Here is a 56227-nt window from a genome sequence, read left to right as displayed (position 1 = left end):
ACAGCATTGGTCGGGTCGAAACTCACCCAGCCGAGATCCGGGATATAGGCCTCGACCCAGGCATGGCCCGCCTCCTGCTCGATCTCGCCCGGCTTGTGCAGATAGCCGGAGACATAGCGCGCTGGAATCTTCAAGAAGCGCGCCGACGCCAGGAAGACATGGGTGAAGTCCTGACAGACGCCATGGCCCGCCGCAAAGGCATCCGCCCCTATGGTCGTGGCGTTCGTGGCTTGCGTATCGAAGCGCAGACGCTCGGGGATCGCGTTCAGGAGCGCATGGGCCTGATCGAGAGAATTCGTGAAGCGACCTGCCGTCATCTCTGCGAACTCCCGGATGGCGGCATCGGGCCGGGTCAGGGGTGTTTCCCGGAGATAAAAGATTTCAGGAAAGCGCTCGACTCCGCCTTGCACGACGCCGGCCGTGTCCGTCGTCTCGACTTCGCCCGCGACCCTCAAGGTGATCCGGCTGACCGGACCGGGCACGGACAAACTGTGGATAATGTTGCCGTACCAGTCCTCTTGGCGCATGAGGCGCGCTTCGCCGTCCAGATCGATATTCCAGGACAGGACCGTCTGGCTGTCATAGCCACGGGGCGTAAGGCGCAGGAGCTGGATCGCAGATCTTGCGGGCTCGCTGTAGTTGTAGACCGTCTCATGGGTGATGCGGATGCGCATGGGTCAGCACAGATACTGGTTCGTGATGGCGAGACTGAGTCGGTTGTTGTCCGCCAGGAATTCCTGAAGAAACTCATGCAGCCCGTGCTGGAAGATATCCTCGATGTTCCGGTTCGTCAGCCGGGCATGGGTTGCCCGCGCCTGGCGCTGCGCTGCGCCTGACGTGCCGTAGCGATGCGAGAGATCATCGAGATGCCGCGAGAGCGCACCATAGCAGGCAGCCAGCGACCGGGGCATCTCCTCGCGCAGGATCAGGAGATCCGCCACGAGCCATGGCCTCAGGTTCTGGTGATAGACCCACTGGTAGCTGACCAGCGCCGAGACCGAGCGGAGAATGGCGGCCCATTGATAATAGTCGATGCCGCCGCCTACAGGTGCGTCCTGCGGCAGGAGCACGTGATACTTCACGTCGAGCACCCGGGCCGTGTTGTCCGCCCGCTCGATATAGAGGCCCAGCCGCGAGAACCAGTAGGCGTCGTTGCGCAGCATGGTCCGCATGGCCGAACCGTCGTAGCGGAGCGAAGCCTCCTTCACGAGATTCAGGAACCGCGGCAGATCCTCGACCTTGATCTTCCTGGCCTTGTAGCGGCGCAGATCGAGCCAGGCGGAGTTGATCGCCTCCCACATCTCCGACGTCAGAGCAGAGCGGACGGAGCGAGCATTGTGACGTGCGGTGTCGAAGCTGTTCTGGATGCTCGAGGCATTCGCTTCTGAGAAGGCCAGAAACTCGATCACGTTCTCAGGCGTCACCTCACCATAGGCCGCACGGAACTGATCGATCCCGCCGGCCGTGATCAGGGCCGACTCCCACTCGTTGGTCTCCACATCGTTGTAGGAGATCGGCATCGACGCCATGCGATAGGCGACATCGAGGATGCGGGCCGTGTTCTCCGCCCGCTCCACATAGCGCGAGAGCCAGAAGAGGCTGTCCGCATCACGACTCAGCACGAGAAGCGCTCCCTGCTCATTCGCTCAACACCCAGGTATCCTTGGTTCCGCCACCCTGGCTCGAATTCACCACGAGGGAGCCTTCCGTCAGCGCCACGCGGGTGAGCCCGCCCGGTACGAGCCTGACGCCGTCGCGCCCGGTGAGAACGAAGGGGCGCAGATCCACATGGCGCGGCGCCAACCCCTTCTCCGTGAAGATGGGGCTCGTCGAAAGGGCAAGCGTCGGCTGCGCGATGTAGTTGTCGGGATGGGCCAGGATCCGCGCCTTGAAATGCTCGCAAGTCTCCTTCGTCGCATGCGGCCCCACAAGCATGCCGTAGCCGCCCGAACCATTGACCTCCTTCACGACAAGCTCGTGCAGGTTGTCGAGCACATAGGAGAGCGAGTCCTGCTCGCGGCAGCGCCAGGTCGGCACGTTCTTCAGAATCGGCTCCTCGCCCATGTAGAAGCGCACGATGTCAGGCACGTAGCTGTACATGGCCTTGTCGTCGGCGATTCCCGTTCCAGGCGCATTGGCAATGGCGACGTTGCCGGCGCGATAGGCCGCGATGAGCCCCGGCACGCCGAGCGCTGAATCAGGACGGAACACGAGCGGATCGAGAAAGTCGTCGTCGATGCGGCTGTAGACCACGTCGACGCGCTTCGGCCCCTCGGTCGTGCGCATATAGACCATGTCGTCGCGCACGAAGAGATCGCGCCCCTCGACCAGCTCCACCCCCATGCGGTCGGCGAGGAAGCTGTGCTCGTAATAGGCGGAGTTGAGGGAGCCGGGGGTGAGAAGAACGACGGTAGGATCCCAGGGGCTGCTGGCCGGCGCGACGGATTTGAGGGTGCCGAGCAGCTCGTCCACGTAGTTCTCGATGGGCCGGATGCGCTGCATGCCCACGAGCTCGGGAAAGAGCCGCATCATCACCTCCCGGTTCTCCAGCATGTAGGAGACGCCGGACGGCGTGCGCAGGTTGTCCTCCAGCACGTAGAAGTCCTGGTCGTCGACCCGGACGATATCGATGCCGGCGACCTGCACGTAGATGCCGCTGTTGAGCGACAGCCCGTGCATCTGCGGACGGTAATAGGGATTGAGATAGACGAGTTCCGGCGGGATGATCCCGGCGCGCAGGATGTCTCGCGGCCCGTAGATGTCCTTCAGGAAGAGATTGAGCGCCTTGACCCGCTGCTCCAGGCCGCGGGAAAGCCGGCTCCATTCCTGGCCGGAGAGGATGCGCGGGATGATGTCGAAGGGGATGAGTCGCTCTTCGGCTTCTGCATTACCGTAGACGGCAAACGTGATGCCGACCCGGCGGAAGAAGAGTTCCGCCTCCTCGCGGCGGTGTTCCAGCAATTGGGGCGGTGCGGATCTCAGCCAATCCTGGAGGATGCGGTAGGCATCCCGGCTGCGGCCGTCATGGCCGCTCATCTCGTCGAAGATCGCCTGTGCCGCCACCGGATCTCCTTAAGCCTCTTTTAAGCGACCACCCGCTGCAACGATTGGAACCGGGCCCGCAAGACGAAAGCTTAGTTGCCTAAAACCTAGGGCTTCAAGCGAGACGAAGGAATACGCGCAGGCAAAGAATGATGAGAAAAGGGGCAGCTGCCCCTTTCGAAGGCAGTGCCTTCTGCCTCTCAGGCAGCGAGGGCGAATTCCAGCAACAGGGTTCTCTGAAGCGAACTGAAATTGTTGTCGGAGATCAGCGAGAGGACCGTATCGCTCCCTTCACGGTGAACCGCCAGTCCTTCCATGTTGTCGACCTGATGCGAGGCTTCGCTCTCGTAGAGGACATCGCCGTTGACGCTCGCTCCCGGACGGAGGGCAGACGCCTCGACACGGCGCAGGCGGCAGCCAAAGCCTCCGAAAAGCGAGAAGCGGCGCTCGAGAACGAGGGCATCGCCGTCGGGCAGGAAGGCGAGATCGGTGGCGTCATAGCCGCCCGAGGGAGCCATCTGGAAGGTCCCCTGTCGAGACCCGGTGAGAATGAAGCCCCTTCCCCCTTCGGCAAGACCGATGAGGGCTCCGCTCAAAGGTGAACGCTGAGGCGCTATGGCGATCGCCTCCAGCCCTCCATTGCTCGGCAAGTCCTTCAGCTCTTGCGGGACGGCGATCGGAACGCCTCGGACGATGCTGCCCGTGGCGGTGCGCTCGAAGCGGATGACCGCATGGTTGCGCTCGACGCCGACGAACGCGGCATTGCCGGCAAGGGCGAAGCTCTCGGTATCGTAATAGCGCGACCGCCGCATCGGCACGCCGCTGCTCAAGATGAGGGGGGACAGGACCGGGCCGGACAGGCCCGAGAGCCGCCCGTCCGATGTCTCGATCCGGGCTTTCAGGAGCTGCGCATTGTCGGCAAGGGCGATGATCTCCTGCCCATTGCCCGAGCGCCACAGGCCGGAAAAGCCGCCGAAGGCCGAAACCCGCGACCGCAGGTCGATCCCGGACCGGAATTGCAGAGTCCCGAAGCGGGTGCGGTCGGGATCGGTGGTGGAGAGGCGGCTGATCGGCTGCGCCTCCACGTCGATGGCCGTGGCTCCCCTGAAGGCCTGCGGACGCTGCGCCAGGGCAACGCCCGTGCAGGCCAGGGTCGCGGCGGCGGCACCGCCGCCGATCAGCACGTTGCGTCGGGTGAGCCTCAAGCGTGGGCTCTGCGACGGGGAGCTGCGCCGCGGGCCGGCGGCCCCGCATTCTCCTCGAACAGCTCCGCGAGCTTCTCGGTCATGACCCCGCCGAGCTCCTCCGCATCGACGATGGTCACGGCGCGGCGGTAGTAGCGCGTCACGTCGTGCCCGATGCCGATGGCGATGAGCTCCACGGGCGAGCGGGTCTCGATCTCCTCGATGATGAAGCGCAGGTGGCGCTCGAGATAATTGCCGGGATTGACCGACAGGGTCGAGTCGTCCACCGGCGCGCCGTCCGAGATCACCATCAGGATGCGCCGCTGCTCGGGCCGGCCGAGCAGGCGCTTGTGCGCCCAATCCAGGGCCTCGCCGTCGATATTCTCCTTGAGCAGGCCCTCGCGCATCATCAAACCGAGGTTCTTGCGCGCGCGCCGCCAGGGTGCATCCGCAGACTTGTAGATGATGTGGCGCAGATCGTTGAGGCGGCCGGGATTGGCCGGCTTGCCGGCCTGCAGCCACGTCTCGCGGGCCTGCCCGCCCTTCCAGGCGCGGGTGGTGAAGCCGAGAATCTCGACCTTCACGCCGCAGCGCTCGAGCGTCCGGGCCAGGATGTCGGCACAGGTGGCCGCCACCGTGATCGGACGCCCGCGCATGGAGCCGGAATTGTCAAGCAGCAGCGTCACCACCGTGTCGCGGAAGTTCGTGTCCTGCTCCTGCTTGAAGGAGAGCGGCTGGAAGGGGTCCATGATGATGCGCGGCAGGCGCACGGGATCGAGCGTTCCCTCCTCCAGGTCGAACTCCCAGGAGCGGTTCTGCTGCGCCATCAGGCGCCGCTGCAGGCGGTTCGCCAAGCGGCCCACCACGCCCTGAAGATGCGCGAGCTGCTTATCGAGATAGGCGCGCAGGCGCGTCAGCTCGTCCGCATCGCAGAGATCCTCGGCGTGGATGATCTCGTCGAATTTCTGGCTGTAGGTCTTGTAGTCCGGACCACGCGCCTCGTTGGAGCGGGATGGCGGGCGCCAGGATTCGCCGGCATCCTCGGACTCTGCTTCCTCGGATTCCTCGGGCAGCTCGCCGGAGGGACCATCGGCCTCCTCCGCGGAGCCATCCTCCATTTCGTCGCTGGAATCCTCGCTGACCTCCACCTCGGCGCGGTCGCCTTGGGATTCCTGCTCGGATTCACCCTCGCCCTGCTGCTCCTGCTGCTCGGATTCGTTCTCGTCCTCGTTCTCCTCGTCCTCGGAATCCATGGCCGCATCGTCGGCCATGTCGAGGGAAGAGAGCAGGTCACGAACATTGCGCGCGAAGCTGCGCTGGTTCTCGATGTTCTTGAGCAATCCATCGAGATCGCGCCCGGCGCGGTCCTCGATGAAGTCGCGCCAGAGATCGACGATCTTGGCCGCCGACGCGGGCGGCTTTTGCCCCGTCAGGCGCTCGCGCACCATGAGGGCCAGCGCATCCTCGAGCGGCGCATCGGCGCGGTCCGTGACCTCCTCGTACTTGCCGCCGCGATGATAGCGGTCCTCCAGCATCGCCGTGATGTTGGAGGAGATGCCCGCCATGCGGCGGGAGCCGATGGATTCCACGCGCGCCTGCTCGACCGCATCGAACACGGCGCGGGCGGCCTGGCCCTCGGGAGCAAGCCTTCGGTGCAGGGTGGTATCGTGGCAGGCGAGGCGCAGGGCCATGGCATCGGCATTGCCGCGCAGGATCGCCACGTCCTGCGCGGTCAGCCGGCGCGGCGGCTCCGGCAGGCGGGCCTTGTCCTGGCCCATGAGCACCGGGCGGTCGGAGGCGAAGGCGACCTCGAGATCGGGCTTGCGGGCGATCGCCTTCATGGTGCCGGCGATGGAGCGCTTCAGCGGCTCCGCCGGCGCTTCCTTCTTCTCACCTGGCTTGCGGTTCGAGATGGACATCTCACCTCTCCTGACACCCGCCTTTTGTCATCCCCGCGAAGGCGGGGATCCATAAACACAGGTTGGAATCCAGCCTTGCATCGGCAGCGGTTATGGATTCCGGGCTCGGCTGCGCCGCCCCGGAATGACAGGTTCGTCTTACGACAACACCATGTTCACGGCGCTCTCCGGCAGTTCCTTGCCGAAGGAGCGCTGGTAGAACTCGGCCACCAGGGCCCGTTCCAGCTCGTCGCACTTGTTGAGGAAGGTGACGCGGAAGGCGAAGCCCGTGTCGCCGAAGATCTCGGCGTTCTCGGCCCAGGTGATCACCGTGCGCGGGCTCATGACGGTCGAGAGGTCGCCGTTCATGAAGGCGCTGCGGGTGAGATCCGCCACGCGCACCATCTTGTTGACGATGTCGCGGCCCGCCGGATCCTCCTGGTAGTGCCGCGCCTTGGAGAGGACGATGTCCACCTCCTTGTCGTGCGGCAGGTAGTTGAGGGTGGTGACGATGGACCAGCGGTCCATCTGGCCCTGGTTGATCTGCTGCGTGCCGTGATAGAGGCCGGACGTGTCGCCGAGGCCCACCGTGTTGGCGGTGGCGAAGAGGCGGAAAGCCGGATGAGGCCGGATCACGCGCTTCTGGTCGAGAAGGGTGAGCTTGCCCGACTGCTCCAGAACGCGCTGGATCACGAACATCACGTCCGGACGGCCGGCATCGTATTCGTCGAAGACCAGGGCAACATTGTTCTGCAAGGCCCAGGGCAGGATGCCGTCCTGGAAGGCGGTGATCTGCTTGCCCTCCTGGAGCACGATCGCGTCCTTGCCGACAAGGTCGATGCGGGAGACGTGGCTGTCCAGGTTGACGCGCACGCAGGGCCAGTTGAGGCGGGCGGCGACCTGCTCGATATGGGTCGACTTGCCGGTGCCGTGATAGCCCGTGATCATCACGCGGCGGTTGCGCGCGAAGCCCGCGAGGATGGCAAGCGTCGTCTCCCGGTCGAAGAGGTAATCCGGATCGAGGTCGGGAACGTGCTCCTCCGCCTGCGAAAAGGCCGGAACCTCCAGATCCGAGTCGATGCCGAAGACCTGTCGCACGGACACCTTCATGTCAGGCGTAAGCGTCGCTGTCTCGGTATGTGCCGTCATAAGGGGCCTCTTGGTCGCATAGGTGTCGTGAAGGTGTCATGGGCTTCTTAAACCCCATGACGGAATGGCGCAATTTCCTAATCAGCCTATCGGCCCTGCATAAAAGGATATGGTTTTTAGCAGAGTCCGGCACTTTTGAGGGTGTCGTGCGCCTTGATGATGTCGCGCAGGCGCTCCTCGAAGGAGCGGTCGCCGCCATTGGCATCCGGATGGAAGCGTTTCACCAGAGCCTTGTACTGGGCCTTGATGGCCGGCCCGTCCGCCGTCTCGTCGAGGCCGAGGATATCGAGGGCTCGGCGCATGGCACCCGTGTAGCGCGGCCGCTTCGGCTCAGGAGCCGCTCGGCGCGCCCGCGCCTGGGTGAAGTCCTGCCCTCGCAGGACCCCGAGGGGGTCGAGATATTCCCAGTCGCGGGGCTCGGCCTTGGCGGTCTGCCCCTCGGCCTGCCCGGAGGCGTTCACGCCCATGGCCCAGGTCGGGCGGTGGCCGATGATGGCATCCTTCTGGAAGGCCGCCACGGCCGTGTCGGACATGCCCGCGAAATAATTGTACGAGGCGTTGTACTCGCGCACGTGCTGGAGGCAGAAGCGCCAATATTGGCCTTCCCGATCCCGCCCCTTGGGCGCACGATACTCCCCTGCCTGCTTGCAGGAGGGATGGTCGCAGACAGGCCCCTTGGTCTCCTGCGGCTCCTCGCAGGAGGACTTGATGCGGATGCGGTCGAAAAGAGGCGAGTTGAGATCCATGATTCAGCGATTATGAGTGTCTTGAGGCTTTGCGCCAAGGCCTGAGAGCTTTTGGCCGCAGACCCGTTCAAAAAGGTTTACGAATCAGAATGACCCTCACCCACTGGATCACAAAGACATTGCAGGAGAGCCTGCAGCCGACCGAACTGACCGTCACCGACGAATCAGAGAAGCATCACGGCCATGCGGGATGGCGGGAGGGCGGTGAAACTCACTTCCACATTTATATCGTATCGGAGGCCTTCTCCGGCAAGAGCCGGATCGAACGTCACCGCCTCGTGAACGGTACGTTGAAAGGCGCCTTCGACAGGGGGCTGCACGCCTTGGCCATCCAGGCCAAGGCGCCGGGAGAGTAGAGAAAACCACTGAAGCCGTCATGGCCGGGCTTGTCCCGGCCATCTCGATTGGAAAGGTGCTACCCCTCCCTGATCGGGATCACCGGCACACGGCCGGTGATGACAAGGAATGTCTCGCTATTTGATCCGCTCAAGCACGCTGACGTAGTTCGCCACGGCCGCGCCGCCCATGTTGAAGATGCCGCCCAGCACCGGGTTCTTCACCTGGATTCCGCCGGCCTCCTCGCAGAGCTGCATGGCGGAGAGCGCATGCATGGACACGCCGGTGGCGCCGATCGGGTGCCCCTTGGCCTTGAGGCCGCCGGAGGGGTTCACCGGCAGCTTGCCGTCGCGGTTCGTCCAGCCTTCCTTGACGGCGACCGCCCCCTGGCCGGGAGGGGTCAGGCCCATAGCCTCGTATTCGATGAGTTCGGCAATGGTGAAGCAGTCGTGGGTCTCGACGAAGGAGAGATCGGACAGCTGAATGCCGGCCTGCGACAGGGCCCGCCGCCAAGCTTCCGCGCAGCCTTCGAACTGGACGATGTCGCGCTTCGACATCGGCAGGAAATCCTGCGCATGGGCCGTGGCGCGGAAGGCGACCGCGCGCTTCATCCGCAGCGCCGTCTCCGTGTCAGCCAGCACCAGGGCCGCGGCGCCGTCGGAGACCAGCGAGCAATCGGTGCGCTTCAGGGGACCGGCGACGTAAGGGTTCTTGTCGCTCTCGGCGCGGCAGAAATCGAAGCCGAGGTCCTTGCGCATCTGCGCATAGGGATTGTCGACGCCGTTCCTGTGGTTCTTGGCGGCGATCAGCGCCAGGGCATCGGACTGGTCGCCATGGCGCTGAAAGTAAGTGCCTGCGATCTTGCCGAACACGCCGGCAAAGCCGCCCGGCGTATCGCCATCCTCGGGAAGATAGGAAGCCTTGAGCAGGTTCTGGCCGATCTCGGCTCCGGGCGTGCGGGTCATCTGCTCGACGCCCACCACCAGCACCGTCTTGGCGCGCTTGGCCTCGATGGTCTTGATGGCCTGATGCACGGCGGCCGAGCCCGTGGCGCACGCATTCTCGACCCGGGTCGCCGGCTTGAAGCGGAACTTGTCGCTGGCCTGGAACACCAGGGAGGCGGTGAAATCCTGCGGAGAGAAGCCGGCATTGAAGTGGCCGAGCACCACCTCGTCCACATCCTCGGGACCGATGCCGGCATGCTCCAGCGCCTCGTTGGTCACGCGGACGATCAGGCTCTCGACAGTCTCGGCATCGAGCTTGCCGAAGGGGGTATGGGCCCAGCCGACGATGCAGGCGGTCATTGGATGTCTCCTCAAGGATTGGGTTGTTGAGGCACAAGGTGGCCCTCTTTCGGTCATTCAGCAAGTCGGGCAAACGGTGCACAGGCCTGCGTCCAGGTCTTGAGCTTGGGCCCCGTCCTGTCGTTCATCGATGGGCAACCGAATCAGGAAGGACACGTCATGCGCCTGTGCGTTTTCTGCGGCTCCAATGCCGGCCAGGATCCCGTCTACTTCGAAACGGCGCAGGCCTTGGGCAAAACGCTGGCCACCAGCGGAATCGACCTCGTCTATGGCGGCGCCTCCGTCGGCCTCATGGGCGCCGTGGCCGATGCGGCTCTGGCAAGAGGCGGCCATGTGATCGGCGTGATGCCCCAGGCGCTGGTGGACAAGGAAATCGCCCATCGGGGTTTGAGCGAGCTGCGGGTGGTGGGCTCGATGCACGAGCGCAAGGCCCTGATGGCGGAGCTTGCCGACGGCTTCATCGCCCTCCCCGGAGGCTTGGGCACCTTCGAGGAGCTGTTCGAGGTCTGGACCTGGGCCCAGCTCGGCTATCACCGCAAGCCCTGCGCATTGCTCAATGCGGGCGGCTTCTACGACAAGCTGACCGATTTCCTGGACGACGTGGTCGAGCGCGGCTTCGTGAAGCCGATCCACCGCGCCATGCTGATCGTCGAGAACGAGCCTGCCGCCCTCATCAAAGCCATCCAGGCCTACGAGCCGCCGAAGGTCGACAAGTGGATCAAGGCGGGCGAGCGCTGATCGGATCTCAAGCCCTGTAAGCGCCTACACCCTCGCCAAGTTTGGCATTGTTCGCCTCGCGCACCTTCGCAGCCTCCTCGTCATAGAGGAAGGGCAGGAACGCGAAGCGGCGGCCCTTCGTGACTTTGGAGACCGCGTGCAGCAGCGGACAGGAGAACACTACGGCGCCGCCGGGCGGCGCCTTGTAGCTGCGCGGGCCGTATTCCGGGAAGCTGACCTCGCCGCCTTCGAAATCGCTGTTGAGGTTGATCGAGACCGCAAAGCGGCGGTGAGCCGTGCCGCTCGTCGTGTTGTCCCGGTGAGCACGGAAATGCCCGCCGTCCTCCGCCGCGTAGCAGGAGACGATGTAGCGCTCCATGCGGGACGGCTTGAAGAAATGCACCCGCTCGATTTCGGGATTGATGCGGCGGATGATGCGGTGCTGCACCTGCCGGATCAGGTTCGGATCGCTGATCGTGTAGTCCTTGCGCCGCTTGTGGTTCGGGTCGTGAGCTGCGACGGTCTTGCCGTCGACCTCGCGCATGAAGCCCGATTCCTCGCCGCCATGCTGTTCGTAAAGGCTGATCAGGTGACGGCAGAACTCGGGCTCGAACACGTCCGGAATGACGAGGACGGGAGCCGGGAGTTCGAACCCTGCATAATGGCTGACGGGCGGCAGCTCACGAAGATAGGCCATCACCCTCTCGCGGTCGCTGCCATCCTCCTCGAACGGGAAGATCGCCCGCACGCGCAAGGATGGATTGAGCACCATCCAGAAGCGACGGATCGGGACCGGGCCCTGCCCGGGCTGAACGTTGCGCGGCAAGGCCCCGTAAAGCCGTCCGACCGTGCCGTCGAAATCCCAGAAGTGGCGGATGCCGGGAACGATCTGCCTGGCCCGATTGTCCGATTGGTCGGACGGATCGACGCTGACGCCGAAGAGCGCGATCTTTTCATCGTCGAAGAGGGAACGGTGCTCGTCCTGAAATGAAGCGAGGGTTGCACGACCCGTTTCGTCCGATCCCATGCCGTAGAAACACAGAACGATGTACCGGCCTGCAACTGTGTCGAAGCTGAAGTTCGGATTGCTGGTCGAGTTCTGTTTGAACCACGGAACCGGATCGCCCACCTGGAGCACGCGATAGGCGGGTTGCACGGATTCAGGAGCAGCGGCGTCGGTCATCGGGGATCCAGGATACGTTCACGATTTATGTAACGTTGTTCGTTATCACGCAGCTGCCGCAGGGACAAGTTAACGTTGCGATATCAGCAGCAGGGCAACTCCTCCGAGGATCAACAGCATTCCGGTGAGTTCACGCTTGGTGGTGGCCTGCGCCAGGAAGCGGTGCGACACGGCCTGCGCCATCAATACCTCCACCAAGGCCAGAGTTCGCACATTGGCTGCGGTGGTCAGCGCAAAACCAATGAACCAGAACTGCGACGCGAGCGCACCGAGGAAGCCTGCTCCCAGGGACGGGCGCCACGCCGCGAAGCTCGCGAACAATGCCTTCCGGTCGAAGAAGCCGAGCCAAAGCAGGAGGATGGCGGTTTGCAGCCCCAGGCCCCAGACCAGGGTCGTGGAGGCCCGGATGAGGGGGGAGCCCTCGTCAAGGGACAGGATTGCGCCGCGAAAGCCGATGGCTGCCAGGGCGAAGAAGGCGCCCGAGGCGAGACCGAAGAGAACCGGCCTCAGGCCGAAGGAGGCCAGGCTGGTGCCCGGCTTGACCGACATGAGCAGAACGCCTGCGGTCGCCACCGCGATGGCCAGGGCCATGGCCGGGGTGAGCGGGTCGCCTAAGAGCACAAGCCCGAACAGGGCCACCTGCACCGGTTCGGTCTTGGTATAGGCGGTGACCACCGAGAAGGCGCGCTCCCGCATGGCCGAGAGCATGAGGGCGGTGGCGAGGATCTGGGTGACGGCGCCCATGAGGGCATAGGCAAAGAAGGTGGCGTTCGGCCCCGGCACGACCTCGCCCGTGGCAAGGCTCATCACGGCCAAGGCCAGCAGCGCGAAGGGAAAGCCGTACAGGAAACGGACCTGGGTCGCACCCACGGTTCCGATGGTTTCCGTCAGGCGGCGCTGGGTGGCATTACGGCCCGTCTGCGCCGCCGCGGCCGCCAAGGTTACTGGAATCCAGAGGAGGGCACCCATGATCGTCCTTCAACCGCTCTTCGCTTGTAGACCGCGCTTCTCTTGCCACTCTCTTGCCACGGAATTTGTTAAGAAGGGGAGTTTAAGCAAGCAACAAACCGCCCGACCTAGCCAAGGCCAAGGTTTGGGACTAAAAATAGCCCAGCTGACAGGCGGGGCTTGATCCATCCTCTCCTATCGTCGAACGAAGCCAAGGAGTCGTTCCGCATGAACGTTAGCCGAGCCCTCCGCGTGACAGCCTTTGCCCTCGCCGCCCTGATGGGCGGTTCGGCCCTGGCCGCCGGCGGCCCTGCTCTTGTCGTTGAAGTCGAATCCGGCCGCGTGCTGCACGCGGAGAGGGCGACCGACCCCTGGTTTCCTGCTTCCATCACCAAGCTGATGACCGCCTATGTCGCCCTCGACAAGGTGCGCTCCGGCCAGTTGAGCATGGAGACGCTGCTCATCGTGTCCGACGGTGCTGCCGCGCTGCCCCCGTCCAAGATGGGCTTCAAGCCCGGGACGGAGATCCGGCTCGACAACGCCCTCAAGATCATGATGGTCAAGTCGGCCAACGACATCGCCGCGACCATTGCGGAGAATATCGGCGGCTCGATTGATGGCTTCGCGGAGCTGATGAATGCCCATGCCCAGAGGCTCGGGATGGTCAGCAGCCGGTTCGCCAACCCCCACGGACTGCCCGACGAGCGCAATCAGACCACGGCCCGCGACATGGCGATCCTGGCCCGTGCGCTTCTGCGGGAATTCCCGGACCACGCGAACCTTTTCGACATCGGCGCCGTCCAGTTCGGCCGCCGCATCATGCGCAACACCAATGGGCTCATCGGCCGCTATCCCGGCGCCGACGGCATGAAGACCGGCTTCATCTGCTCGTCGGGCTTCAATGTAGTGGCGAGCGCCACCCGCAACGGTCGCCATCTGGTTACGGTCGTGCTCGGGGCACCTTCCGCCAACGAGCGCACCATCAAGGCGGCCGAGCTGTTCGACCGCGGCTTCAACAGCAAAGTGAACTTCACCAATCCGGAACTCGCGGCCCTGCCGGTCTCAGCCAATGCCACGCCGCCGGACATGCGTCCCGTCATCTGCGACCGCCGCGGACCGATGCCGCAGGAAGAGGACGCCCCGGCCGTTGCCGAGACGGACAGCAACATTCCGAACCTCTTCTCCTCCGAAGTGATGGCGTTTGCAGGGGATGCCGCTTCGAAGCCGGCCCGCACCGTGCTCGGCCCCCGCGCCGCCGTACAGCCGGAGCGTGTCTGGATCGGCCTGAATCCGCCGTCCGAGGCTGAACTTGCCGCCCAGGCTGCCGCGGAAGCCGCCGCCGAGCAAGCTCGCAAGACCAAGAAGGCGGCGGCTCCCAAGAAGGGCAAGGCCGTGGCCAAGCAGACCGATGACGAGACATCGGACGAAGCCAACGCGACCGAGAAGGAGCCCGCGAAGGCTGCGGCCAAAGGCAAGTCTCAGCCGCGCGTCAGCGTCACCGTCAAGCCGGTGACAGGCACTGCAAAGCCGGCAGCAAAGCCCGCCGCGGACACCAAGGCCAAGCCTCCGCAGAAGGCTGATGCGGCCGCAAAGCCCAAATCCGTCGCGAACTGATCCAATAGGCAATCGCCTCTCCGTAACGCCCGGTCTCATCAACCGGGCGTTTTTCTTGCCCCTTGCATTTCCTGCCTAACCGGGTGAACGGTTCAGGCCTCGTCCTCCAAGTCCCGTCATGAATCGCTCCTCTCCCGCCAGCGGCCTGCTTTTCGCCCTCGTCTCGGCAAGTCTCTACGGCTTCAACATCGTCTATGCGCGCATGGCCTCATTCGCCGGCGCGAGCGGGTCGGCCATTGTCGTCTACCGGGTGTTCCTGATGCTGGTCCTGGTGGGCATCGTCGCCGCTGCGACGAGGAGTTCGCTCAAAGCGGCGCGGGAGGAGCGCGGCACCCTGCTGCTGCTCGGCGTCGCCACAGCCTTCGTGGGCATCTGCTATCTCTCGTCGGTCGCCTTCATCCCAGTCACCGTGGCGGCGGTGGTGTTCTACACCTTTCCGATCCTGATCGTGCTCGCGAGTCCCTTCGTCGAGGGCACGAAGCTCACGCCGGCCTTGCTGGGCGTCGTGGCCATAGCGTCTCTCGGCGTGGCCTTGGTGGTGGGCCCGGCCTTCGGCGACCTCGACTGGCGGGGCCTCGCCCTGGCTTTCGGCGCGAGCATCGCCACGGCGATCCAGTTCTTCGCGGCCGCGCGCTGCCGCAGGACCGGCGTCATGGCCAAGACCTTCTGGATCCATCTGCTCGTGCTGCCCACCGCAGCGCTCATCAGCCTGGCGGCCGGCCAGCTCGCCCCTCCCTCCACTTTGGCCGTCGCTCCCTTCGCCGTCGCTCTGACGATCGGCGGCTACATCTTCGGCTTCGTGCTGCAGTTCCTGGCGCTCGGGCGCATCACGGCGGTGGCAGCCGGCATCATCTACTGTACCGAGCCGGTGGTGGCCGCCATCTCCTCGGCTCTCATCCTGGATGAGGTCCTGTCTCCCTTGCAGATTGCAGGCGGCGCCCTTGTGCTGGGCGCCATCATTGCCAACGTTGTGCTGGAGCAGCGCCGCCTGAAGGATGCGCCCCTGGTGCCGATTGCGGATTGAACGAGATGACAAACACCCCGATGACTCCTCCCGCCCCTCTTCCACTCACCATCCTCACCGGGTTCCTGGGATCGGGCAAAACCACCCTGCTCAACCGGCTCCTGAAGGATCCGGCGCTGCAGGACAGTGTGGTCATCATGAACGAGTTCGGCGAGATCGGCCTCGATCACCTGCTGGTGGAGAAAGTTGACGAAGGCATGGTGCTGCTCTCCGCCGGCTGCCTCTGCTGCACTGTGCGCGGCGATCTCATCGCGACCCTCGAAGACCTGCTGCGCAAGCGCGACAACGGCCGGATCCTGCCGTTCCGGCGCGTGATCATCGAGACCACGGGTCTTGCCGATCCGGCGCCGATCCTGCACGCGGTTCTCTACCATCCCTATCTTTCCATGCGCTATGCGGTCGAAGGGGTGGTGACGGTGGTCGATGCCGTCAACGGAGCCGCTACCCTCGACGCCCATCGCGAGGCCGTGAAGCAGGCGGCGGTGGCGGAGCGTCTCGTCATCACGAAGACCGATCTCGTGAGCGATGAGGCAAGGCTGCTGGAGCTCCGGGAAAGGCTTCATCAGCTCAATCCCGGCGCAACGCTTCTGGACGCGAATGCGCCGGCCGAGGCCGTCATTGCCGGCGGCCTCTTCGGTCTCGATGGCAAGGTCGCCGACGTAGCCGAATGGTTGAAGACGGAAGCGGTGGAGGAGGCTGAGAGGCGAAGCCATGCGCATCAGCACGGACACCACCAGCACGACCACGATCATGGACATCACCATGACGTGAACCGGCACGACGAGCGCATTCGCGCCTTCTGCCTCACGAGCGACCAGCCGATCCGACAGGGCACGCTCGACATGTTCCTCGATCTTCTGCGCTCGTCGCAAGGCGCGAAGCTACTGCGCGTGAAAGGCCTCGTGGCTCTGGCAGAAGACCCGGAGCACCCGGTCGTCATCCACGGCGTGCAGCACGTGATCCACGTGCCCGCCGTGCTGCCGCGCTGGCCCAGCGAAGACAGGCGAAGCCGCATCGTCTTCATCGTGGACGATCTGGAGCGCGAGACGGTGGAGAAGCTCTGGAACGCTTTTCTCGGAAAGCCGGCCGTCGATCAGCCCGATGCAGCGGCACTCTCCGACAATCCTCTGTCGTTGAGGCGGTAGGCGGGTCTTTCACAGAGCGAGGAAGCGGGCCGTTCTTCCCTCCCCCTTGCGGGGAGGGACTGAGGGTGGGGATAGGAAAGTCGGAGCACTGCATTTTATCCAGAGAGTACGAAGGCTGCTACGGCGCTTGGCTGGTCCTCTTACTCACCCGGTCGCTCCACCCCCACCCCTGCCCCTCCCCGCAAGGGGGAGGGGAACACGCGCTCTGTTCCGAGAGAATTATACCTCAAGCCGCCATCTGCGAGCGCTGCGCCCATCCGGTCATGGAACGCTCCGCATAAGCCGTAATCGCATACATGATCACGCCGAGCACGGCGAGCACCACGAGGGCGGCCCAGACGAGCGGGACCTCGAAGGCGGCCGAGGCACGGGTGAGCAGGTTGCCGATGCCGACATTCGACGCGTTCTGCTCGCCGATGACCGAGCCCACATAGGCGAGCGTGATCGCCACCTTCAAGCTGCCGAAGAAATAGGGCATCGCGCGCGGCACGCCGACCTTGAACACGATGTCGCGTTTGGACGCGCCGAGCGCGCGCAGCACGTCCTCCATCTCCGGCTCGACGGTCGCAATGCCGGTGGCGACATTCACCACGATGGGAAAGAACGAGATCAGGAAGGCCGTCATCACCGGCGGCACCCAGCCGACGCCGAACCAGAACACGAGGATCGGCACCACGGCCACCTTCGGGATCGAGTTGAAGCCCACGAGCAGCGGGTAGGTGCCCGCATTGATGAGCCGTGACGAACCGAGCACCATCCCGAGCAGCAGACCGAACCCGACAGCCAGACCGAAGCCCGCCAGCGTCATCCAGAGGGTATGCATGGCATGGTAGGCGAGCTGGTTGCGGTATTCCCACACGGCCCAGAGGATCGTGGAGGGTGCGGGCAGGATGAAGCTCGAAATCTTCAGGACGTGACAGAAGATCTCCCACAGGGCGAAAAAGGCGATGGTGAAGACCCACGGCGCAAGGGCGAGCTTGTTCTTGGTTTTCATCACGTGCCTCAAGCAGCCTGGCGCGCCTGCGCGATGTGGCTGCGCAATTCGTGGACGAGGCTGGAGAATTCCGGCGTGTAGGTGATCTCGATATCGCGAGGCCTTGGGAATTCCACCTCGCGCTCGGCGACAATGCGCCCTGGCCGCGCGCTCATGCAGAAGATGCGGTCCGAAAGGAAGGCCGCCTCGCGCAGGTCATGGGTGACGAGGATGATCGTCACCTTCTGCGCCGCATGCAGATCGTGCATCACGCACCACAATTCCTCACGGGTGAAGCTGTCGAGCGCACCGAAGGGTTCATCGAGCATCAGGAGCTTGGGTTCGTGGATGAGCGCACGGCAGAGGGAAGCCCGCTGCTGCATGCCGCCGGACAATTGCCATGGGAACTTGTCGCCCTGCCCCTTCAGGCCCACCTGAGCGAGCAGCCTTTCCGCCTTGGCGACATACTCCGCTTTGTGCCGCCGCAGCCGGGAGCGGTGCGGCTCCACGATCTCGAGCGGCAGGAGAATGTTGTCGCGGGTGGTGCGCCAAGGCAGCATGGTCGGGTTCTGAAAAGCCATGCCGGCGAGCTTCACAGGAGCGCCCACCTCCCTGCCGTCGACGATGACGGTTCCTTCCCGGGGAAACTGCAATCCGGTGGCAAGCTTCATCAGGGTGGACTTGCCGCAGCCCGAGGGGCCGACGATGGCGGCGAACTCGCCCTCGTTCACCTTGAGATTGAGGTTCTGGACCGCCGGCAAGCCATCCTCGACCCGCGCGTAGACGTGGGTCACGTCGTGAATATCGACAAAAGCAGACAAGGGCCGCTCCGTGATTACATCCTCCCCTTGAGGGGGAGGATCGGCTCGAAGAGCCGAGGTGGGGTGGCAACGCGACGTCCTTCGATGTTGGCGCTACTCACCCCACCCCGCTCGCGATGCTCACGACCCTCCCCCTCAAGGGGAGGGTAATAGAATGAGCGTAAAACTCTCAGTTCACCTTGCGCTGGTCGGCGGCGGGGAGGAACTCTTCCGTAAAGACGGCCTCAACGTTCGGCTTGGCCTTGTAGGTGAAGGTCAGGCCGATCTGGTCGAGGGCCTTGGTGAAGCGGTCCTTGTCGATGCCGCCGAAGCCGTTCGCCTTCACCCAGGGCGTGATCATGTTCTGCTCCAGCACCATCTTGAGGCGCTCGAGCTCCACGTCCTTCTTGGCGACGTCATTGCGTTTGATGACCGAATCGACCGCACCCGATGGGTCCTTCACCGTGTCCTGCACGCCCTTCATGATCGCACGCAGAAGGCCCTTCACGGCCTCCGGCTTCTCCTGTGCGAATTTCTGCGAGACGATGATCGTGTTGCCATAGAGATCGACGCCGTAATCACTCATGGACAGAACGACGATGTCGTCTGCCGGCACGCCGCGGGACTTGAGGTTGATGTAGGAGGACATGGAGAAGCCGAAGACTGCATCGACCTCGCCCTGCGCCAGCATGGGCTCGCGAACCGGGAAGCCGACATTCTCGAACCGCATGGTGGAATCGTCGATCTTATTCACGGCCTTGAAGATCGGCCATTGCGCGTAGGCGCCATCGGCCGCCGGCGCGCCGAACTTCTTACCCTGAAGGCTCGACACCTCCTTGCTGATGCCGCGGCTCTTGCGCCCGATGATGGCGAAGGGCGGACGGTCGTAGATCACCATCACCGCCTTGATGTCGGTGCCCGGATTTTCGTCGCGAAAGCGCACGAGGGAGTTCACGTCGCCGAAGCCCACGTCGTAGGTGCCCGAAGCGACCCGGGAGATCGGCTCGCGGGAGCCAGCCGCCGGATCGATCGTGACATCGAGGCCCTCGGCCTTGAAGTAACCCTTGTCGAGGGCCACCGCGAAGGGAGCGGCCGGGCCCTCCCAGCGCCAGTCCAGGGAAAACCGCACCGGAGTCTGGGCCTGGGCGGAAATAGAGCCGAGAAGCACGGCAGCGCCTGCCAGCATCCCTCTGATCCATCTCACCTGTGTCGAACGATCCACTAGCATCACCGTCACCTCTGCTTTTATCCCCTGGAGACTCATGGCGCCCTTTTCGGCCGCTGGCCCTCTTCCTGACCATGCAAGCAGAACGCCATCGGGGGTCAAGTCTCTTGCCCGGGCATTCCTGCCTCCCCGGCCGTCATTTGACGCAGAATTGAGCAGAAATTCTCAAGAGGCCTCCCCTTGACGGCCGTGAAGGGCCTTCCCACGTTGAGGCCATCGGTGACCGGGCCCCTCTGGCGGACAAGAAAGTGTCCGTGATGTCGGAGCCGATGCTTGAACAGAAGCAATCAAAGGTCCGGTTATGCCAGAATTCCTGCTCTTGGAATGGCTGGGGAAGCCCGTCTGGATGTGGACGGCTTTCCTGAGCCTTGTCGTTTTTCTCCTCGCCTTCGATCTCGGCGTCCTCAACAAAAAGGACAAGGAGCTCGGCGTGAAGGAGAGTCTCCTCCTGTCCGCTTTTTACATCAGCATCGCGGTGCTGTTCGGCGCCTATATCTGGTGGTCGTTCGAAACCGGTCTCCTGGTGACCGAGGACGGAACCCATGCGGGCATCGCCTACTTCACGGGCTTCTTCATCGAGAAGTCCCTGTCGATCGACAACGTCTTCGTGATCTCGCTGATCTTCAGCTATTTCGCGATTCCCCGAAAGTACCAGTACCGCGCCCTTGTGTGGGGCATCATCGGCGTCATCATTCTGCGCGGCATCATGATCGCGGTGGGCGCTGCACTGGTGCAGGAATACGCCTGGATGCTCTATCTCTTCGGCGCGTTCCTCATTGCGACGGGCATCAAGATGCTGTTCGTGCCCGAGAGCGATCCCGACATCGAGAAGAACCCGCTCGTCCGCTTCCTGCGCAAACATATGCGGGTGACGAACCGCCTTCACGATCAACACTTCTTTGTGCGCGAGCCCGATCCGAAGACGGGCAGGATCGTCACCTGGGCGACACCGCTCTTCCTGGCCCTCTTGGTGATCAATGTCGCGGACCTGATCTTCGCGGTCGACTCGGTGCCGGCGATCTTCGCCATCACCACGGACACGTTTGTGGTCTACACGGCCAACATCATGGCGATCCTGGGCCTGCGCGCGCTCTACTTCGCGCTGGCCGCCATGGTGCACAGGTTCCACTACCTGAAATACGCTTTGGCGCTGGTGCTCGTGTTCATCGGCGGCAAGATCTTCTGGAACCAGCTCGTGGGCAAGCTCGATCCCACCATCTCGCTCTCCGTGACTCTCGCCCTGATCGCGGGTGGCGTCGTCTATTCGCTCTGGAAGACGAAGGACGAGGAAGAGACCGTGACCGGGTAAATCACCTCTACGTCATCACCGGCCTTGTGCCGGTGATCTCGTTCAGAAAGGTGTATGCCCTTCTTATCGGAATGGCCGGGACAGGCCCGGCCATGACGTGAGGGATGTCAAACCGGCAACATCCCGTCACTTTTCACCTCCTCCATCACGGCGTAGGTGCGGGTCTCCTTCACGCCCGGCAGGGCGAGGAGGATTTCGCCGAGGAAGCCGCGATAGGCGGCCATGTCGGCGACGCGGGTCTTGACCAGATAATCGAAGCCGCCCGCCACCATATGGCATTCGAGAACTTCCGGCGCGCGCTTCACGGCGGCAGCGAATTTCTCGAAAACATCCGCGGTCGTCTTGTCGAGGGAGACCTCCACGAAAACCAGAAGCCCAAGCCCGAGCCGGTGCGGATCAAGCCTCGCGCCATAGCCGGCGATGACCCCCTCCCGCTGCAGACGCTTGACCCGCTCGCCGGTGGAGGTCGGCGACAGACCCACCTTCTCCGCAAGCTCCACCGTAGCAATGCGGCCATCGGCCTGGAGCGCCTTGAGGATCTTGCGATCGATCCGGTCCAAATCCGTCATTTTCACGGCCTCTTGCCTAAGTTACCGTTCTTTTTAAGGGAAGTTCGCGAATTTTGCCATCGAACCGCGGCATGCTCCTTCTTATATTTCCGGAAACATCCAGAGGATTTCCGATGCACCCTGCGCCCGGCACCGCCCTGCCCTTCAACCCTCCCTTCGCGGAAGACGACAAGGCCATCGCGGCCCGGCTTCTCGCCAACTCCCGCCTCTCACCGGAGCGGGAGAAGCGCGTGGATGCGCAGGCCACGCGCCTGATCGAAGCGATCCGCGCCAAGGGGGGCGGGCTTGGTGGCGTCGAGGAAATGCTGCGGGAATATGCGCTGTCCACCAAGGAGGGGCTGGCCCTCATGGTGCTGGCCGAGGCCCTACTTCGCGTGCCGGACGCAGCCACTTCCGACCGGCTCATCGAAGACAAGCTGGGGCAGGCTGATTTCGCCGGCCATGAGTCGAAGTCCGATGCTTTTCTCGTTTCGGCCTCGGCCTGGGCGCTCGGCATCACGGCTCGTGTCATCCAGCCGGGCGAGACGCCAGAGAGCATTCTGGGCCAGCTCACCAAGCGCCTCGGCCTTCCCGCCGTGCGCACGGCCACTCGCCAGGCCATGCGGGTGATGGGCAACCACTTCGTGCTCGGCCAGACCATCGAGGAGGCCTTGAAGCGCGCTGGTACCTCGAAAGGTCGGGTCTATCGCTACTCCTTCGACATGCTGGGCGAAGGCGCCCGCACGGCGGAGGATGCGCGCCGCTATTTCGAGTCTTATGCCTCCGCCATCGACGCCATCGGCCGCTCCGCCGGCAACGAGCCGCTGCCGAATCGCCCCGGCATCTCAGTGAAGCTCTCGGCCCTGCATCCGCGCTACGAGGCCACGAGCCGTGAGCGGGTGATGCGCGAACTCGTGCCCCTCGTGATCGAACTCGCTCGACAAGCCAAATCCTACGATCTCAACTTCACCGTCGATGCGGAGGAGGCCGACCGGCTCGAACTCTCGCTCGAGGTGATCGAGGCCGTGCTCGCCGATCCGTCGCTGGCCGACTGGAAAGGTTTTGGGCTTGCCATCCAGTCCTACCAGAAGCGCGCCGGCTCGGTGATCGATGCCATCGCGGCTATGGCCGAGCGTTACGACCGCCAGCTGATGGTGCGCCTCGTGAAGGGCGCCTATTGGGACACGGAGGTGAAGCGCGCCCAGGAGCGTGGGCTCGACGACTACCCGGTCTTCACCCGCAAGGCGATGACGGATCTGCACTACATGGCCTGCGCCGAAAGAATGCTGTCCTTGCGCCCGCGCATCTATCCGCAGTTTGCTACGCACAACGCGCTCACCGTCGCCTCCATCATCGAGCGCGCCGGCGGCACGGAAGGCTACGAGTTCCAGCGCCTGCACGGCATGGGCGAGGCGCTTTATGCGCGCCTCCTGGAGGACAAGCCGGGTCTCGCCTGCCGCGCCTATGCGCCGGTCGGCGGCCACCGCGATCTTTTGGCCTATCTCGTCCGCCGGCTTCTGGAGAATGGAGCGAACTCCTCCTTCGTTTCCGTGGCAGCGGATCCGAACGTGCCTGTCGAGGCCCTGCTGAAGCGTCCGTCCGACATCATCGTCTCAGCCGACAAGGCGCGTCATCCTAAGCTCCCGCTTCCGCGTGACCTCTATGGTCCGGAGCGCGCGAATTCACGCGGTGTGGAGTTCGGTCATCAGGTTTCGCTCGAGGCGCTTCTCGCCGAGATCGGGAAGAGCGCGCAGCAGAGCTACAAGGCCGGGCCGCTGATCGACGGCAAGGCGGCCTCCGGCACGTCGCGTCCGCTCGTCAGCCCCATCGACGGCAGCACCGTTGCGGGCCAGGTGACGGAGGCCTCCCCCGAAGTTGCGGACCGCGCCATGGCGGCCGCCCGCGCGGGCTTTGCGGGATGGAGCCGCACGGAAGCCGACGCCCGCGCGAAAGCCCTGCAACGTGCTGCCAATCTCCTGGAGGAGCGGCGCGGAGCGCTCCTGCATCTGATGCAGGTGGAAGCCGGCAAGACCCTCGACGACGCGCTCTCGGAAGTGCGCGAAGCGGTCGACTTCCTGCGCTACTACGCGGTGCAGGGCCGCACCCTCTTCGGCGATGGCGACCTTATGCCGGGACCCACCGGTGAGAGCAATGTGCTGCGCCTGCGCGGGCGCGGCGTGTTCGTGGCGATCTCGCCCTGGAACTTCCCGCTTGCCATCTTCCTCGGCCAGGTCAGTGCGGCATTGATGGCTGGCAATTCGGTCGTGGCCAAGCCCGCCGAGCAGACGCCGCTGATCGCCTACCTTGCCGTGCGTATCCTGCATGAAGCTGGAGTGCCGAAAACGGCGCTTCATCTCGTGCCGGGCGATGGGCGTGTCGGTGCGCGCCTCGTGGAGCACAGGGATGTGGCCGGCGTGGTCTTCACCGGTTCCACGGAGGTGGCGCGCATCATCAACCGGACGCTGGCCAGCAAGGATGCGGCCATCGTGCCGCTGATCGCTGAGACCGGCGGGATCAACGCGATGATCGTCGACGCGACAGCGCTACCCGAGCAGGTGGCCGACGATGTGGTGACCTCGGCCTTCCGTTCGGCAGGACAGCGCTGCTCGGCCCTGCGTCTGCTCTGCGTGCAGGAGGACGTGGCCGATCGCATGATCGAGATGATCGCCGGCAATGCGCGCGAGCTGAAGATCGCCGATCCGCGCGAGATCTCGACCCATGTGGGTCCGGTGATCGACCGCGAGGCCAAGGACAAGCTGGATGCGCATATCGCGGCGATGAAGCGCCAGGCCAAGGTGCACTATGCCGGGGAGGCGCCGACCGCCGGCACCTATGTGGCGCCGCATATCTTCGAGCTCAACAAGCCGCACGATCTCGCGCAGGAAGTCTTCGGCCCCGTGCTCCACGTGGTGCGCTACAAGGCCGGTCGCCTTGAAGAGGTGCTGCAGGCGATCGAGGGCACGGGCTATGGCCTGACGCTCGGCGTTCATTCGCGCATCGATGCGACGGTAGAACGTGTGGTCGAGGCTCTGTCGGTGGGCAACGTCTATGTGAACCGCAACATGATCGGCGCCGTGGTGGGCGTTCAGCCCTTCGGCGGCCATGGCCTGTCCGGCACGGGCCCGAAGGCCGGTGGTCCGCATTACCTCCTGCGCTTCGCCACCGAGCAGACGGTGACAATCAACACGGCAGCGGCAGGCGGCAATGCGAATCTGATCGCGATGGGGGAGTGAGGCAGTGGTAACTCCCTCTCCCGTGTGGGAGAGGGTTGGGGTGAGGGAAGGCCTTTACCGGACATGGTTCTGCAGATATCGCCTTTGAAGGCGGAGAGGGATGGCGCCTTATTCTGGAATCGCCCGCCCTCACCCCTGCCCCTCTCCCACACGGGAGAGGGGAGAAGACGCGCCTAGTGTAAACGTCTGCACCTTCTCCCACGGCCCGCCGCGGTACCACCACAGGTCCAGCCCCACGCCCACGATCTCAAACGATCGAAAGCCATCACTCAGATCCTCCAGCAAAGCCCTGGCCTGCGTCGGATCGACCTTGTTCTGCACCGTCACATGCGGCTGATGCTTCTGCCGATCCTGAGGCTTGAGCCAGTCGTTCCATTGAAGTGCGAAGTGACGGCGCAGGTCTTCGAGTTCAGGGGACGCAAGCGCATAGGCCACGCCGCGCCCCAGGGAGCGCAGGCCTGTCACGTCGAGAGGAAAAGGCTGCTGACCCGAGGCACAGGCTTCGATGTCGTGCTGGATCGAAGCGAGATGCTCGCCCGGCAGATGGTGGAACAGCGTCAGATGGGCGGGGATGAAGTTCCGCTCAGGCGGAAAATAGCGCCGTCTCTGACTGTCGAAGAAGGCGGAGGAGCGCTCGTCGAGCTGAAGCGTGAGGATAAGCGGTGCGGCAGGATCCATGAAAAGAAAAACCCGGCTCGGGGCCGGGTTGCTTCCGATCAGTAGTTCAGCGCCGCCTTGGCTTCGCGCAATTGCGCGACCGCCGATTCCGCCGCATGCTTGGCGGCAGGGTCATTGGTGGCATCGTAGTGCATCTCAGCCGTCAGGATCTCGTGGTCGAGGATCTCCTGAGTCAGCTCCTCCTCAGGCAACGCGCGCTCGGCGAGCACGGTGAGGCCGTTCTGGTTCACGTCGGCAAAGCCGCCGCGCACCAGGACTCGCCGGCCGTTGCCGGGTGTGCTGGTGATGACGAGAAACCCTGTCTTGAGCGCGGTCATCACCGGCGAGTGGCCGGCCAGGATCGTCATGTCGCCTTCGGTGGCCGGCAGCACGACCGCGTCGACATCGCCGGAAAACAGCACACGCTCGGGAGAGACGAGTTCGAATGTGAAGGTAGCCATTTCAGCTCCTCGTCATCCCGGTGGCCGGAGGCGGTCGGGAATCGTTTGGGAGATACGCTTGGGCAAAGTGATCCCGGAGCGTGCGAGCACGACTCCGGGATAACGCTTAACTTGATTAAGCCGCTTCGGCTGCAAGGCGCTGGGCCTTCTCGATCGCCTCTTCGATGCTGCCGACCATGTAGAAGGCAGCCTCGGGCAGGTGATCGTACTGGCCGTCGACGAGACCCTTGAAGCCCTTGATGGTGTCTTCGAGCGCGACGAGCTTGCCGGGCGAGCCGGTGAACACTTCGGCCACGAAGAAGGGCTGCGACAGGAAGCGCTCGATCTTGCGGGCGCGAGCCACCGTCAGCTTGTCCTCTTCCGACAGCTCGTCCATGCCCAGGATCGCGATGATGTCCTGAAGCGACTTGTAGCGCTGCAGGATCTGCTGGACGGAGCGCGCCACGTTGTAGTGCTCCTCGCCGAGGATCGCGGCGGAGAGCATGCGCGAGGTCGAGTCGAGCGGGTCCACCGCCGGGTAGATGCCCTTCTCGGCGATCGAGCGCGACAGCACGGTCGTGGCGTCGAGGTGGGCGAAGGAAGCGGCCGGAGCAGGATCGGTGAGATCGTCGGCGGGCACGTAGATGGCCTGCACCGAGGTGATCGAACCCTTGTTGGTCGTGGTGATGCGCTCCTGCAGCATGCCCATGTCGGTCGCCAACGTTGGCTGGTAGCCCACCGCCGAAGGAATACGGCCGAGAAGCGCCGACACTTCGGAGCCGGCCTGGGTGAAGCGGAAGATGTTGTCCACGAAGAACAGGACGTCCTGGCCCTGGTCGCGGAAGTTTTCGGCGACCGTCAGGCCGGTCAGCGCGACGCGGGCACGGGCACCCGGGGGCTCGTTCATCTGGCCGTAGACGAGCGCGCACTTAGAGCCTTCGCCGCCGCCATGCTTGTTCACGCCCGACTCGATCATCTCGTGATAGAGATCGTTGCCCTCGCGGGTGCGCTCACCGACGCCGGCGAACACGGAGTAACCGCCGTGCGCCTTCGCGACGTTGTTGATGAGCTCCATGATGAGCACGGTCTTGCCGACGCCGGCGCCGCCGAACAGGCCGATCTTGCCGCCCTTGGCGTAGGGAGCGAGCAGGTCGACGACCTTGATGCCGGTGACGAGGATCTGAGCCTCGGTGGCCTGCTCGGCATAGGACGGAGCGGGCTGGTGGATGGCGCGGATGCCTTCCGACGGGATCGGGCCGGCTTCGTCCACCGGCTCGCCGATGACGTTCATGATGCGGCCGAGCGTTCCGGCGCCGACCGGCACCGAGATCGGTGCGCCGGTGTCGGTGACCGGCTGGCCGCGCACGAGACCCTCGGACGTGTCCATAGCGATGCAGCGCACGGTGCTTTCACCGAGCTGCTGGGCCACTTCGAGCACGAGGCGGTTGCCGCCGTTGGTGGTCTCGAGAGCGTTCAGGATCTCCGGCAGGTGGCCTTCGAACTGCACGTCGACGACGGCGCCGATGACCTGGGTGATGTGTCCGGTTGCAATGCCGGGGGTAGTGGCAGTGTTGGCCATTGGTGGCTCCTCTCGGATGTCGTCAGAGCGCCTCGGCGCCCGAGATGATTTCGATCAGTTCCTTGGTGATCATCGCCTGACGCGACCGGTTGTAGGTCATCGTCTGCTTCTTGATCATTTCGCCCGCGTTGCGGGTCGCATTGTCCATGGCGCTCATGCGGGCGCCCTGTTCGGAGGCAGCGTTCTCGAGCAGCGCCCGGAAGATCTGCACGGTCAGGTTCCGCGGCAGGAGCGTCTCCAGGATCTCGCCTTCGTCGGGCTCGTAATCGTAGACCGCGTCGTTCGCGCCGGTGCTGGCTTCGATCTGGGTCGGGATGATCTGCTGCGCCGTCGGGATCTGGGCGATCACCGAGCGGAAGCGCGAGTAGAACAAGGTCGCCACGTCGAACTCACCGGCCTCATAGCGGGCAAGCACCTTCTGGGCGATCATGTCGCCCTGCTCGAAGCCGAGCTGGCGCACGGAGCGCAGGTCGATAAGCTCGATGATCTGCTCGGCGAACTGGCGACGCAGGATGTCGTAGCCCTTCTTGCCGACGCAGATGATCTTGACCGTCTTGCCCTCCGCCATCAGGCGGTTGGCATGGTCGCGGGCGAGACGCGCGATCGACGAGTTGAACGCGCCGCAGAGACCACGCTCTGCGGTGCAGACGATCAGCAGGTGAACGCGGTCGGAACCGGTGCCGGCGAGCAGTCGCGGCGTCTCGGGTCCGACGGTAATGCCGGACGCGAGGTTGCCGAGCACCACGGCCATGCGCTCCGCATAGGGGCGCGCGGCTTCCGCCGCGGTCTGCGCGCGGCGCAGCTTCGCGGCGGCCACCATCTGCATGGCCTTGGTGATCTTCTGCGTCGCCTTGACCGAGGCGATGCGGTTACGAAGGTCTTTTAAGCTCGGCATCGAGCGGCCCTACCCTCTCCGGAAACCCGGCTGGATCTTACGAGAACGACCAAGTCTTACGAGAACGACTTGGCGAAGTTTTGGACGACGTCCTTCAGCTTCGCTTCCGTGTCGCTTGCAAGGTCCTTTGAAGCGCGGACGGCCCCAAGGATATCGGCGTGCTTGCCGCGCAGGAGCGAGAGCAGGCCATCCTCGAACGCGCGCACCCGGTTGATGGGCAGGTTGTCGAGGTAGCCGTTCACGCCGGCGTAGATCACGGCGACCTGCTCTTCCATCTTCAGCGGCGAGAATTGCGGCTGCTTCAGGAGCTCGGTGAGGCGCGAACCGCGGTTCAGCAGGCGCTGGGTCGTGGCGTCGAGGTCGGAGCCGAACTGGGCGAAGGCCGCCATCTCGCGGTACTGCGCCAGCTCGCCCTTGATCTTGCCCGCGACCTTCTTCATCGCCTTCGTCTGGGCCGAGGAGCCCACCCGAGACACCGAGAGGCCGACGTTCACCGCCGGGCGGATGCCCTGGTAGAACAGGTCCGTCTCGAGGAAGATCTGGCCGTCGGTGATCGAAATCACGTTGGTCGGAATGTAGGCCGACACGTCGTTGGCCTGCGTCTCGATGACCGGCAGAGCGGTAAGCGAGCCCGAGCCGTTGTCCTCGTTGAGCTTCGCGGCGCGCTCGAGCAGGCGGGAGTGCAGGTAGAACACGTCGCCCGGATAAGCCTCGCGGCCCGGAGGGCGGCGGAGCAGCAGGGACATCTGGCGGTAGGCGACGGCCTGCTTGGACAGATCGTCATAGGTGATCACGGCATGCATGCCGTTGTCGCGGAAGAACTCGCCCATGGCGCAGCCGGCGAAGGGCGCCAGGAACTGCATCGGGGCCGGATCGGAGGCGGTGGCCGCGACGATGATGGAATATTCCAGCGCGCCATTCTCTTCGAGAACCTTCACGAACTGGGCAACCGTGGAGCGCTTCTGGCCGATGGCGACATAGACGCAATAGAGCTTCTGGCTCTCGTCGTCGCCTTGGTTCAGCGGCTTCTGGTTGAGGATCGTGTCGAGGGCGATGGCGGTCTTGCCGGTCTGGCGATCGCCGATGATCAGCTCACGCTGGCCGCGGCCGACCGGGATGAGGGCGTCGATGGACTTGAGGCCCGTCGCCATCGGCTCGTGCACCGACTTGCGCGGAATAATGCCGGGAGCCTTCACGTCCACGCGGCGGCGCTCGGTGGCCACGATCGGACCCTTGCCGTCGATGGGATTGCCGAGCGCGTCGACGACGCGGCCGAGCAGACCCTTGCCGACCGGCACGTCCACGATGGCGCCGGTGCGCTTTACGGTCTGGCCTTCGGCGATCTCGCGGTCGGAGCCGAACACCACGATGCCGACATTGTCGGTCTCGAGGTTGAGGGCCATGCCCTGCACGCCCGACTCGAACTGCACCATCTCACCGGCCTGGACATTGTCGAGGCCGTAGCAACGGGCGATACCGTCGCCGACGGACAGAACCTGCCCGACTTCGGTGACTTCAGCCTCAGTGCCGAAGTTCTTGATCTGCTCTTTGAGGATCGCGGAGATCTCAGCGGCTCGAATGTCCATCAGCGGACCTCTTTCATCGCTAGACGAATGGAATTGAGTTTGGTGCGCACCGAGGCATCCACCATGCGGGAACCCATCTTCACGATGAGGCCGCCGATGAGGCTCGGGTCGATTTTGACGTCGACGGAGACGTCAGCCTTGGCGACGTCGCGCAGCGCCGCCTTGATTTCGTTGAGAACGGTGTCGGAGGGCGCCTCCGCCAGGGTGACCTGTGCTCGGACGATACCCTTCGCATCGGATACGAGGTCCTGATAGGCGCGGATCATGTCAGGCAGCGCGAAGAGCCGGCGCTTGGCGGCCACGAGGCGGATGAAATTGCCCGCGAGACCCGAAATGCCGGCCTTATCGAGAATGGCCCCGATCGCGTTCGACTGCTCTTCAGCCGTGAAAATGGGGTTTCGGATCAGGCGCTGCAGGTCTTCGCTGCCCCGGATCATCTGGTCGAAGCGGGACAGGTCGCCGGCAACGGCGTCCACCGCATTCGCTTCCCGAGCGAGCTCGAACAGTGCCGAGGCATAGCGCAATGCTACGCCCGACAGGAGGGGTCCTTCTTGGGAACCGCTTTGCGCCACGTAACCATCTCTCTCGTGTCATAACGGGCCTCGGACCGGGAAAGCCGGCTGTGCGGCCCTCGGGAAACCCGTCAGGTGTGGAAATGAGCCCGGAGCGGGAGCCTTGTCCGCCCGTCAGGCGACGGTGCACTAGCATGGGTTTTTCGCAGGCGCAAGGCGAGCCGGGCCCTGTTTCGCCGGGAAAAACCGGGTGCCGGTGAGGGGTGGCGCTTAAAGCTCCAGGGTGGCGACCTCGCAGTTGGCGAGGAACCGGCCGGTGAGCCTGCTGAAGAAGGTCCCGTGGCCAACCACGGCGATCATGGTCTCCGGGCGCTCGGCGAGCCAATTGCGGAACCGCTCGACCCGCTCCTCGAACACGTGGGCCGGCTCGTAGGCGAAGCCGCGCTCGTTCACCTCGCCCTCATTGTGCCACCAGACCTCGTCCAGATGGCCGAAGTGAAAATGGGGAAAGTCCTGGGCCAGGTGGGAGACGGCGCGGCCCACGTCGCAGCTGCTCTCCAGGTGCTCGCGGTGCAGGCATTCCACCAGGATCAGGGGAGAGGCCGGATGATCGCCGAACAGCCCCATGGTGGTCTGGATGGCACGGGTGAGCGGCGAGGTCACGACAAGTTCATAGGAATACTGGCGCAGCTCCGGCGCCCGCTCCGCCACCTGGCGCTGGCCAAGCTCCGTCAGGGGCGCATCGAAATGCCCCGGATCCTCGCCGTGCTCGAGCCAATGCGCGTTGAAGGTGGATTGGCCGTGGCGGATGCAATGAACGATCTTGGTCATGGTGCCTTGTCGTGATGGTGAATTGGGGCTGATCATAAAAAGCTCTGCGGGTCTACGTCGATGGAGACGCGCGTATTGCCGCGAATCTTCGGGCAGCGACCCATCCAACCCCGCAGATAGGCTTGAAGGTCCACCTCCCGTTCGGTCTTCACCAGGAGCCGGAAGCGGTAGCGTCCCCGGATCAGGGCGAGCGGCGCCTCGGCCGGGCCGAGCACGGTGACCCCGGGCGGGGGTTCCGCCACCAGCGCCATGGCGCGGGCATGGGCCTCCGCCGCCTCGCGCTCGGCGGCCGAGACGATGAGGGAGGCGAGCCGCCCGAACGGGGGCAGGCCCGCCATTTCCCGGACGCGGGTTTCCTCCTCGTAGAAGCGCTCCGCATCGCCCGAAATCAGGGCTGCGATCACCGGATGGTCCGGCTGCCAGGTCTGGACCAGCGCCCGGCCCGGCTTCTCGCCGCGCCCGGCACGGCCCGTGACCTGTTGAAGCATCTGGAAGGTGCGCTCGGCAGCGCGCGGATCGCCGGAGGTGAGGCCGATATCGGCATCGAGCACGCCGACCAGGGTCATGAGCGGAAAATTGTGGCCCTTCGCCACGAGCTGGGTGCCGATGACGATGTCAAACTCGCCCGCCGCAATGGCGGCAAGCTCCGCCCGCAGCCGCTCCGTCCCGCCGGGAAAGTCGCTGGAGAGCACGATGCAGCGCTTGTCAGGAAACAGCTCCGCCGCCTCTTCCGCGATCCGCTCGACGCCGGGACCGCAGGGCACCAGCGAATCGATGCTGCCGCATTCGACGCAAGCCTGGGGCGTGCGCTCCACATGGCCGCAATGGTGGCACACGAGGGAGCGGCGGAACCGGTGCTCCACCAGCCAGGACGAGCAATTGGGGCACTCGTAGCGATGGGCGCAGGCCCGGCAGAGGGTCAGCGGGGCATAGCCGCGGCGGTTGAGGAAGAGCAGTGCCTGCTCGCCCTTTTCGACCGTCTGTTCCACCGCTGACACCAGGGTCGGCGAGAGCCAGCGCCCCTTCGGGATCGCCTCTTTGCGCAGGTCGATGGCCCGGATCTGCGGCATGGAGCGACCGCCGAAGCGCTCAGGGAGGCGCACATGGCGGTAGCGCCCGCGCTCCACATTGACCCGGCTTTCGATGGAGGGCGTGGCGGAGGCGAGCACCACCGGGGCATTCTCGATCTTACCGCGCACCACCGCCATGTCGCGCGCGTGATAATGCACCCCGTCCTCCTGCTTGTAGGCGGTCTCGTGCTCCTCATCGACCACGATGAGGCCGAGATCGGCGTAAGGCAGGAACAGGGCCGAACGGGCGCCCGCCACCACCTTCACCTCACCCGAGGCAATGCCCGAATAGAGCCGCTCGCGCCGGCGCCCCGTGACCCCGGAATGCCAAGTCGCGGGCTTGCATCCGAAGCGGGCCGCGAATCGGTCGAGGAATTGCGCGGTGAGCGCGATCTCGGGCATGAGGATCAGGGCTTGCCGCCCCGTCCGCACAGCCTCCGCGACGGCCTCGAAATAAACCTCGGTCTTGCCGGAGCCGGTGACACCCTCGAGCAGGATCACGGGCGGATGCTCCTCGCGCATGGCGGCCACCAGCTGCTCGGCCGCCTCGCCCTGTCCGTCGGAGAGAGCCGTGTCGCCGAAGCCGGGGTCGGGCACTCCGGCCACAGGTTCTGCCAGGAGGGCTACCGTCTCCAGGGTTCCCTCATCGACCAGCCCGTCGATGACGCCGTTGCTGACCCCAGCCGCATGGGCGAGCTCGCTTTTCAGCCGCACGCCTCCGTCCTGGGCGATCTCGATCACCTTCTGCCGGGCGGGCGTCATGCGCTTCGGCAAAGCACCCGCCAGCCTCACGCCGACGCGGGCGACCTCCTGCCGGTCGGCATCCGGGATCTTGAGGCCCATGGCCAGCGCCGAGCCCTTGGGCGCCAGGGTGTACCAGGCGATCCAGTCCAGGAACTTGCGCATGGTCGCGGACAGGTTCGGTGCATCGATGATTCCGGTCACCTTCTTCAGGTTGCCGCCCTGCCCTTCGCGCATGGACCAGACGACGCCCACCACCTCGCGATTGGCGAGCGGCACCTGCACCACGTCGCCCTCCTGGAGACCAAGGCCATCCGGCACGGCATAGGAATAGGCCGTGTCCAGCGCCAGCGGGATGAGGACATCGGCGATGCGGCTTGTCATTGGATAAGAGGTTAACCTGTGACTGTTATGGTTCTGCCCTTGCATAAATGGGACTCATGTCAAGCAGCGCCACGCAAAATGCCCTCGATCTTGTCCTGCCCGGCGCGGACGACACCCGCCGGGAGGCGTTTGTCTGGCTCGCCTCGCTCGCCAAGGAGCGGCGGCTGTCGGCCAAGACCGTCGAGGCCTATGCCCGGGACCTGCGCCAGTTCCTGGCTTTTCTGACGAACCATCTCGGTGAGCCGCCGAGCGTCAAGAGTATCCTGGCCCTGAAGCCCCTGGACATCCGTGCCTTCCTCGCCGCCCGGCGCATGGATTCGGTGGGAAGCCGCTCGCTCATGCGCCAGCTCGCCGCCCTGCGCTCCTTCGCGCGCCATCTGGAGCGGGAGGGCTTTGGCACCGCCTCGGCCTTCGCGGCGATTCGCACCCCGAAGGTGGACAAGAACCTGCCGCGCCCCCTCTCCGCCTCCTCGGCCGTCGCCGTCACGGATGTGGAGACTCGGGCTTCCGAGAATCGAAAGCCCTGGATCCTGGCACGGGATGCCGCCGTGCTGTCGTTGCTCTATGGGGCGGGCCTGCGCATTTCCGAAGCCCTTGGACTGCAGCGGCGCGATGCGCCGGTTCATGGGATCGACATGGTCACGGTCACCGGCAAGGGCGGCAAGATGCGCAGCGTGCCGGTGATCCCGGCGATCCAGCGGGCGGTGGAGGAGTATCTGGAGCTCTGCCCTTACGCGATCCCGCCTGAGGGGCCGCTTTTCGTCGGCGCGCGCGGCGGCCCGCTCTCGCCACGCATCATCCAGCTGGCGGTCGAGGAGCTGCGTGGTGCGCTGGGCCTGCCCGACAGCGCCACACCTCACGCCCTGCGCCATTCCTTCGCGACGCATCTTCTCGCCAGGGGAGGCGACCTGCGCGGCATTCAAGAGCTTTTAGGCCACGCCTCGCTCTCGACCACACAGCTCTACACGAAGGTCGATGCGGCACGATTGATGGATGCGTTCAATGCGGCACATCCGCGGGCGCGCAGGCCCGGCACAGCCTGAGCTGCACCGGGAATCGCTCTATCGCGCGGAACCGGACCTCTTCTTTGCTCTGCCGCATTCTTGGCAGCGAACCGGCATCCACTCTGCCGACAATGCTTTTAGTCGATGGGCCGCACGCTGCGCGGGATGCCGCGGCCAGGTCCCGGAGCGGGCGCCGCCGGGGCGGGAAACTGGCGATGGTTCGGTGGATTCGGTCCGGTTGGAATCCCCCCGCCGCCCGGGTAGCTGCACCTGCTTCCGCCGGTGATCCAATCGATTAGCGGGCCGACGATAGGGATTCGGCTCTGGCCTCCGGCAACGAGTTCCAATTCCCGATCCGTGAGAGGATAAAGTTTCGACATAACGCACCTTTAGCAACTTTATTGCATCGTCACGCTAGGTGGAGTCCCGTCCGAGTGACAAGAGGAATTTTCTCAAACGCCTCAAAATGCAACCCTCAAGCACATTCTGAAGCACGAATGCGGCACGACAGAACCAGTGATTGAAGCGTGAGAGCCTCTACTCCGCCGCTACCGGCTGGGCGAGCAGCTGCCGTGCGGCGGGGCCGATATCGCCGGCGGTCCAGTGCGGACGGCAGACGGAGACGTAGCGGCCTTCGCCGCCAATTTCGACGACCGGGCCGGAACGGACGGCCTCGCCGTTGCGGTCGTATTTCAGGATCATCGTGGCCTTGCGGCCGCAATGGCAGAGCTGCTTGATCTCCTGGAAATCCTGCGCCAGCGCCATCATCGCGATGATGGCATCGCTGAACAGCGTGCCGTAGACGTTGTTCTTCAGCCCATAGGCCATGACGGGCACGTTCAGCTCGTCGACGATCCAGGCGAGCTGACGGACTTGGTCGGCAGTCATGAACTGGACTTCATCGACCAGCACCACCGTGACCGGCGTCTTCGCATGCTCGGCCGCCACCATGGCGCCGATGTCGTCACTCTTCCTCAAGGGGATCGCATCGGCCTCAAGGCCGATGCGTGACTTCACCTTGCCGACGCCGAAGCGGTCATCGATCAGGCTGGTGAACAGCAGCACGTGGCCGCCGTTCTCGATGTAATTGTAGCGAACTTGCAGGAGATGGGTCGTCTTGCCTGCATTCATCACCGAGTAGATGAAGTGGAGCTTTGCCATGAGTCCATATTACATGTGAATGGCGCGCTTCTCCACCGCCAAAGCCGCTTCCTTCACAGCCTCCGCAAGCGTCGGGTGCGCATGGCAGGTGCGGGCCATGTCTTCCGACGAGGCGCCGAACTCCATGGCGATCGCAGCCTCGTGGATGAGGTTGCCGGCTTCCGCCCCGACGATATGGACGCCCAGCACCTTGTCGGTGGCGGCATCGGCCAGGATCTTCACGAAACCGTCCGTGGTGCGGTTCACCTTGGCGCGGCCATTGGCCGTGAAGGGGAACTTGCCGGAATTGTAGGCGATGCCTGCAGCGTTCAACTCCTCCTCCGTCTTGCCGACGGAGGCGACCTCCGGGAACGTGTAGACCACGCTCGGGATCACGTCGTAGTTCACATGGCCTGCCTTACCGGCGAGAATTTCCGCAACGGCAACGCCCTCGTCCTCGGCCTTATGGGCGAGCATGGGGCCTGCAATCACGTCGCCGATGGCATAAATGCCGGTGACGTTGGTGGAGAAATGCGCGTCGGTCAGGATCCGGCCACGATTGTCGAGCTGGACACCAACGTGGTCGAGACCAAGTCCTTGCGTGTAGGGCACACGACCGATGGCGACGAGCACCACATCGGCCTCGATGGTCTCCGCATTGCCGCCGGCGGCAGGCTCGAAGGTGAGCGTCACGCCGTTGCCCGTCTTCTCGACCTTGGTGACTTTGGATCCAAGCTTGAACTGGAAGCCCTGCTTGCCGAGGATGCGCTGGAAGTTCTTGGCGACCTCGCCATCCATGCCGGGCAGGATGCGGTCGAGATATTCCACCACCGTCACCTCGGAGCCGAGGCGGCGCCACACGGAGCCGAGCTCCAGGCCGATCACGCCGGCGCCGATCACCACGAGGCGCTTCGGCACGCTCTCCAGTTCCAGCGCACCGGTGGATGACACCACCACCTTCTCGTCGATCTCGATGCCGGGCAGGCGGGTCACGTCTGAACCAGTGGCGATGACGATGTTCTTCGTTTCGAGCACCTGGTTCGAGCCGTCCTCGCTCGTCACCTCGACCTGGCCCGGAGCGGCGATGCGCGCGGTGCCGATGAAGGCGTCGATCTTGTTCTTCTTGAGCAGGAATTCGACGCCCTTGGTGTTGCCGTCGACGCCCTCCTGCTTGAAAGCCAGCATCGTCTTGAGGTCGAGGGTCGGCGCGCTCACGCCGATGCCCATCTCCGCGAAATGCTGCGCATCCTGGAACATGTGCGAGGCGTGCAGGAGCGCCTTCGACGGAATGCAGCCGATATTGAGGCAGGTGCCGCCATGGGTCTTGCGCTTTTCCACCACCGCGGTCTTGAGGCCGAGCTGCGCGGCCCGGATGGCACAGACATAGCCGCCGGGGCCGGTGCCGATAACGACGAGATCGTAGGACATTGATTTACCCTCGCTTCGTCATCACCGGGCTCGTCCCGGTGATCCCGATACGGCGAAGCGCAGTGCCCCTCCGATCGAGATGGCCGGCACAAGGCCGGCCATGACAGGAATGTTGAAAACTTAGAGATCGAGCACGAGGCGCGCCGGATCCTCCAGGACCTCCTTGACCCGCACGAGGAAGGTCACGGCCTCCTTGCCGTCGACGATGCGGTGATCGTAGGAGAGCGCGAGATACATCATCGGGCGCACCACGACCTGGCCGTTGCGCACCACCGGACGGTCCTCGATGCGGTGCATACCGAGAATGCCCGATTGCGGCGCGTTGAGGATCGGCGTCGACATGAGCGAGCCGTAGATGCCGCCATTGGTGATGGTGAAGGTGCCGCCCTGCATCTCGTCGATGGAGAGCTTGCCGTCACGGGCGCGGCGGCCGAAATCGGAGATGCTCTTCTCGATGCCGGCGATGGAGAGCAGGTCCGCGTCGCGCACCACCGGAACAACGAGGCCCTTCTCGGTGCCGACCGCAATGCCGATGTGGTAGTAGTTCTTGTAAACTATGTCCTGGCCGTCGATCTCGGCGTTCACCGCCGGGACGTCCTTGAGCGCCTGGATCACCGCCTTGGTGAAGAAGCCCATGAAGCCGAGCTTGGTGCCGTGCTTCTTCTCGAACACGTCCTTGTACTGGCTGCGGAGCTGCATCACCGCGCTCATGTCCACGTCGTTGAACGTGGTGAGCATGGCGGCGGTGTTCTGGGCGTCCTTGAGGCGGCGCGCGATGGTCTGGCGCAGCTTGGTCATCTTCACGCGCTCTTCGCGCTCGGCATCGCTCGGCGCGGACGGCGCACGCACCTGAACCGGGGCAGCGGGAGCGGGAGCCTGGGCACCGCCCGTGGCGATGGCGGCGAGCATGTCGCCCTTCGTCACGCGGCCGTCCTTGCCGGAGCCTGCGACCTGGACCGGGCTCACGCCGCTCTCGGCGGCAAGACGGGCAACGGCCGGGCCGTGATCCTTGGCGGCGCCGGGAGCAGCGGCCGGAGCAGGCGCGGCGGCAGGAGCCGGAGCGGCTTTGGGAGCTTCAGCCTTGGGAGCGGCAGCCGGAGCGGAAGCGGCGGCAGTGCCGCCGTCGACGATGGAGCCGAGCACCGCACCGGGGCTTACCGTCTCGCCGTCCTTGGCGATGATGTCGCCCAGGGTGCCACTGGCCGGCGCATTGACCTCGAGGGTGACCTTGTCGGTCTCCAGCTCGAGCACGGGCTCATCGGCCTTCACGGGATCGCCGGGCTTCTTGAACCAGCGGCCGATGGTGGCCTCTGACACGGATTCGCCAAGAGTGGGTACGCGGATTTCGGTTGCCATGGTCCTAACTATCCCCGAAGGGCCTCTTTCAGTCGTTCGTTTGATCAGACCGCCCGGCCTGCGCCTCGCGCAGGATGACAGACGGCATCGGATGGATTTCGTAGGTAAAGCCACGACCTGATGCGACAGCCGGGTCGACGTCCCACAGGGCGCGAAGCTCCTCTTCCGTCTGATACTCGGCGATGCCGATTCCGAAGGGTCCTTTCGGATCGAGAACAGGGCCGAAGGCAATGGCTTTGCCCTGCTTGGCCTGAGCCCGCCAATGCTCGGCATGTCGCATCATCACATCGCGCTCATCGGGCGTGATGTCGAAGGGAAAGGTCGAACGCGGGGGCACGAGACGGCAGAAGAAGAGGGGCATATCTTACCTTTGTCAGCCCGCAAAGGCTTCGTCGAGGAAGGCCTGCAGCTGAATCTGATGCTTCGACATGAGGCCGGTTGCGGTGGCAGCGGAGGCGGGGCGGCCCACGTAGCGGGGACGATCGACCTTCGAGCCTGCCGTCTTGAGTACCCATTCGAGATAGGGCTCGACGAACATCCAGGAGCCCATGTTCTTGGGCTCTTCCTGGCACCACACCACGTCGGCCTTCTTGAAGCGGGCGATCTCGGCCGCGAGGGACTTTGCCGGGAACGGATAGAGCTGCTCGACCCGCAGCAGGTAGACATCGTCGATGCCCCGCTTCTCGCGCTCCTCGAGCAGGTCGTAATAGACCTTGCCCGTGCAGATCACCACGCGCCGGATCTTGTCGTCCTTCACCAGCTTGATGCCCTCGCGCCCGGCCTGAGCATCGTCCTGCAGGACGCGATGGAAGTACGTTCCCTCCGAGATGTCGGCGAGGGAGGACGTGCAGCGCTTGTGGCGCAGCAAGCTTTTCGGCGTCATCAGGATCAGGGGCTTGCGGAAGTCGCGCTTCAGCTGGCGGCGCAGGATGTGGAAGTAGTTCGACGGCGTCGAGCAGTAGCCCACCTGCATGTTGTCCTCGGCGCACATCTGCAGCCAGCGCTCGAGGCGGGCGGAGGAGTGCTCCGGTCCCTGTCCCTCGTAGCCGTGCGGCAGGAGGCAGACGAGGCCGGACATGCGCAGCCACTTGCGCTCGCCCGACGACACGAACTGGTCGAAGACCACCTGCGCGCCGTTGGCGAAGTCGCCGAACTGAGCCTCCCACAGGGTCAGCGAGTTCGGCTCGGAGAGCGTGTAGCCGTACTCGAAGCCGAGCACCGCCTCTTCCGAGAGCATCGAGTTGATGACCTCGAAACGGGCCTGATTCTCGGTGATGTGGTTGAGGTTGGTGTAGCGCTCCTCGTTCTCCTGGTCGGTCAGCACCGAATGGCGCTGCGAGAAGGTGCCGCGCTCCACATCCTGGCCGGAGAGGCGCACGCGGTGGCCTTCGAGCAGGAGCGAACCGAAGGCCAGAGCCTCTGCCATGGCCCAGTCGAAGCCCTCGCCGGTCTCCAGCATCTTCTTGCGGTTGTCGAGGAAGCGCTGGATCGTGCGGTGGAGGTGGAAGCCTTCCGGAACCGTGGTGAGCGCCTTGCCGATCTGCTGCAGGGTCTCGACCGAAACACCGGTCTGCCCGCGGCGCGGATCGTCCTGATCCTCGCGCACGGCCTTGAGGCCCGACCAACGACCGTCGAGCCAGTCGGCCTTGTTGGGCTTGTAGCTGCCTGCGATGTCGAATTCGGCGTCGAGCTTCGAACGCCAGCTCGACTTCATCTCCTCGACCTCGGCCTCGGTGACGACACCTTCGGTGACGAGCTTCTTGGAGTAGAGCTCCACGATGGCCGGATGCGACCGGATCTTGCGGTACATGAGCGGCTGGGTGAAGGCCGGCTCATCGCCCTCGTTATGACCGAAGCGGCGGTAGCAGAACATGTCGATGACGACGGGCTTCTGAAACTTCTGCCGGTACTCGGCCGCGACCTTTGCAGCGAAAACCACAGCCTCCGGATCGTCGCCGTTCACGTGGAAGATCGGCGCCTCGACCATCTTCGCCACGTCCGAGGGATAGGGCGAGGAGCGCGAGAAGCGCGGATCGGTGGTGAAGCCGATCTGGTTGTTGATGATGAAGGAGATCCATCCGCCTGTGCGGTGACCACGCAGGCCCGAGAGCCCGAAGCACTCCGCCACCACGCCCTGGCCGGCGAAGGCCGCGTCGCCGTGGATGAGGAGCGGCATGACGGCATTGCGATTTTCGGGCGTGCAGCCGTGCTGGTCCTGCTTGGCGCGCACCTTGCCGAGCACCACGGGATTGACGATCTCCAGATGCGACGGGTTCGCTGTCAGCGACAGGTGGACGTTGTTGCCATCAAATGTGCGGTCCGACGAGGCACCGAGATGGTACTTCACGTCGCCGGAGCCCTCCACGTCGTCGGGCGCGAAGGAGCCGCCCTTGAACTCGTGGAACAGCGCCCGGTGCGGCTTGCCCATGACCTGGGTCAGCACGTTGAGGCGGCCGCGATGGGCCATGCCGAGCACGATCTCCTTCACGCCGAGATTGCCGCCGCGTTTGATGATCTGCTCGAGCGCCGGAATGAGCGACTCACCGCCGTCGAGGCCGAAGCGCTTGGTGCCTGTGTAGCGCACGTCCAGGAACTTCTCGAAGCCCTCCGCCTCGATGAGCTTGTTGAGGATGGCGCGCTTGCCTTCGTTGGTGAAGGAGATCTCCTTGTCGGGACCTTCGATGCGCTCCTGGATCCAGGCCTTCTCGACCGGATCGGAGATGTGCATGAACTCGACGCCGAGCGTCTGGCAATAGGTGCGGTCGAGGATGGCGACGATTTCGCGGATCGTGCCGAATTCGAGGCCGAGCACGTTGTCGAGGAAGATCTTGCGGTCCCAATCAGCTTCCGTGAAGCCGTAATGGGACGGGTGCAGTTCCTGGTCGTTCGGGCGCGGGTTGATGTCGAGCGGATCGAGCTTGGCATGCAGGTGGCCGCGCACGCGATAGGCGCGGATCAGCATGATGGCGCGCACGGAGTCGCGGGTCGCCTGCTGCACGTCCGCCTGGCTGATCTCGGCGCCTTTGGTTTCAGCCTTCGCCTTGATCTTGTCGCCGACCGCCTTCTCGACCTGGGCCCAGTTGCCGTCGAGCGCGGAGACGAGGTCGCCATTGGCATGGATCGGCCAGTTCGCCTTCTCCCAGGACGGGCCCTTGGCCGCTTTCTCGACAGCCTGCTTGTCGTCCTTCAACGCGCCGAAGAAGGCCTGCCATTCGGCATCGACCGAAGAGGGATCCTGCTCGTAGCGGGCCTGAAGGTCCTCGATATAGGACGCGTTCGCCCCATAGAGGAAAGCGGTGTTGAGAAGCTTTTCGTTGGCGTCTTGGCGTGCCATGACAATACTCGATCCAAAATGACGACGGGCCGCCCCGGGTTCGGGGCGGCCTTATCGGTTACTTACCCTTGAGAACCTCGACGAGGGTCTTGCCGAGGCGGGCCGGCGACGGGGACACGCGGATGCCCGCGGCCTCCATGGCGGCGATCTTGTCTTCCGCACCGCCCTTGCCGCCGGAGATGATGGCGCCGGCATGGCCCATGCGGCGTCCGGGGGGCGCCGTGCGGCCGGCAATGAAGCCGACCATTGGTTTTTTACGGCCCTTTTTGGCTTCGTGGGCGATGAACTCGGCGGCCTCTTCCTCAGCAGAGCCGCCGATCTCGCCGATCATGACGATCGACTCGGTCTTCGGGTCGGAGAGGAACATGTCGAGCATCTCGATGAACTCGGTGCCCTTCACCGGATCGCCGCCGATGCCGACAGCCGTCGTCTGGCCGAGGCCTTCGTTGGTGGTCTGGAACACCGCCTCGTAGGTGAGCGTGCCGGAGCGCGACACGATGCCGACCGAGCCGGGCTTGAAGATGTTGGCTGGCATGATGCCGATCTTCGACTCGCCCGCTGTCACGATGCCGGGGCAGTTCGGGCCGATGAGGCGCGACTTCGAGCCTTCGAGCGCACGCTTCACGCGCACCATGTCGAGCACCGGGATGCCTTCGGTGATGCAGACGATGAGCGGGATCTCGGCTGAAATCGCCTCGCAGATGGCATCGGCCGCGCCCGGCGGCGGAACGTAGACCACCGAGGCGTCGGCGCCGGTCTTCTCGCGCGCTTCCATGACCGTGTCGAATACGGGCAGGCCGAGATGGGTGGAGCCGCCTTTGCCCGGCGAGGTGCCGCCGACCATCTTGGTGCCGTAGGCGATGGCCTGCTCGGAGTGGAAGGTCCCGTTCTTGCCGGTGAAGCCCTGGCAGATGACCTTGGTGTCTTTGGTGATGAGGATGGACATCAGCTGGAAACCTTACTTTCCGCCGCGCACGGCGTTCACGATCTTCTGGGCGGCGTCGTCGAGATCGTCCGCCGGGATCACGTTGAGGCCGGAATCGCGGATGATCTGCTTGCCCTCTTCCACGTTGGTGCCCTCGAGGCGCACCACCAGCGGAACCTGCAGGCCGACCGTCTTCACCGCCGCGATCACGCCGCGGGCGATGACGTCGCACTTCATGATGCCGCCGAAGATGTTGACGAGGATGCCTTTCACGTTCGGATCGGCCGTGATGATCTTGAACGCCGCCGTCACCTTCTCCTCGGACGCGCCGCCGCCGACATCCAAAAAGTTCGCCGGCTCTTCGCCGTAGAGCTTGATGATGTCGAGCGTCGCCATGGCGAGGCCAGCGCCGTTGACCATGCAGCCGATGGTGCCGTCGAGCGCGATATAGGCGAGGTCGTACTTGGAGGCCTCGATCTCCTTCTCGTCCTCTTCCGTGATGTCGCGGAGCTGCACCACGTCAGGGTGGCGATAAAGCGCATTGCCGTCGAAGGAGATCTTGGCGTCCAGGCACTTCAGGTGCCCGTCCTTGGTGACGATGAGCGGGTTGATCTCCAGCATCTCCATGTCCTTCGCGATGAAGGCCTTGTAGAGCTTTGCGACCACGTCCTCGGCTTCCTTGGCGAGCGGGCCGGTCAGGCCGAGCGCCTTGGCGACGGTGCGGCCGTGATGAGGCATCACGCCAGTCGCGGGATCGACCGAGAAGGTCAGGATCTTTTCAGGGGTGTCGTGGGCGACCTGCTCGATGTCCATGCCGCCTTCCGTCGAGACGACAAAGGCCACGCGACCGGTCTCGCGGTCGACGAGCATCGAGAGGTAGAATTCCTTCTCGATGTCGGAGCCGTCCTCGATATAGAGACGGTTGACCTGTTTGCCGGCTTCGCCGGTCTGGATCGTGACCAGCGTCTTGCCCAGCATCTGCTGCGCGAACTGCTTCACCTCGTCGACGGACTTGGCAAGGCGCACGCCGCCCTTCTCGCCGGCATCGGCTTCCTTGAACTTGCCCTTGCCGCGGCCGCCCGCATGGATCTGGGACTTCACGACCCAGAGCGGACCGCCGAGTTCCTTGGCAGCTGCTTCCGCCTCGTCGGCGGAGAAAATGGCCTTGCCGCGGGAGACGGGCAGACCGAACTCCTTCAGGACCGCCTTGCCTTGATATTCATGGATGTTCATCTGTTTTCCTCTCCGTCATGCCCGGGCTTGGCCCGGGCATCCACGTCTGTTGCGACGTGGCGGTTGAAGACGTGGATGGCCGCGACAAGTGCGGCCATGACGTAAATGGTTTAAGCGAGCGCCGAGTTGATCTGCTTGCAAGCGTCGATGAGGCCCTGCACCGAGGCGACCGATTTCTCGAACATGGCCTTCTCATCGGCCGAGAACGCGACCTCGACGATGCGCTCGACGCCGCTCTCGCCGATCACGATCGGCACGCCCACGAACATGTCCTTCACGCCATACTGGCCATTGAGATAGGCCGCGCAGGGCAGGACGCGCTTCTTGTCCTTGAGATAGCTCTCGGCCATCGCGATGGCGGAAGCGGCCGGAGCGTAGAAGGCGGAGCCGGTCTTGAGCAGGTTGACGATCTCGCCGCCGCCTTTGCGGGTGCGCTCGACCATGGCGTCGAGCTTCTCTTGGCTCGTCCAGCCCATCTTCACGAGGTCGGGCAGCGGGACGCCGGCCACCGTGGAATAGCGCACCAGCGGCACCATGTCGTCGCCGTGGCCGCCGAGCACAAAGGCGGTCACGTCCTCAACCGAGACGTTGAACTCCTCCGCGAGGAAGTGGCGGAAGCGGGCCGAGTCGAGCACGCCGGCCATGCCGACGATCTTCTCAGGCTTCAGGCCCGAAAACTTCTGCAGCGCCCAGACCATGGCGTCGAGGGGGTTGGTGATGCAGATGACGAAGGCGTCGGGAGCATATTGCTTGATGCCGTTGCCGACCGCTTCCATGACCTTCAGGTTGATGCCGATCAGGTCGTCGCGGCTCATGCCGGGCTTGCGCGGCACGCCGGCGGTGACGATGATCACATCGGCGCCTTCGATGGCGGCGTAATCGTTCGCGCCCTTATACTTGGCGTCGAACCCGTCGACCGGCGCGGATTCCGCAATGTCGAGACCTTTGCCCTGGGGAATGCCTTCCGCGATGTCGAAGAGAACGACGTCGCCGAGTTCCTTCAAGCCGACGAGATGGGCGAGCGTACCGCCGATCTGGCCTGCACCGATGAGCGCGATCTTTTTCCGGGCCATAGTGTGTCCTTGGGTTTTGCCTTGGATTGTTGGCATGAGCCTTTTTGAGGTGGCGCTGTATGACACCAGAAATGGGCCGCCATCAAGCGATCAAAAGGTTAATGGTCCCGGCATTCGACGCTGATAAAAGTCTTCTCAAGCTTAAGAATGTTGAAATACTTCGTGTTTACAGCAACTTGCATCGGTCGAAGCTATCCCGATTTTCCTGTTACATTTTTCTAAAATTGTAACTTTCCCTACACGCTCCCATTCGCGAGGGCCCTCAGGACCACCCGGATCATCGTGGCAAGACGCTGGTCGAGGATGTCCTGCGGCACCTCCGCATCAAGGCGGACGGTGAGCGGATTGATGAAGCGGTAGACCGCATCGCTGATGAAGGCATGAGCCTTCTCCCGGTCCCGGGGTTCGAACTTGCCCGTCACGATTCCCTCGTCCAGCACCCGCTCGATAAGCTGGCGCATGCGCGCCCGGTGCTTGCGGATGAGAGCGCGCGAGGTCTCGGTCGCCGTGCAATAGACATCGAAGAGGTGGCGATCCTCCTTCAAGAGGTCCCGGTGGACCCGTGCCCAGGCCTGGATCAGGCGCTCGAGCTTGTCGTCGGCCGGATCGGGGGAATCCGCGATGTCGGCGATGATCGCCTCCATCTGCCGCAGCCACTGGCCGGCGACCGCGTCGATAAGGGCTGCCTTGTTGGTGAAGTAGCGATAGACATTGGCATGGGTCATGCCGGCCGCATCGGCGATGCCGACTACGGTGATGTGCCTGGGCCCGAATTCCTTCAGCTGGTCGGCGGCAATGGCGAGGAGCCGGGTATCGGCCGGTGCGGCCTCCGCCCCTCTTCCCACACTGCCGGACAGTCGCTTCATGTTTCGGCAAGTCCCGTGGTGCTGCCGGAGGCCTCGGAGTCCGAGCGGCCATGCGGCAGGGACAGGTATTCCTCGGAGCGCATCTCGATGAGGCGCGAGACCGTGCGGTCGAACTCGAAGGCCTCGCGGCCCGTGTCGGCCTGATAGAGCTCCGGCACCTCCGCCTCGGCGGACGCGAGCAGCTTCACATGGGCATCATAGAGGGCGTCGATGAGCATGATGAAGCGCTTGGCCTCGTTGCGGTGCTCGAAGGTCATCGCCGGGATGTTTTCCAGGATGACCGTGTGGAACTCTTCGGCGACGGCCAGATAATCGGCGGCGCCCAAGGGTTTCGCGCACAGATTCTCGAAGGAGAAGCGCGCGACGCCGCCGGCAGCCTGAGGCACCTCCACCGGGTGGCCCTTCACCGTCAGGGTCACCGGCCTACCCTGCTCGCGACCGGTAAGGCTCTTGAAGGCCCGGGTCAGGGCCGCGTGGGAGAGCTCATTCGCCGGCGTGTAGAAGACGGGGCTGCCGGCGAGTTTTTCCAGCCGGAAATCCGTGCGGGATTCGAGCTTCACCACCGCCATCCGCTCCTGCAGCAGCGCGATGAACGGCAGGAAGAGGGAACGGTTGAGGCCACCCTCGTAGAGCCTGTCCGGCTCCACGTTGGAGGTCGCCACCACCACGACCCCGTGGGCGAAGAGGGCGGTGAACAGGCGGCCGAGGATCATCGCATCGGCGATGTCGGTGACGGTGAACTCGTCGAAGCAGAGCACCCAGGCCTCGTCGGCCAGAGCCTCCGCCACCGGGGCGATGGGGTCGTCGCCGGAAACCTCGCCGGCTTTCAGCTTCTGCCGGTAGGCGTGGATGCGCTCGTGCACGTCCGATAGGAAGGCATGGAAATGGACCCGCCGCTTGCGCCTGACGGGCAGCGCCTCGAAGAACAGGTCCATCAGCATGGTCTTGCCGCGCCCGACCGAGCCCCAGACATAGAGGCCTTTAGGCGGCGCATGGTCCTTGTTCTTCTTGCCGAAGAGCCAGCCGAGCGCGCTGGGCTTGCGGGCCAAGCGGTGGGAGCCGAGGGCCTCGGCCAGGGCCTCGAGCCGCTTGAGAAGCGCCACCTGCGCCGGATCGCGCTCGATGGCGCCCGACGCGACCAGGGCGCCGTAGCGGGCCGTGATGGAATGAGGCGGGGAGAATGGGGTGTCGTTCACGGGATGATCGATACCGCTCCGAGGCGTTGAGCGCAAACGTCTTCAGGCAGGATGAATAAAAGCTTCGCACGCGCTCTTCCCTCCCCCTTGCGGGGAGGGGTAGGGGTGGGGGTGGTTTGACAGGAGGAAACCTGAAACCAACATGACGCTTCTCCCTCTCCCGGGCGGGAGAGGGTTGGGGTGAGGGCAGGACAGTGCCGGAGGAGGCGCAACGGAGTCCGTGTTGCGGCGGAGGCGACAGTGCCAAGCTGGTTAAACCCCACACCCTCACCCCTGCCCCTCTCCCGAACGGGAGAGGGGATGCGTTGTTAGAGCCTCATGCTATCTGGATCATTCACATAGCCCCGACTTTCCGACCCCCACCCTCAATCCCTATCTCCACAAAGGAAGGGGACCGCGCGATCAACGCGAGAGGGAGAGCGGCGCACCGGACTTGGTGAGAACGCCGCTGAGCGAGGCAGACGAGCCGCGCAGGCGCGCCGCGACGGCACCGCCGGTCTGGTAGAGATAGACCTCTCCGTCGCGATAATCCCAGGCATTGACCTTGGACAGATCCTGGTTGGAGCAGCCGGAGGCCGAGGCCCGGTAGAGATCGAGCGCAGGCGAGCTTGAGAGCTGGATGCGGCAGCTGCCGCCCGATGTCTGAACGCTCCAGGCACCGACCATCGCCGTGCGGCTCGATGGGGCCGCGGCGGGCGCAGGCGCCGCGACCGTCGGGGGCGGCGGAGCAGGCGGCAGGCCTGCGATGTCGGTGCCTCCCGCCGGCGGCGCCATGGGGTCGGAGGCGAGCGGCGCACCGGCGACCGGAGGCAGCGGAGCCGCTTCTATCGGCCCGGACGGCACCGCCTCGACGGGCGGCGCCTCAACGATGGGCGCAGCATTCGCACTGCGGACCGGCGCATTTCCCAGGCGGGTCGAGGAACAGGCGCCGAGCGCGAGAGCAGAGCACATCACGGCAGTTATCGGCCAGAGGGATTTCGTCATCAACGTCCTCGCATGCAGGGCCGTCCGTTCTGGACGGTCGTTCGTTCAGCCCAGGCTACGGGGAGGAATATGAACCTAGACCAACAATGTTCCGGCTTCGACATATGGGATGGCGCTCCACAAAAAAAGGCGCCCGCGGCGCCTTTTGATGAAAGTGTTGCGAGGGCGCCTCAAATCGCCCGCGCAATCATCATCTTCTTGACCTCGGCGATGGCCTTGGCCGGGTTCAGGCCCTTGGGGCAGGTATTGGCGCAGTTCATGATCGTGTGGCAGCGGTAGAGCCGGAACGGATCGTGCAGGTTGTCGAGACGCTCCCCGGTGGATTCGTCGCGGCTGTCGATGAGCCAGCGATAGGCCTGCAGGAGAGCGGCCGGGCCGAGGAACCGGTCGCCGTTCCACCAGTAGCTCGGGCACGAGGTGGTGCAGCAGGCGCACAGAATGCACTCGTAGAGGCCGTCGAGCTTGGAGCGCTCCTCCGGGGTCTGGCGCCACTCGGTCTCAGGCTCCGCCGTCTGCGTCTGGAGCCAGGGCTCGATGGCTGCGTGCTGGGCGAAGAAGTTGGTGAGATCCGGCACCAGATCCTTCAGCACCGGCATGTGCGGCAGCGGATAGATCTTGATGGTGTCGGACCCGCAATCGTCGATGCCGAGCGTGCATGCGAGCGTGTTGCCGCCCATGATGTTCATGGCGCAGGAGCCGCAGATGCCCTCGCGGCAGGAACGGCGGAAGACCAGGGTCGAGTCGACGTTGTTCTTGATCCACAAAAGCGCGTCGAGAACCATCGGGCCGCAATCGTCGCGGTCGACATAATAGGTGTCGATGCGCGGGTTCTGCCCATCGTCCGGGTTCCAGCGGTAGATGCGGAACGCCTGAAGGTTCGCCCCATTGGCCGGCTTCGGCCAGGTCTTGCCTTCGGTGTACTGAGAGTTCTTGGGAAGCGTGAACTGAGCCATCGTTTTTCCGTCTTCCTTAGTACACGCGAGCCTTCGGCTCGATGTACTGGATGTCGTTCGACATGGTGTAGGTGTGCACCGGGCGGTAATCGAGGGTCACCTTGTGCGAGGTGTCGTCGAGCCAGGCGAGCGTGTGCTTCATCCAGTTCTTGTCGTCGCGCTCGGAAAAATCCTCGCGGGCATGCGCGCCGCGGGATTCCTGGCGGTTCGCTGCACCCTCCATGGTCACGACCGCCTGTCCGATCAGGTTGTCGAACTCCAGCGTCTCGAGGAGGTCGGTGTTCCAGATCAGCGAACGGTCCGTGACCTTGATGTCGGCGGCTCCGTTCCAGACCTGGTGGATGAGCTGCCGGCCCTCCTCCAGCACCTCGCCGGTGCGGAACACCGCGCAGTTGTTCTGCATGGTCTTCTGCATCTGCAGGCGCAGCTCAGCGGTCGAGGTCGAGCCGTTGGCATAGCGGAACTTGTCGAGGCGCGAGAGGGAGAGTTCATCGGCGCTCTTGGGCAGATCCGCATGGCGGGCGTTCGGCTCCAGGATCTCGGCGCAGCGCAGGCCGGCCGCACGGCCGAACACCACGAGGTCGATGAGCGAGTTGGAGCCGAGGCGGTTGGCGCCGTGCACGGACACGCAAGCCGCTTCGCCGAGCGCCATCAGGCCCGGCACCACCGTGTCCGGGTTGCCGTTCTTCAGGGTCAGCACTTCGCCGTGATAGTTCGTCGGGATGCCGCCCATGTTGTAATGCACGGTCGGCAGGACCGGAATCGGCTCCTTCGTGACATCGACGCCCGCGAAGATCTTCGCGCTCTCCGAGATGCCGGGCAGGCGCTCGTGCAGGATCTTCGGGTCGAGGTGATCGAGATGGAGATAGATGTGGTCCTTGTTTTTGCCGACGCCGCGGCCGGCGCGGATCTCCATGGTCATCGCGCGCGAGACCACATCGCGGGAGGCGAGGTCCTTGGCGGAGGGCGCATAGCGCTCCATGAAGCGCTCGCCTTCCGAGTTCGTCAGATAGCCGCCCTCGCCGCGCGCGCCTTCCGTGATGAGGCAGCCCGAGCCGTAGATGCCGGTCGGGTGGAACTGCACGAACTCCATGTCCTGCAGCGGCAGGCCGGCGCGCAGCACCATGGCGTTGCCGTCGCCGGTGCAGGTATGGGCCGAGGTTGCCGAGAAGTACGCGCGTCCATAGCCGCCGGTGGCGAGGATCGTCATATGGGCCCGGAAGCGGTGGATCTCGCCGGTGGACTGGTTCAGGGCCACGACGCCGATGCAGCGGCCATCGGAATCCATCATCAGGTCGAGGGCGAAATACTCGATGAAGAAGTTGGTCTGGTTGCGCACCGCCTGCCCGTAGAGGGTATGCAGGATCGCATGGCCCGTGCGGTCGGCGGCAGCGCAGGTGCGCTGCGCGGTGCCCTTGCCGAAATCGGTGGTCATGCCGCCGAAGGGACGCTGGTAGATCTTGCCCTCGCTCGTGCGGGAGAACGGCACGCCCCAATGCTCCAGCTCATAGACGGCGGCGGGCGCGTTGCGCACGAGGTACTCGATCGCGTCCTGGTCGCCGAGCCAGTCCGAGCCCTTGACGGTGTCGTACATATGCCAGCGCCAATCGTCCGGCCCCATGTTGCCGAGCGAGGCGGAAATGCCGCCCTGGGCTGCGACCGTATGCGAGCGGGTCGGGAACACCTTGGTGATGCAGGCTGTGCGAAGGCCGGCTTGGCTACAGCCGACGGTGGCGCGAAGGCCCGCGCCGCCCGCGCCCACGACCACCACGTCGAAGGTGTGGTCGACAATGTTGTAGGCCTTGCCGTTGATGGCTGCGCCGTTCGTTGCTTGAGCCATGAGAGAATTCCTTAAACCAGGATGCGGCCGAGGCTGACCTTGAGGATGGCGTAGAGGCAGGCCACCGCGATGATCACCGCGTAGAAGTTGTTCGCGATCACGGCCGCGATCTTGTAGCCCTTCTCGTGGACGTAGTCCTCTATGACGATCTGCATGCCGAGCCGCATGTGGTTCGTCACCGAGATGACCGCGAGGATCAGGATGATTGCGACGAGTGGATGCGAGATGATGGCGATGGCCTCCTGATAGGAGGGCGAGCCCGCGAGCGCCGCCACGATGATCACGAAGGCGATGATGAGGGGCACGTTCGATACCGCCGTCATGCGGTGGATCCACCAATGCTCGACCCCGTGCCCGGAGGCGCCGAGGCCCTTCACGCGGGCGAGCGGGGTGCGCATGGAAACGCGGGTGTCAGCCCTGTTGTCGGCCATGGTCCGGTCTCCTCTAGAAAACGATGAAGGCGACGACCCAGATCGCCAGCGTGAGCGCGATCGAGCCGACGAGGGTGAAGCGGGCCATATTGATGCGCTGGACCGCCTCCATGCCGTAGCCGAAATCCCAGACCAGATGGCGCACGCCACCCAGCATGTGGTGCATGAGGATCCAGGTGTAGCCGAAGAGGATCAGGTAGCCGAGGGGCGAGCCGAAGAACCATTGCGCGGAATCGAAGGCTTCAGGGCCGGAGGCCAGGGCCACGAGCCAGATCGCGAACAGCGCGATGCCGCCGTAGAGCGCGATGCCCGTGAGACGGTGGACGACGGACATCGCCATCGTCCAGCTCCACTTGTAGACCTGAAGATGCGGGGACAAGGGCCTCGGGGCCACTTTCGCCTCAGCCATGGGGTTCACTCCTGATCAGCGACGCCGGGTCGCGTGTCGTTTGGAACGGTTCGTATCGAATGCGCGGCAACACCGCAATGCGCCTTCCGCCCAATCGGATGACAGAGGGGCGTACTTCGTCAGCCGCGAAGATTGCCCAGGCTCGCCTATCGCGCAATCTTTAATTATTCTTATCTACCTTCGCCAAAGACGAAGGAAACCTATGCAATTCGATCTGACGGATTTGAGCCTGTTCCGCCATGTGGTCGAGGCGGGCAGCATCACCCACGGGGCGGAACGGGCTCACCTGGCGCTGGCCGCCGCCAGTACCCGCATCCGCAACATGGAGAAGTCCCTCGGTGCTCCCCTCCTCCTGCGCACCCGCGCCGGCGTGACCCCAACCCCGGCAGGGCGGACCCTGCTCCAGCATGCCCGGACCCTGCTGGCCCAGGCCGAGCGCCTGCGGGAGGATCTAGGCTCCTATACCGGTGGCCTCACGGGACAGATCCGGATCCTCTCCAACACCAATGCCTTGACCGAGTTCCTGCCCGAGGCGCTGAGCGCGTTTCTCGCCGGGCACCCGCAGGTCTCCATCGACCTGGAGGAGCGGCTGAGCGACGAGATCGTGGGGCTGATCGCGGAGGGCGTGGGCGACATCGGCATCGTGGCCGGCACGGTCGATACGGGCCAGCTCGAGACTTATCCGTTCCGCAGCGACCGCTTCGTGCTGGTGGTGCCGAAGGATCACCTGCTTGCCTCGCGGCCCGGCATCTCCTTCGCCGAGGTGCTGGAGCACGATTTCGTCGGTCTCGACCGGGCGAGCGCCCTCCAGCGCTTCCTCGCCGGCAAGGCGACGCGCATCGGCAAGCCCATTCGCCTGCGGGTGCAGCTGCGCAGCTTCGACGCCGTCTGCCGCATGGTCGAGGCGGGTGTGGGCCTCGGCATCGTGCCCGAGACCACCGCCCGGCGGGCCGCCCGCACCATGGCGATCGGGACCGTGGAGCTGGAGGATCCCTGGGCCGCCCGCGACCTCACCCTGTGCATCCGCTCCCTGAAGGACCTTGCCCCCTCGGCGCGGCAGCTGGTGGAGCATCTGCGGCAGGGCGCATGAGATCTCCGGCGGAATCCTGGCCACGAAGGCCAACGGCCCTGCTCTCACATCGCCGTGATGAGGGAATGATTACCCTCCCGGAACTGTCTGTCTTGAGCGAGGATGAGCCAAGATTCCATCAAGGAGGGAATAATGCGCAGGACGGACGGCATAACGCTTATGGTTTCCATCGGGCTTCTTGCCCTGGCTTCCGCCGGAACGGCTCAGGCCCAGACGGCCTCGGCCGACACCACCTTCTTCGTCACCAGCGTCGGGTCGGGCAAGGGCGCGGATCTCGGTGGCCTCGACGGCGCGGACCGGCATTGCGAGACCCTTGCGGAGGCCGCCGGCATTCGCGGCAAGATGTGGCGCGCCTATCTCTCGACCCAAGGCGCGACGGCCGTCAACGCCAAGGACCGCATCGGCCGCGGCCCATGGCAGAACGCCAAGGGCGCAGTCATCGCCAAGGACGTGGCGGACTTGCACGGACCCAACAACAATCTCACCAAGCAGACCGCGCTCACCGAGAAGGGCGAGTTGGTGAAAGGTCGCGGCGACCAGCCGAACCAGCACGACATCCTCACCGGCTCGCAGCCTGACGGCACGGCTTTCGCCGGCAATGAGGACATGACCTGCGGCAATTGGATGAAGGGCGGCGCCGAAGGTGCGGCCATGACGGGACACCATGACCGCATGGGCCTGGACGAGTCGCCGCCGGCCAAATCCTGGAATTCCTCACACGCGACTCGCGGCGGGTGCAGCCAGGACGCTTTGCGGAGCACGGGCGGCGCAGGGCTATTCTACTGCTTCGCGGCCAACTGATCAGCGCATCGTGCGGACCCAGCGGGCCGCACCGAACGATGCGCCGCTCAAGAAGCATCGAATTGGATCCCAAAAGTGGCGTCCGCTTTTGGGTCCGATACTCAGGCGAAATCCACCGCCGGCATCGCGAGGCCGCGCCGCATGCATGCGGCCTCGAGCGTGTTGCGCAGGAGGCAGGCGATGGTCATGGGGCCGACGCCGCCGGGAACCGGCGTGATGGCCGACGCGACCTGGGCCGCCTCGGCAGTGGCCACGTCGCCGACCACCCGGGTCTTGCCCTCGCCGGCGGCAGGGTTCGGCACCCGGTTGATGCCCACGTCGATCACAATGGCGCCGGGCTTGATCCAGTCGCCGCGCACCATCTCGGGTCTCCCGACAGCGGCGACGAGGAGGTCCGCGCCCCGGCAGACTTGCCGAAGATCGCGGGTTCTGGAATGGGCCACGGTCACCGTGCAGCTCTGCGCGATGAGGAGCTGCGCCATCGGCTTGCCGACGATGTTGGAGCGCCCGACCACCACCGCGTTGAGGCCGGAGAGATCGCGGCGCACCGACTGCGCCAGCAGCAGGCAGCCTAAGGGCGTGCAGGAGACGAGGCCGGGGACGCCGGTCATGAGGCGGCCGGCATTGATCGGGTGGAAGCCGTCGACGTCCTTCAACGGATCGATGGCCTCGATGACCTTCTGCGCATCGATCTGCTTCGGCAGCGGCAGCTGTACCAGGATGCCGTCCACCGCCGGATCGGCATTGAGCCGGGCGACGAGATCGAGCAGTTCCGCCTCGCTGGTGGAGGCGGGCAGCACATGCTCGAAGGAGTTCATGCCGACCTCGACGGTCTGGCGCGCCTTGTTCTTCACGTAGAGCTGGCTCGCCGGATCCTCGCCGACGATCACCACCGCGAGGCCGGGCGTCACGCCCTCGTCCGCCAGGATTCCCACGGCTCCGGCGATGCGGGCGCGCAGGCCTTGCGCATAGGCTTTTCCGTCGATGATCGTCGCGCTCATGGGTCTCGTCCTGTCAGGGCTGCGAGGGCTGCGGCCAGCGCCTCCCCCTCGCCCGAGATCACAAAGGTCTTCAGCCGGGCGGTGGCGCCCGCCTCGAGGCTCACCGCCGAGGCCGGAACCTTGAGCGCCTTGGCCAGAAGCCGCCGGACGCCTTCGTTCGCCGCTCCGTCCTCCGGCACGGCCCTGACCCGGACCTTCAGCACCGGCCTGCCGTCCGACAGGGTCTCGACCCCGTCGATAGCATCCCTCCCGCCCCGGGGCGTGACGCGGACCCGGACCTCGAGGCCGTCCGGGCGGATCCGCCAGGGCATGGCCCGTCGCCCTTAGAACGCGATAGGCATCAGGTAGTCGATGATCAGGTTCTGAATGAAAATGATTAGCAGGATCAGGATGATGGGCGAGATATCGACCCCGCCGAGATTGGGCAGGATGTTCCGGATCGGCCGCAGCACCGGCTCGGTCACCGCATCGAGGAAATTCCAGACCGAGCGGACGAAATCGTTGCGGGTGTTGATCACGTTGAAGGCCACGAGCCAGCTCAGGATCGCCGAGGCGATGATGAGATAGGTATAGAGCTGCAGGGCCAGCAGAATGACATTGAGAAGCGCGCGCATGGAAAACCTGTCAGGGATGGGCGTTGCTCATGTAGCGTTTGAAGCGGGGCTGAACAACCCATAAGGTTCCGTTCGCCTCGTCTTCCCCTGTCGAAGGCCCCCAGAACGCCTCACCGGCCCGATTGACAGACCAAAGCCGGGAAGCCTAAAACTTGCGCCACTTGGCTCGATTCAATCGGCCGGGGCTGTAGCTCAGATGGGAGAGCGCTGCAATCGCACTGCAGAGGTCAGGGGTTCGATTCCCCTCAGCTCCACCAAGTCCTAAGATGCTGAATTGGCTCGACTTTCAGCTCTGCGACTAGGGCACTCCCAACAGCCAGACAAGCCAATCCGTCACAGCGTTGTCACAGCTAGACGGAAAACGATAATGGCGACCATCCGCAAGCGCGGCTCTTCCTGGCAAGCTCAAGTCCGGCGAGAAGGCTACCCTCCCCTATCAAAGACGTTCCCTTCCAAGGCTGACGCAGCAGCGTGGGCAAGGGATCAGGAACGAGCTATTGACCGTGCAGAACTTCCGACCACTGCCCGTGCTTTGAAGGGAATAACCGTGGGCGACCTGCTACGCCGATACAGGGAAGCAATAACCCCAACCAAGCGCGGAGCGGAACCTGAGAAATATAGGATCAAGACCATCCTAGCTCATGCCGTCGCTCAGGTATCTCTCAATAGGCTATCCCCTGCGGCGGTTGCTCAATACCGCGATGACCGACTTAAGGTCGTCAAACCAGGAACGGTTAGGCGGGAGCTTGCAATCGTTCAACACTGCTTCGAGATTGCTAAGAAGGAATGGGGTCTGCCACTCCTCACCAATCCTGTTCAGCAGATCGCAATGCCGGAGGCCCAGAGGTCACGTGAACGGCGATTGGAAGAAGGAGAGACTAATGCTCTAGTATCAGCCGCCTCAGCATCGAATTGGTATCTCCTCCCCTTCATCGCCCTCGCCATTGAAACAGGGATGAGGCGCGGTGAACTCCTGTCGATCCGGTGGAAGGACGTAGACCTGACTGCTCCGACCGTCCGCATCCTTAAGACTAAGAACGGCCATCCTCGGACGATCCCGCTCACGCCCAAGGCTATCGAGGTATTGACTTCATTGGATAGGAAGGATGAGCGGGTCTTCCCGGTTACGCCCAATGCTGTGCGTCTTGCCTGGGAGAGGCTGAGACGTAGGGCTGGCTTGGAAGACCTGAGGCTACATGACCTCAGGCACGAAGCCGTATCCCGGTTCTTCGAGTATGGCCTAACCGTTCCTGAGGTGGCTTTGATCAGCGGTCATCGTGATCCTCGGATGTTGAGCACATATACTCACCTGAGGCCGGAGAAGGTGGCTGAGAAGCTGGCTAAGGCGACAGTCGGCTAAATATTAAAAGAGCCTGATAGGTGGGGTCCGTCAGGCTCAAGTGAAGTAGTTTGGACTTAATCTGACAGACGGTGTCGTTAAGCTGAGGCATGAGCCGAGGCCGGGCGCGGAGTGGA

51 protein-coding genes and 1 tRNA gene (1 of these 52 cut by a window edge) are annotated in these 56227 nt (G+C 64.4%); 12 read left to right on the top strand and 40 right to left on the bottom strand.

The features are described 5' to 3' along the window. The 7 genes from ILT44_RS16595 to ILT44_RS16565 form a co-directional block, all read right to left on the bottom strand. On the bottom strand, positions 1 to 674 hold the 5' portion of the coding sequence (locus ILT44_RS16595; RefSeq protein WP_204240716.1) for a transglutaminase family protein. 145 nt of this gene lie to the left of the window's left edge; the window shows 674 of its 819 coding nt (coding positions 1-674); the start codon lies at positions 672 to 674; its stop codon lies beyond the left edge, outside the window. A gap of 3 nt (positions 675 to 677) precedes the next feature. Then, on the bottom strand, positions 678 to 1622 hold the full coding sequence (locus ILT44_RS16590) for an alpha-E domain-containing protein (RefSeq protein WP_204240715.1): 945 nt from the start codon (positions 1620 to 1622) through the stop codon (positions 678 to 680). A gap of 16 nt (positions 1623 to 1638) precedes the next feature. After that, on the bottom strand, positions 1639 to 3036 hold the full coding sequence (locus ILT44_RS16585; RefSeq protein WP_204240744.1) for a circularly permuted type 2 ATP-grasp protein: 1398 nt from the start codon (positions 3034 to 3036) through the stop codon (positions 1639 to 1641). A gap of 206 nt (positions 3037 to 3242) precedes the next feature. Continuing rightward, on the bottom strand, positions 3243 to 4247 hold the full coding sequence (locus ILT44_RS16580) for an esterase-like activity of phytase family protein (protein ID WP_204240714.1): 1005 nt from the start codon (positions 4245 to 4247) through the stop codon (positions 3243 to 3245). Beyond that, a complete protein-coding gene (cobT, locus tag ILT44_RS16575) occupies positions 4244 to 6145 on the bottom strand; it encodes a cobaltochelatase subunit CobT (RefSeq protein WP_204240713.1) in 1902 nt (633 codons plus the stop codon). The genes ILT44_RS16580 and cobT overlap by 4 nt, the downstream gene beginning before the upstream one ends. Before the next feature lie 138 nt (positions 6146 to 6283). Then, the gene (gene cobS / locus ILT44_RS16570) at positions 6284 to 7273 is read right to left on the bottom strand and encodes a cobaltochelatase subunit CobS (RefSeq protein ID WP_204240712.1); all 990 of its coding nucleotides are present in this window, start codon (positions 7271 to 7273) and stop codon (positions 6284 to 6286) included. A gap of 116 nt (positions 7274 to 7389) precedes the next feature. Continuing rightward, the gene (locus ILT44_RS16565; protein ID WP_204240711.1) at positions 7390 to 8019 is read right to left on the bottom strand and encodes a J domain-containing protein; all 630 of its coding nucleotides are present in this window, start codon (positions 8017 to 8019) and stop codon (positions 7390 to 7392) included. Between the two features lie 89 nt (positions 8020 to 8108). Here ILT44_RS16565 and ILT44_RS16560 point away from each other — a divergent pair, with 89 nt between their 5' ends. Then, positions 8109 to 8375: a BolA family protein gene (locus tag ILT44_RS16560; RefSeq protein ID WP_204240710.1), complete on the top strand. Its 267-nt coding sequence runs from the start codon at positions 8109 to 8111 to the stop codon at positions 8373 to 8375. A gap of 117 nt (positions 8376 to 8492) precedes the next feature. Here ILT44_RS16560 and ILT44_RS16555 read toward each other — a convergent pair whose 3' ends face one another. Beyond that, positions 8493 to 9659 carry an acetyl-CoA acetyltransferase gene (locus ILT44_RS16555; protein WP_204240709.1) on the bottom strand — a complete coding sequence of 389 codons (1167 nt, stop codon included), beginning with the start codon at positions 9657 to 9659 and terminating at the stop codon, positions 8493 to 8495. 159 nt (positions 9660 to 9818) lie between these two features. Between ILT44_RS16555 and ILT44_RS16550 the strand changes: the two genes are divergently transcribed. Beyond that, positions 9819 to 10397 carry an LOG family protein gene (locus ILT44_RS16550; protein ID WP_204240708.1) on the top strand — a complete coding sequence of 193 codons (579 nt, stop codon included), beginning with the start codon at positions 9819 to 9821 and terminating at the stop codon, positions 10395 to 10397. Positions 10398 to 10404: 7 nt separating this feature from the next. Here ILT44_RS16550 and ILT44_RS16545 read toward each other — a convergent pair whose 3' ends face one another. After that, the gene (locus ILT44_RS16545; protein ID WP_204240707.1) at positions 10405 to 11559 is read right to left on the bottom strand and encodes a 2OG-Fe(II) oxygenase; all 1155 of its coding nucleotides are present in this window, start codon (positions 11557 to 11559) and stop codon (positions 10405 to 10407) included. A gap of 69 nt (positions 11560 to 11628) precedes the next feature. Then, positions 11629 to 12528, bottom strand: a complete 900-nt coding sequence (locus ILT44_RS16540) for an EamA family transporter (protein ID WP_204240706.1) — start codon at positions 12526 to 12528, stop codon at positions 11629 to 11631. Positions 12529 to 12735: 207 nt separating this feature from the next. On the opposite strand from ILT44_RS16540, the gene ILT44_RS16535 reads away from it, so the two are divergent. The 3 genes from ILT44_RS16535 (at position 12736) to ILT44_RS16525 (ending at position 16290) form a co-directional block, all read left to right on the top strand. Beyond that, positions 12736 to 14121, top strand: a complete 1386-nt coding sequence (locus ILT44_RS16535) for a D-alanyl-D-alanine carboxypeptidase family protein (RefSeq protein ID WP_204240705.1) — start codon at positions 12736 to 12738, stop codon at positions 14119 to 14121. 118 nt (positions 14122 to 14239) lie between these two features. Next, complete coding sequence (locus ILT44_RS16530; RefSeq protein WP_204240704.1) at positions 14240 to 15145, top strand: DMT family transporter; 906 nt, start codon at positions 14240 to 14242, stop codon at positions 15143 to 15145. Between the two features lie 5 nt (positions 15146 to 15150). Then, entirely contained in the window at positions 15151 to 16290 is a 1140-nt protein-coding gene (locus tag ILT44_RS16525; protein WP_204240703.1) for a CobW family GTP-binding protein, read from the top strand. Between the two features lie 226 nt (positions 16291 to 16516). Here the strand turns inward: ILT44_RS16525 and ILT44_RS16520 are convergent, their stop codons facing one another. The 3 genes from ILT44_RS16520 to ILT44_RS16510 all read right to left on the bottom strand — a co-directional run bounded on the left by ILT44_RS16520 (position 16517) and on the right by ILT44_RS16510 (position 19249). Further along, positions 16517 to 17284: an ABC transporter permease gene (locus tag ILT44_RS16520; protein ID WP_204240702.1), complete on the bottom strand. Its 768-nt coding sequence runs from the start codon at positions 17282 to 17284 to the stop codon at positions 16517 to 16519. A gap of 8 nt (positions 17285 to 17292) precedes the next feature. Further along, positions 17293 to 18084, bottom strand: coding sequence for an ABC transporter ATP-binding protein (locus ILT44_RS16515; protein WP_372441173.1), 792 nt, complete (start codon positions 18082 to 18084; stop codon positions 17293 to 17295). A 169-nt stretch (positions 18085 to 18253) separates the two neighbouring features. Continuing rightward, the gene (locus ILT44_RS16510; protein ID WP_204240701.1) at positions 18254 to 19249 is read right to left on the bottom strand and encodes an ABC transporter substrate-binding protein; all 996 of its coding nucleotides are present in this window, start codon (positions 19247 to 19249) and stop codon (positions 18254 to 18256) included. A gap of 340 nt (positions 19250 to 19589) precedes the next feature. Here ILT44_RS16510 and ILT44_RS16505 point away from each other — a divergent pair, with 340 nt between their 5' ends. Beyond that, entirely contained in the window at positions 19590 to 20597 is a 1008-nt protein-coding gene (locus ILT44_RS16505; RefSeq protein ID WP_204240700.1) for a TerC family protein, read from the top strand. A 107-nt stretch (positions 20598 to 20704) separates the two neighbouring features. Here ILT44_RS16505 and ILT44_RS16500 read toward each other — a convergent pair whose 3' ends face one another. Next, positions 20705 to 21166 (bottom strand): Lrp/AsnC ligand binding domain-containing protein, encoded by a 462-nt coding sequence (locus tag ILT44_RS16500; RefSeq protein WP_204240699.1) that lies wholly within the window; start codon positions 21164 to 21166, stop codon positions 20705 to 20707. A gap of 113 nt (positions 21167 to 21279) precedes the next feature. Here ILT44_RS16500 and putA point away from each other — a divergent pair, with 113 nt between their 5' ends. Then, on the top strand, positions 21280 to 24378 hold the full coding sequence (putA, locus tag ILT44_RS16495; protein ID WP_204240698.1) for a bifunctional proline dehydrogenase/L-glutamate gamma-semialdehyde dehydrogenase PutA: 3099 nt from the start codon (positions 21280 to 21282) through the stop codon (positions 24376 to 24378). Between the two features lie 129 nt (positions 24379 to 24507). On the opposite strand, the gene ILT44_RS16490 is transcribed toward putA, so the two are convergent. The 8 genes from ILT44_RS16490 to ILT44_RS16455 all read right to left on the bottom strand — a co-directional run bounded on the left by ILT44_RS16490 (position 24508) and on the right by ILT44_RS16455 (position 33073). Then, a complete protein-coding gene (locus tag ILT44_RS16490; protein WP_204240697.1) occupies positions 24508 to 25056 on the bottom strand; it encodes a 2'-5' RNA ligase family protein in 549 nt (182 codons plus the stop codon). Positions 25057 to 25094: 38 nt separating this feature from the next. Then, positions 25095 to 25496 (bottom strand): F0F1 ATP synthase subunit epsilon, encoded by a 402-nt coding sequence (locus tag ILT44_RS16485; RefSeq protein ID WP_204240696.1) that lies wholly within the window; start codon positions 25494 to 25496, stop codon positions 25095 to 25097. 115 nt (positions 25497 to 25611) lie between these two features. Next, positions 25612 to 27054, bottom strand: coding sequence for a F0F1 ATP synthase subunit beta (atpD, locus tag ILT44_RS16480; protein WP_204240695.1), 1443 nt, complete (start codon positions 27052 to 27054; stop codon positions 25612 to 25614). A gap of 22 nt (positions 27055 to 27076) precedes the next feature. Continuing rightward, entirely contained in the window at positions 27077 to 27949 is an 873-nt protein-coding gene (locus ILT44_RS16475; protein ID WP_204240694.1) for a F0F1 ATP synthase subunit gamma, read from the bottom strand. Between the two features lie 56 nt (positions 27950 to 28005). Beyond that, positions 28006 to 29535 (bottom strand): F0F1 ATP synthase subunit alpha, encoded by a 1530-nt coding sequence (gene atpA, locus ILT44_RS16470; RefSeq protein WP_204240693.1) that lies wholly within the window; start codon positions 29533 to 29535, stop codon positions 28006 to 28008. Further along, on the bottom strand, positions 29535 to 30107 hold the full coding sequence (locus tag ILT44_RS16465) for a F0F1 ATP synthase subunit delta (RefSeq protein WP_204240692.1): 573 nt from the start codon (positions 30105 to 30107) through the stop codon (positions 29535 to 29537). The genes atpA and ILT44_RS16465 overlap by 1 nt, the downstream gene beginning before the upstream one ends. A gap of 210 nt (positions 30108 to 30317) precedes the next feature. Then, positions 30318 to 30878, bottom strand: a complete 561-nt coding sequence (locus ILT44_RS16460; protein ID WP_204240691.1) for a histidine phosphatase family protein — start codon at positions 30876 to 30878, stop codon at positions 30318 to 30320. Positions 30879 to 30910: 32 nt separating this feature from the next. Beyond that, positions 30911 to 33073, bottom strand: a complete 2163-nt coding sequence (locus ILT44_RS16455; protein WP_204240690.1) for a primosomal protein N' — start codon at positions 33071 to 33073, stop codon at positions 30911 to 30913. Between the two features lie 56 nt (positions 33074 to 33129). Between ILT44_RS16455 and ILT44_RS16450 the strand changes: the two genes are divergently transcribed. Then, the gene (locus tag ILT44_RS16450) at positions 33130 to 34116 is read left to right on the top strand and encodes a tyrosine recombinase XerC (RefSeq protein ID WP_204240689.1); all 987 of its coding nucleotides are present in this window, start codon (positions 33130 to 33132) and stop codon (positions 34114 to 34116) included. A 498-nt stretch (positions 34117 to 34614) separates the two neighbouring features. Here the strand turns inward: ILT44_RS16450 and ILT44_RS16445 are convergent, their stop codons facing one another. The 15 genes from ILT44_RS16445 to sdhC form a co-directional block, all read right to left on the bottom strand. After that, positions 34615 to 35238 carry a thymidine kinase gene (locus tag ILT44_RS16445; RefSeq protein WP_204240688.1) on the bottom strand — a complete coding sequence of 208 codons (624 nt, stop codon included), beginning with the start codon at positions 35236 to 35238 and terminating at the stop codon, positions 34615 to 34617. A 9-nt stretch (positions 35239 to 35247) separates the two neighbouring features. Then, entirely contained in the window at positions 35248 to 36645 is a 1398-nt protein-coding gene (gene lpdA / locus ILT44_RS16440; protein WP_204240687.1) for a dihydrolipoyl dehydrogenase, read from the bottom strand. 120 nt (positions 36646 to 36765) lie between these two features. Next, positions 36766 to 38001, bottom strand: a complete 1236-nt coding sequence (gene odhB / locus ILT44_RS16435; RefSeq protein ID WP_204240686.1) for a 2-oxoglutarate dehydrogenase complex dihydrolipoyllysine-residue succinyltransferase — start codon at positions 37999 to 38001, stop codon at positions 36766 to 36768. Positions 38002 to 38029: 28 nt separating this feature from the next. Next, positions 38030 to 38362 (bottom strand): YciI family protein, encoded by a 333-nt coding sequence (locus ILT44_RS16430; RefSeq protein WP_204240685.1) that lies wholly within the window; start codon positions 38360 to 38362, stop codon positions 38030 to 38032. 12 nt (positions 38363 to 38374) lie between these two features. After that, positions 38375 to 41335, bottom strand: coding sequence for a 2-oxoglutarate dehydrogenase E1 component (locus ILT44_RS16425; protein WP_204240684.1), 2961 nt, complete (start codon positions 41333 to 41335; stop codon positions 38375 to 38377). A gap of 58 nt (positions 41336 to 41393) precedes the next feature. After that, positions 41394 to 42281 (bottom strand): succinate--CoA ligase subunit alpha, encoded by an 888-nt coding sequence (gene sucD, locus ILT44_RS16420; RefSeq protein WP_204240683.1) that lies wholly within the window; start codon positions 42279 to 42281, stop codon positions 41394 to 41396. Positions 42282 to 42293: 12 nt separating this feature from the next. After that, a complete protein-coding gene (gene sucC, locus ILT44_RS16415; RefSeq protein ID WP_204240682.1) occupies positions 42294 to 43493 on the bottom strand; it encodes an ADP-forming succinate--CoA ligase subunit beta in 1200 nt (399 codons plus the stop codon). A 110-nt stretch (positions 43494 to 43603) separates the two neighbouring features. Beyond that, a complete protein-coding gene (gene mdh, locus ILT44_RS16410; RefSeq protein ID WP_204240681.1) occupies positions 43604 to 44566 on the bottom strand; it encodes a malate dehydrogenase in 963 nt (320 codons plus the stop codon). A 236-nt stretch (positions 44567 to 44802) separates the two neighbouring features. Continuing rightward, positions 44803 to 45432 carry a TetR/AcrR family transcriptional regulator gene (locus tag ILT44_RS16405; protein WP_204240680.1) on the bottom strand — a complete coding sequence of 210 codons (630 nt, stop codon included), beginning with the start codon at positions 45430 to 45432 and terminating at the stop codon, positions 44803 to 44805. Continuing rightward, positions 45429 to 46628, bottom strand: a complete 1200-nt coding sequence (gene zapE / locus ILT44_RS16400) for a cell division protein ZapE (RefSeq protein WP_204240679.1) — start codon at positions 46626 to 46628, stop codon at positions 45429 to 45431. The genes ILT44_RS16405 and zapE overlap by 4 nt, the downstream gene beginning before the upstream one ends. Positions 46629 to 47030: 402 nt before the next feature. After that, positions 47031 to 47612, bottom strand: a complete 582-nt coding sequence (locus ILT44_RS16395; RefSeq protein WP_204240678.1) for an AprI/Inh family metalloprotease inhibitor — start codon at positions 47610 to 47612, stop codon at positions 47031 to 47033. A 170-nt stretch (positions 47613 to 47782) separates the two neighbouring features. Further along, positions 47783 to 48565, bottom strand: coding sequence for a succinate dehydrogenase iron-sulfur subunit (locus ILT44_RS16390; protein WP_204240677.1), 783 nt, complete (start codon positions 48563 to 48565; stop codon positions 47783 to 47785). A gap of 16 nt (positions 48566 to 48581) precedes the next feature. Continuing rightward, positions 48582 to 50405 carry a succinate dehydrogenase flavoprotein subunit gene (gene sdhA / locus ILT44_RS16385; protein ID WP_204240676.1) on the bottom strand — a complete coding sequence of 608 codons (1824 nt, stop codon included), beginning with the start codon at positions 50403 to 50405 and terminating at the stop codon, positions 48582 to 48584. A gap of 11 nt (positions 50406 to 50416) precedes the next feature. Continuing rightward, positions 50417 to 50836, bottom strand: a complete 420-nt coding sequence (sdhD, locus tag ILT44_RS16380) for a succinate dehydrogenase, hydrophobic membrane anchor protein (protein WP_204240675.1) — start codon at positions 50834 to 50836, stop codon at positions 50417 to 50419. A gap of 13 nt (positions 50837 to 50849) precedes the next feature. Then, complete coding sequence (gene sdhC / locus ILT44_RS16375) at positions 50850 to 51245, bottom strand: succinate dehydrogenase, cytochrome b556 subunit (RefSeq protein ID WP_204240674.1); 396 nt, start codon at positions 51243 to 51245, stop codon at positions 50850 to 50852. A 202-nt stretch (positions 51246 to 51447) separates the two neighbouring features. Here sdhC and ILT44_RS16370 point away from each other — a divergent pair, with 202 nt between their 5' ends. Together ILT44_RS16370 and ILT44_RS16365 are read left to right on the top strand one after the other, a co-directional pair. After that, positions 51448 to 52335 carry a LysR family transcriptional regulator gene (locus tag ILT44_RS16370; protein WP_204240673.1) on the top strand — a complete coding sequence of 296 codons (888 nt, stop codon included), beginning with the start codon at positions 51448 to 51450 and terminating at the stop codon, positions 52333 to 52335. 132 nt (positions 52336 to 52467) lie between these two features. Beyond that, complete coding sequence (locus ILT44_RS16365) at positions 52468 to 53136, top strand: hypothetical protein (RefSeq protein WP_204240672.1); 669 nt, start codon at positions 52468 to 52470, stop codon at positions 53134 to 53136. A gap of 101 nt (positions 53137 to 53237) precedes the next feature. On the opposite strand, the gene folD is transcribed toward ILT44_RS16365, so the two are convergent. Genes folD through ILT44_RS16350 form a run of 3 tightly spaced genes read right to left on the bottom strand, consistent with a single transcriptional unit; the run spans position 53238 to position 54751 of the window. Continuing rightward, on the bottom strand, positions 53238 to 54137 hold the full coding sequence (gene folD, locus ILT44_RS16360; protein WP_204240671.1) for a bifunctional methylenetetrahydrofolate dehydrogenase/methenyltetrahydrofolate cyclohydrolase FolD: 900 nt from the start codon (positions 54135 to 54137) through the stop codon (positions 53238 to 53240). Further along, positions 54134 to 54448, bottom strand: coding sequence for a DUF167 family protein (locus ILT44_RS16355; protein WP_204240670.1), 315 nt, complete (start codon positions 54446 to 54448; stop codon positions 54134 to 54136). The genes folD and ILT44_RS16355 overlap by 4 nt, the downstream gene beginning before the upstream one ends. Positions 54449 to 54460: 12 nt before the next feature. After that, positions 54461 to 54751 (bottom strand): YggT family protein, encoded by a 291-nt coding sequence (locus ILT44_RS16350; RefSeq protein WP_204240669.1) that lies wholly within the window; start codon positions 54749 to 54751, stop codon positions 54461 to 54463. A 181-nt stretch (positions 54752 to 54932) separates the two neighbouring features. Between ILT44_RS16350 and ILT44_RS16345 the strand changes: the two genes are divergently transcribed. Both ILT44_RS16345 and ILT44_RS16340 read left to right on the top strand, forming a co-directional pair. Next, positions 54933 to 55008 (top strand) — tRNA-Ala (locus tag ILT44_RS16345). Positions 55009 to 55118: 110 nt separating this feature from the next. Continuing rightward, positions 55119 to 56111 carry a tyrosine-type recombinase/integrase gene (locus tag ILT44_RS16340; RefSeq protein ID WP_204240668.1) on the top strand — a complete coding sequence of 331 codons (993 nt, stop codon included), beginning with the start codon at positions 55119 to 55121 and terminating at the stop codon, positions 56109 to 56111. The last annotated feature ends 116 nt before the right edge of the window (positions 56112 to 56227 follow it).

Origin of the sequence: Microvirga arvi (genome assembly GCF_016892765.1) — a bacterium.
In the GTDB taxonomy this organism is placed as follows: domain Bacteria; phylum Pseudomonadota; class Alphaproteobacteria; order Rhizobiales; family Beijerinckiaceae; genus Microvirga; species Microvirga arvi.
The sequence above is the reverse complement of the archived record's forward strand: the minus strand, read 5'-3'. Positions and strand labels throughout refer to the sequence as shown.

Excerpts from the sequence above, each read along its gene's own strand:
- ILT44_RS16585 (WP_204240744.1), bottom strand. The coding sequence starts at position 3,036 with ATGAGCGGCCATGACGGCCGCAGCCGGGATGCCTACCGCATCCTCCAG.
- cobT (WP_204240713.1), bottom strand. The coding sequence starts at position 6,145 with ATGTCCATCTCGAACCGCAAGCCAGGTGAGAAGAAGGAAGCGCCGGCG.
- cobS (WP_204240712.1), bottom strand. The coding sequence starts at position 7,273 with ATGACGGCACATACCGAGACAGCGACGCTTACGCCTGACATGAAGGTG.
- ILT44_RS16565 (WP_204240711.1), bottom strand. The coding sequence starts at position 8,019 with ATGGATCTCAACTCGCCTCTTTTCGACCGCATCCGCATCAAGTCCTCC.
- ILT44_RS16560 (WP_204240710.1), top strand. The coding sequence starts at position 8,109 with ATGACCCTCACCCACTGGATCACAAAGACATTGCAGGAGAGCCTGCAG.
- ILT44_RS16555 (WP_204240709.1), bottom strand. The coding sequence starts at position 9,659 with ATGACCGCCTGCATCGTCGGCTGGGCCCATACCCCCTTCGGCAAGCTC.
- ILT44_RS16550 (WP_204240708.1), top strand. The coding sequence starts at position 9,819 with ATGCGCCTGTGCGTTTTCTGCGGCTCCAATGCCGGCCAGGATCCCGTC.
- ILT44_RS16545 (WP_204240707.1), bottom strand. The coding sequence starts at position 11,559 with ATGACCGACGCCGCTGCTCCTGAATCCGTGCAACCCGCCTATCGCGTG.
- ILT44_RS16540 (WP_204240706.1), bottom strand. The coding sequence starts at position 12,528 with ATGGGTGCCCTCCTCTGGATTCCAGTAACCTTGGCGGCCGCGGCGGCG.
- ILT44_RS16535 (WP_204240705.1), top strand. The coding sequence starts at position 12,736 with ATGAACGTTAGCCGAGCCCTCCGCGTGACAGCCTTTGCCCTCGCCGCC.
- ILT44_RS16530 (WP_204240704.1), top strand. The coding sequence starts at position 14,240 with ATGAATCGCTCCTCTCCCGCCAGCGGCCTGCTTTTCGCCCTCGTCTCG.
- ILT44_RS16525 (WP_204240703.1), top strand. The coding sequence starts at position 15,151 with ATGACAAACACCCCGATGACTCCTCCCGCCCCTCTTCCACTCACCATC.
- ILT44_RS16520 (WP_204240702.1), bottom strand. The coding sequence starts at position 17,284 with ATGAAAACCAAGAACAAGCTCGCCCTTGCGCCGTGGGTCTTCACCATC.
- ILT44_RS16510 (WP_204240701.1), bottom strand. The coding sequence starts at position 19,249 with ATGCTGGCAGGCGCTGCCGTGCTTCTCGGCTCTATTTCCGCCCAGGCC.
- ILT44_RS16505 (WP_204240700.1), top strand. The coding sequence starts at position 19,590 with ATGCCAGAATTCCTGCTCTTGGAATGGCTGGGGAAGCCCGTCTGGATG.
- ILT44_RS16500 (WP_204240699.1), bottom strand. The coding sequence starts at position 21,166 with ATGACGGATTTGGACCGGATCGATCGCAAGATCCTCAAGGCGCTCCAG.
- putA (WP_204240698.1), top strand. The coding sequence starts at position 21,280 with ATGCACCCTGCGCCCGGCACCGCCCTGCCCTTCAACCCTCCCTTCGCG.
- ILT44_RS16490 (WP_204240697.1), bottom strand. The coding sequence starts at position 25,056 with ATGGATCCTGCCGCACCGCTTATCCTCACGCTTCAGCTCGACGAGCGC.
- ILT44_RS16485 (WP_204240696.1), bottom strand. The coding sequence starts at position 25,496 with ATGGCTACCTTCACATTCGAACTCGTCTCTCCCGAGCGTGTGCTGTTT.
- atpD (WP_204240695.1), bottom strand. The coding sequence starts at position 27,054 with ATGGCCAACACTGCCACTACCCCCGGCATTGCAACCGGACACATCACC.
- ILT44_RS16475 (WP_204240694.1), bottom strand. The coding sequence starts at position 27,949 with ATGCCGAGCTTAAAAGACCTTCGTAACCGCATCGCCTCGGTCAAGGCG.
- atpA (WP_204240693.1), bottom strand. The coding sequence starts at position 29,535 with ATGGACATTCGAGCCGCTGAGATCTCCGCGATCCTCAAAGAGCAGATC.
- ILT44_RS16460 (WP_204240691.1), bottom strand. The coding sequence starts at position 30,878 with ATGACCAAGATCGTTCATTGCATCCGCCACGGCCAATCCACCTTCAAC.
- ILT44_RS16455 (WP_204240690.1), bottom strand. The coding sequence starts at position 33,073 with ATGACAAGCCGCATCGCCGATGTCCTCATCCCGCTGGCGCTGGACACG.
- ILT44_RS16450 (WP_204240689.1), top strand. The coding sequence starts at position 33,130 with ATGTCAAGCAGCGCCACGCAAAATGCCCTCGATCTTGTCCTGCCCGGC.
- ILT44_RS16445 (WP_204240688.1), bottom strand. The coding sequence starts at position 35,238 with ATGGCAAAGCTCCACTTCATCTACTCGGTGATGAATGCAGGCAAGACG.
- lpdA (WP_204240687.1), bottom strand. The coding sequence starts at position 36,645 with ATGTCCTACGATCTCGTCGTTATCGGCACCGGCCCCGGCGGCTATGTC.
- odhB (WP_204240686.1), bottom strand. The coding sequence starts at position 38,001 with ATGGCAACCGAAATCCGCGTACCCACTCTTGGCGAATCCGTGTCAGAG.
- ILT44_RS16430 (WP_204240685.1), bottom strand. The coding sequence starts at position 38,362 with ATGCCCCTCTTCTTCTGCCGTCTCGTGCCCCCGCGTTCGACCTTTCCC.
- ILT44_RS16425 (WP_204240684.1), bottom strand. The coding sequence starts at position 41,335 with ATGGCACGCCAAGACGCCAACGAAAAGCTTCTCAACACCGCTTTCCTC.
- sucD (WP_204240683.1), bottom strand. The coding sequence starts at position 42,281 with ATGTCCATCCTCATCACCAAAGACACCAAGGTCATCTGCCAGGGCTTC.
- sucC (WP_204240682.1), bottom strand. The coding sequence starts at position 43,493 with ATGAACATCCATGAATATCAAGGCAAGGCGGTCCTGAAGGAGTTCGGT.
- mdh (WP_204240681.1), bottom strand. The coding sequence starts at position 44,566 with ATGGCCCGGAAAAAGATCGCGCTCATCGGTGCAGGCCAGATCGGCGGT.
- ILT44_RS16405 (WP_204240680.1), bottom strand. The coding sequence starts at position 45,432 with ATGAAGCGACTGTCCGGCAGTGTGGGAAGAGGGGCGGAGGCCGCACCG.
- ILT44_RS16395 (WP_204240678.1), bottom strand. The coding sequence starts at position 47,612 with ATGACGAAATCCCTCTGGCCGATAACTGCCGTGATGTGCTCTGCTCTC.
- ILT44_RS16390 (WP_204240677.1), bottom strand. The coding sequence starts at position 48,565 with ATGGCTCAGTTCACGCTTCCCAAGAACTCTCAGTACACCGAAGGCAAG.
- sdhA (WP_204240676.1), bottom strand. The coding sequence starts at position 50,405 with ATGGCTCAAGCAACGAACGGCGCAGCCATCAACGGCAAGGCCTACAAC.
- sdhD (WP_204240675.1), bottom strand. The coding sequence starts at position 50,836 with ATGGCCGACAACAGGGCTGACACCCGCGTTTCCATGCGCACCCCGCTC.
- sdhC (WP_204240674.1), bottom strand. The coding sequence starts at position 51,245 with ATGGCTGAGGCGAAAGTGGCCCCGAGGCCCTTGTCCCCGCATCTTCAG.
- ILT44_RS16370 (WP_204240673.1), top strand. The coding sequence starts at position 51,448 with ATGCAATTCGATCTGACGGATTTGAGCCTGTTCCGCCATGTGGTCGAG.
- ILT44_RS16365 (WP_204240672.1), top strand. The coding sequence starts at position 52,468 with ATGCGCAGGACGGACGGCATAACGCTTATGGTTTCCATCGGGCTTCTT.
- folD (WP_204240671.1), bottom strand. The coding sequence starts at position 54,137 with ATGAGCGCGACGATCATCGACGGAAAAGCCTATGCGCAAGGCCTGCGC.
- ILT44_RS16355 (WP_204240670.1), bottom strand. The coding sequence starts at position 54,448 with ATGCCCTGGCGGATCCGCCCGGACGGCCTCGAGGTCCGGGTCCGCGTC.
- ILT44_RS16350 (WP_204240669.1), bottom strand. The coding sequence starts at position 54,751 with ATGCGCGCGCTTCTCAATGTCATTCTGCTGGCCCTGCAGCTCTATACC.
- ILT44_RS16340 (WP_204240668.1), top strand. The coding sequence starts at position 55,119 with ATGGCGACCATCCGCAAGCGCGGCTCTTCCTGGCAAGCTCAAGTCCGG.